Origin of the sequence: Myxococcus sp. NMCA1 (genome assembly GCF_026810205.1) — a bacterium.
In the GTDB taxonomy this organism is placed as follows: Bacteria; Myxococcota; Myxococcia; order Myxococcales; family Myxococcaceae; genus Myxococcus; species Myxococcus xanthus_A.
In genome coordinates, this window is the sequence record NZ_CP113950.1 from 2,788,328 (window position 1) to 2,844,830 (window position 56,503).

Below are 56,503 nucleotides of genomic sequence, written 5' to 3' on the forward strand. Positions count from 1 at the left end.
GCCGTCGCACGTGACGCCGTGGTTGTCCGTGGACGAGCAGCTTGTTCCAGAACAGGAGACCGCGGGGCCGTAGGCACATTGCGCCGTGCAGACGGCCATCTGGGAGACGGCGTCCTCGGGCGGCGGGAGTTCCTCCGCGTCGAGGGCCTCCGTGCTTCCACATCCCAGAACAGCAAGACTGACGGCGGCCAGCAGCGCGGCGAGAGCGTGCTTCATGGGGACACCTCCAGGCAGGACTGAGAGAGCGCGCGGGCGATTGTACCCGGCGCTCTCTCGTCCCGATGGGAGGGCCCGTGCTGGTGTTGCTACGCCAACAGCGACGCGAGTCCGATGAGGCCGGCGATGAGGAAGAACAGCGACTCACCGGCGATGAGGCCACCGCCCATGAGGGACATGGTGCTCATGTCCTCCGGAAGGGCCTCGCCTTCACCCGGGCTGCCACTCACCGCCGGCTCTCCACGCTTGGAGAACGTGTTCCAGACGGACGTCACGATGCCGCCCGCGCCGAACCACAGCGACACCGGGAACGCCACGAAGCCGCCGAACGACGACGCGTAGGGACTGGGAAGCAGGATGGCGTCCACCGTCCAGCCGACGGCGAAGCCCTGGCGCGAACCCTTCACGTACTGCTGGTAGCGCGCGTTGCCTCGCACCACCTTGCGCAGCAGCTCGTAGACGAAGCCGATGGCCAGTCCGAGGAGCAGGGCATTCACGACGGCCTGCGACAGCGAGCCGAGGTCACGGATGGCGCCCACCAGCTTGTACGTCATCGCGGAGCCCCACTGGCCTACCTCGGCGTTGGGGTTGTCGAGCTGGTTGATGGTGAGCGCCGGGTAGGCGGTCATGAACACGCGCGCCAGGCCCACGCACAGCAGCGCGCCCATGATGACGCCCAGCACCTGGTAGCGGAACTGGGTGACGCGGTTGGTGCCCAGGCGCCAGCCGGTGGAGCGGTCCTGCTGCATATCGCAGCCCACCGAAGTGGAGATGAGCAGGATGGTGGCGGCCATCATGCCCACCAGCGGGACGCGCAGGCCCATCATGGACATCATCAGCACGGAGATGACGAAGGCGCTGGAGATGGGGTTCTGGTCGGTGATGCCGAACGAGATGCCGTTGATGAGCACGAACAGCAGGGCGAGCAGCATGCCGAAGAGAAGCCAGCCGACGGGCTGATTCAGCACCTGCGTGCCCACCAGCAGCGTCGCGCCGCCCCAGACACCCACCCAGGCCAGCAGCCGGGGGATGTTGACCTTCTTCCAGGACTCCTCCTCTTCGTCCTTCGCCGAGGCCCGTTCGCGGATGCGCTTCGCCGCCTGGACCGCCAGCAGCGACAGGTCCACCGCGGCCGCGCCGCAAATCATCCCGAGGCCGATGACGAAGCCGATCTTGCGGAACGGGTCCTGAGGGCCCAGCCACCCCATCTCACGCAGGGTGGGCACCAGCACCAAGCCGATGACGGCCATCACGATGGCGGGCACGGTGATGCGGCTGCCGACAATCATGCCCGCGCCCAGCGTGGCCGCGCTGGTGCCGATGGAGGCGACGAAGGCCACCTTCTCCGTCATCCACGCCGCCAGGGCGCCCAGCAGGGTGCCGCCGCCCAGCTTGGAGATGGACGCCTTGAGCAGGCGCTTGTCCGTGAGGGCGCGCAGGATGTTGGCCACCGCCAGCCCGGACGGATAGTCGAGCTGGAGCTTGTCCACGAGCAGGGGCGTGTAGAGCATGCCCACGCCCACGGCGAACATGCCCACGCAGCCGACGAAGAGCATCAGTTGCCAGGCCGGAGGCATCTCCATGCCCAGCCACACCATGGACTGGATGAGCACGGACATGGCGCACAGCGAGGCCACTGACGCGGCCATCGTCTGCATGTAGTTGGCGCCGTGCTTGCCCTCCGCGCCGTACCCGTAGGTGACGGCGCTGCCGAGGATGCCGGCCAGCACCTGGCCGCCGACGAAGAAGCCCACGCTGAAGTTCATGTACGAGGCGGCGATGCCGCCCAGGGGTCCCAGGACGAACAGGGCCACCGCGCTCAGCAGCAGGTGGTACTTCCACGTCCCCACGGGGGGCAGCCAGTGGAAGCGACGTTGGGAGGGCTCCGCGAGGGCGCCACCCGAGGACGGGGGAGGGGGCTCCGGGGGGAGCGAGGGGGCTGACAATGACATTCGGAGGCAGAGGGTACCGGCCTTCCACGCTCCTGTCACAACCTGGGCCGTCGGGTGAGGGGGACGGTCCGCCCGCTCGCCAGGACGTTGGAGAAACGCCGCACCGCGCGTGACGCGTGGCAACATCCGCCGCCATGCGATTCACCCTGCACCGGGGCGTCAGCCTGGCCGTGCTCGCCTCGGCCCGGACGGAGGCCGACCACCACGAGGACCTGGGCTGTAGCATCCAGGGCCCCACCGCGCGTCCTGTCCGCCGGGCCTTCCTCCCGCTGAAGCGGCACGTCGCCACGCTGGGGCGCGAGGGCTCGCTGCACGATGCGGAGGCGCTGGTCCGCTGGCTGGAGGACACCCCCCGCTACGCCGCGCTGTGCGTGGGCAAGCAGCGGCGCATGGGCCGACGCGTGTTGCGTCCCGACGTGCTGTTCCCGGAGGCCACGCGACACCGGCCGCGCGTGCTGCACCTTCGCCAGGAGGAGCTGGGCCTGGATGTGCCCGTGCGTGCGTCCGAGTGGCCCGCCGTGGCGGACTTCTTCGCGGCGCTCGCGCGCGGCGCCACGCGCGCGGAGCTTCGGGCCTTCGCGGCGCTGCCCGTGCTGGCGGAGTTGGTGGCGGACCTGGGGCAGGCGGGCTGGCTCGTGCGCCATGAGGCGCCCGTGGAGGTGCCCGCGCCCGGCGCGCTCTTCGTGGGGCACAACACGGTGCTGGTCGCGGGCCGTGAGGGACGCGTGCTGGTGGACCCGTACTTCCGGCCCGAGGGCGCGGTGGACGCGCCGGGCTATCCGCCGATGCAGCCCCGTGACGTGGGGCGGGTGGACGCGGTGGTCATCACCCATTCACATGGGGACCACTTCCACCTGGGCTCGTTGCTGCAGTTGCCTCGCGACACGCGCATCTTCGTGCCGGCGGTGGCGCGTGAGAGCCTGTTCTCCACGGACTGTGCCCTGCGGCTGGCGCAGCTGGGCTTCACGCGGGTGGAGCCCCTGCGCTGGGGCGAGTCCCGGCTGGTCGGCGACGTCACCGTGAGCGCGCTGCCGTTCTACGGCGAGCAGCCCACGGATGGTGAAGGCCCGTACCCGGACCTCTTCAACGAGGGCAACGCGTGGCTGGTGCGGGCGCCCGGTTTCTCCGCGGCGTTCTTCGCGGACTCGGGGCACGACGTGCGCGGGGACATGGCGGCGGTGTGCCGGCGCGTGCGCCGCGAGGCCCCGGTGGATGTGCTCTTCTGCGGCGTCCGAGGCTTCCGGTTGGCGCCCATCTTCTTCGGCTTCACCACGCTGGAGGCGTTCCTGGTCAACGTCCCTCGCGCGATGCTGAGGGCGCCGCAGCGGCTCATGGCCGGGCCGGAGGAGGCGCTGCGTTATGGCGCCTTGCTGGGCGCGCGCTACGTGGTGCCCTGTGCGGATGGTGGGGCGCCCTGGTACTGGCGTGAGGGCATGGGACCTCGCTACGCGGGCTATCCCGGTGAGCCCGTGAGCGGCGCCAGCCACCTGGATGAGAATCCGGACGCGGACCCCTACCCGGAGCGGCTCGCCGAGGTCCGGCGGACGATGAAGGACGCTCCCAATCCCCTGGTGCTGCGGCCGGGAGAGTCGCTGCGCTGGAAGGGGGCGCGGACGCCGGAGGTGGTGCGCCACCCCGGCTTCGTGTGGCCTTTCGGCAACGCGGCGTGACGTATCCGCCGCGCTCGGGACTCAGCGCGCGGCGAGCCGGGCCCTGCCGCGCACGAGCTGCACCACGTACACCCCGGCGACCACCACGAGGCACACGGTGGCCAGCGTGAGGTACCTGCCGATGAGCTGGTGCTCGCCCCAGTTGTGGGGCATCCCCACGAGCTTGCTGGCGTCGCTCAGGCCCACGCCTTCCGTCTTGCCGAAGGGAATGGCGTTGAAGTCCTTCTTCGACTTCCACCACGTGAGGAAGCCATCCACGAGCGACAGCGCGCCGAGCCCCAGGAAGCCCCAGCGCAGGGCCTGCTTGTGGAGGTAGCTGCCCGCCGGGGCATAGATGGTCAACATCATCACCGTGCCCAGCACCATCATCCCGCCATCGCCGTTGAAGGTGATGAGCATGTCCACCGTTTGCGGCGACAGCAGCAGCGTGCCCACGGCTTGGAGCGCCAGCAGGCTCGCGCCGCAGGCCACCCACAGCCACTGACGGCGCTTCCACCCCCACCACGCCCACGCGCCCAGCACCGCGGAGAGCATCAGCGCGAGGACGTAGGAGCGGCCGAAGATGGCCGTCTTCCACAGCGTGGGGAACGCGGACCGGCCGCAGAACCAGGCCGTCATGGCGTGGCCCAGCTCATGGAACGGCATGGTGATGAGCCGGGCCGCGAAGGCGCTGAAGTTGCCGTTCAGCGCCACGTAGGACACCAGGAGTGCCACGGGGATGGCCCAGGTGCGCAGGCGGTGCTCGAACGCGGCCTCCTCGGCATCGCCGGCCCAGGCGGGCGTCTCCAGTGGCAGCACGTCCGGGCGCAGGTCGGGCGTCGCCAGCCATGCGGGGTCGACGAGCGGCGGCGGTTCCTCGGGCACCCCGGGCGCCACCGTGGCGGCTTCCTCGCGCTGCCGCGCCGCTCGGGCCTCCGCCTTGGCGTAGATGATGCCGCAGCGGGGGCACTCCGGCCCGGCGGCGCGGGGGGACCGGCAGCGGGGGCATGCCTGGGGGGACGAGGCTTCCACGTTAGGCCCACTCTAGGGGGCCGCCGCGTCCGGCGAAAATCGGGGGTGGTACGGAGTGGGGTGGGCTTGACGGCCACGCCAGACTCACCCAAGAGCGCACCATGCCACCGCTGGACACGAAGACACGGGGAAGGACGTCGCGCGGACGCCTGCGCGCGCTGGACGCGTACCTGTGCCGCTTCGAGCGTCTGTTGCTCGAACGCCGTGACGGGCCCTGGGCCCACGCCGTCTTCGTCGACGTGGGCTTCGGCGAGCACCCGTGGACGACGCTGGAGAGCGCCCAGGCCTTTCGCGCGCTCAACCCGGAGCTCGCCGTGGTGGGCGTGGAACTGGACGCGGAGCGCGCGCGGGCGGCACAGGTGGACGCGGATGCCCGCACGTCCTTCCGCGAGGGCGGCTTCGCGCTGCCCCTTCGTCCCGACGAGCCCGCCCGGCTGGTGCGCGCCATGAACCTGCTCCGTCAGGGCCCCCTCGAGCGCGTCCCCGAGGTGCACCGCACCCTGGCCCGCTACCTGCTGCCGTCGGGCCTGCTGGTGGAGGGCAGCGCGGACGCGACGGGCGCGGTGATGTCCGCGCACCTGCTGCGCCGCGGCGTCGGGGATGGCGCGGAGCTGCCGCTGCGCGAAGCGCTTCTGTTCCACACCGACTTCAGCCTCGGCTTCGCGCCCATGCTCTTCCGGGACTGGCTGCCCCGGGACTTGCGCCGCCGGGTACGTCCGGGTGAGCCCATCCATGACTTCTTCTCCGCATGGAGCGCCGCTTGGCAGCAGGCGCGGACCATGGGCCATACGCACCCACCCGATGCGTTTCGTGAAGCCGCGCTGGGGCTCTCCGCACGAATGGAGGGAGTGGAGACCGACCCGTGGCTCTTGTCCCAGGGCTACGTTGTTTGGAGGTCCAAGGGGGGTGTCTGTTTTTGACGACAGTGGGCTGCGTCTTTCTCAGAGAAGGAGAGGGCGCAGCCGAGGGAAGCCAAGTGGGGTGGCGTGCGGTTATCCTTCGCGCGACCAGGACTTGAAACGGCACCTCCTCTCCTTCGCGTGAGGCGTGCCGGGAACGCAGCGGGAGAACGACACCGTCATGTTGGAGCAGGCACCCCAGGTTCGAATGGAGGGCCGGCCGTCCGTGCTGCTCTTCTCCGCGGGCTTCTACGGCACGCTCGCGGCCGCGCGTTGCTTCGGACGCAATGGCATTGACGTCACGGTGGCGGACCCCGGCAAGCTGGGGCCCGCGAGCTGGTCTCGCTTCGTGGGCCGCCGCGTGCAGTGTCCTCCGGAGTCCCAGGCCGAGGCCTTCGTCGAGTGGCTGATGGACCTGGGCCGCCGCGAGCCGATGCGGCACGTGCTCTATCCGACGAGCGATGAGCTGGCGTGGCTGGTGTCTGTCCACCGCGAGGCGCTGTCGGAGTATTTCCACCTCTACGACCCGGGCGTCGACGCCGTCTACGGCCTGCTCAACAAGCGCAAGCTCTTCGAGGCGGGCCAGGCGGTGGGCCTGAAGCTGCCGCGCACCTGGTTCCCCGAATCGGAAGCGGACCTGGACGTGGTGTCCCGCGAGGCGCGCTTCCCGGTCCTCATCAAGCCCACCACGCAGATTCTCTACTCCACCCACCGCAAGGGGCAGCCGGTGCAGGCGCCCGAGCAGCTCGCGGAGGAGTACCGCGCCTTCTCTCGGGACGGGTACGCGCCCATGCTGGTGCGCTTCGACCCCGCGGTGTCGCGCCCCATGGTGCAGGAGTTCCACCCGGAGGCCGCGGAGGGCATCTACAGCCTCTCCGGCTTCGTGGACGAGACGGGCGAGCTGTTCGAGGTGCGCGGCGCCATGAAGGTGCTCCAGCGTCCGCGGCGGCTGGGCGTGGGCGTGTGCTTTGAATCTGCTCCGGTGCGCGAGGAGCTGGCCGCGGGGCTCCAGCGTCTGTGCAAGCGCCTGGGCTACCACGGCGTCTTCGAGGTGGAGTTCATCCAGACGAAGGACGACTTCCTCCTCATCGACTTCAACCCCCGCTTCTACGGGCAGATGGGCTTCGACATCGCCCGGGGCCTGCCGCTGCCGCTGCTGGCCTACCACGCCGCGCTGGGGGACCGGGACGCCCTGCGCCGCGAGCTGCGGGCCGCGCGTGACTGGCGCGGCAACGGCGAGGTGTTCTGCAACCGCATCGCGCTGGAGATGCTGCTCAACCTCCAGCGGCTGTCCGGCGCGTTGCCGGAGGACGAGGCCCGCCAGTGGCGGAGCTGGCTGGCGTCACACCGGGACGTGGCGGTGGACCCGCTCATCGACTCGGATGACCTGATGCCCACCGCGGTGGAGGTGGCGCAGATTCTCTACGGCTCCGCGCGCCACCCCCGGGCCTTCATCCGGATGATGGTGCTCAACCGGTGAGCGCGGCGCGGCTGTCCAGCGCGTCGAACGTCACCAGGTCATCGAACGTCTCCGCGCGCCGCAGCAGCCGCTCCTTCCCGTCCTCCAGCGCGATGATGGCCGGCTGGGGATAGGAGAAGGACGTGGCGAAGGGCACGAAGTAGGCGCCCGCGTCCATGATGGCCAGCGTGTCTCCCACGCGCAGGTCGGGCAGCCGCTTCGCGTGGTAGAGCGTGTCGCCCGGCGTGCAGATGGGGCCCACCACCGTGTAGACCTTGTCGGCCGGCGCGTCCGGCCGGTTCACGTGGAAGAGCTGGTGGTACTCGTTGCGCACGCACTCGGCATGGTTGATGCCAGCGTCGAGCACCGCCCACGTCCTGTCTTCCCCCGCCTTGAGCGCGTGCACGCGGCCCAGCAGCAGCTGCGTGTCGCCCGTCATGGCGCGGCCCGGCTCCAGGAAGATGCGGGGACGCTGGCGGCCGCGCCGCGCGTAGTGCGTCTCCACCATCTCCACCGCCAGCGCCACGTAGCGGTCGATGGACAACGACGCCGCCGGGTCGGGCGCGGGCACGTCGCGGAAGAAGGTGAGGTTGAGGCGCCAGTCGCGCTCGGCGATGTGCTCGACGGTGGGCGTGTTGAGGCTGCCGCCCAAATCGAGCACCTCCAAATCCAACCCCAGCTCCTGGTGCAGCGTGTCCGTGAAGTCGAGCACCGACTCCACGAAGGCCGTGAAGTCGCCCTCCGTGCGGAGTGTCTCCCCGCGGTGCGCGTGCAGGCCCACCACGTCCAGGTGCTTCGACGCGCGCGCCTGCTGGTAGGCCCGCAGCGCGGCGCCTCCCGCGATGGGCGTGCCGAACTGCGCGGACCAGCCGCTGTTCGTCGTCACTCGCACGGCGACGCGCGGGCGGCGGTCCAGCTCCGCGGCCAGCCGGGCGAAGACGGCAATCTCCTCCGCGTGGTTGGCGGCCAGCAGCTGGATGCCCCGGGAGATGGCCTCGCGCACGGAGGCCTCCGACTTCACCGGGCCGTTGTAGACGATGCGCTCCGGGGGCACGCCCAGCTTCAGCGCCAGCCACATCTCGTAGGCGGAGATGACCTCCGCGCCCACGCCCAGGCCGTGCAGGAAGGACAGCACGCCGGGCACCGGGTTCGTCTTGTACGAGTAATAGACTTCACAGCCGCCCGTGCGCCCCGGCGGCACCGCCAGGAAGCGCTCCGCGTTGCGGCGCAGCGCCGCCATGTGCACCACGTGCAGCGGCGAGCCCCAGCGCTCCACCAGCTGCGCCAGCGGGACGCCCTCCAGGCTCAGGCCCTGGCCGGGCACGTCCCGCAGGCCCCAGTGCGAGGCGGGAATGTGGTTGCGTGCGGGGGCCATGGCCCGCTGGAGCACCGGGCGCAGCGTCTGCTTCACCTGGCGCCTGGCCGTCCCGAGAAGCCGGCTCTTGAGGCTCATGACACGCGGCCCTGGTTGCGCAGGCGCAGCGGCAGACGGCGGGCGACCTCGAAGGGCAGCACCCGCAGGGCGGCCTGCATGAGGCGGTACTCCAGCATGCCGTTCGTCTTGCGGTACTTGCCGTGAATCATCTCGTTGGACTGCACCACCAGCGTGCCGTCCTTGCCCAGGTTGTGCATCAGCGACGGCCGGCCGGTGCGGTAGTGCAGGATGGGCCGGTTGACGTACACGTGGCCGAACGCGCGGATGCCGCGCAGGTAGAAGTCCACGTCCTCGTAGACGGGGATGCTGGCGTCGAAGCCGCCCAGCGGGGCGAAGTGCTCGCGGCGCACCATGCACGCGGAGTTCACATACAGCGTGCCGCGGAAGAGGATGTGGGCCACCGTCCACGCGCTGTTGGGGGTGCTGGCGCCCACCTGGGCCGCCCACTCGAAGTAGGTGCTCTTGTCCTTGAGCCAGTCCGCGTCGTCGCCGAAGGGCACCACCCAGCCCACCGCCACGCCCGCGTCCGGCCGCGCGTCCAGTGCGCTCACCATGGCGTGCAGCGCGCCCTCGGCGAGCATGTCGTCGTCATCCAGGAAGTGCAGGTATCGGCCGCGGGCCAGCGTGGCGCCGTGGTTGCGCACCACGGCTGGGCGGCCCTTCGACGGCGGGTCGTTCACCAGGTAGCGGACCCGTTCGTCCTTCAGTCCTTCCACCGCCTCGCGTGCCGTGCCCTCGGGTGTGTCGTCCAGGACGAGAACCTCGACGTTCACCCCTTCCTGGCGGAGGACCGAGCGGATGGCCTCCACCACTTCCTTCTCCCGCTTGTGGGTGGGCATCACCACCGAGACGTCAATGACGGACATAGCGGACTTATACGCGTTGGCGGCCACGCCTGAGAAGCCGCCCGCCCGCGCGCCGCCCCGTCACATCAGTAGCTCGCGAACTCCAGGTCGAAATCCACTCCAAGCGCCTCTTCCGGGTCGCACTCGACCTGTGCCCGGACCGCCGCAAGTAGGACAGGAATGTCCGAATTCTGGCGATTCCCACTCGGACGGGAGGGGGGTGTGGTGCTCACGACCACCCAGTCATGGCTGCCAGTGGCCGCACGGACCTGCCTGTCCGCTCGACCGAAATCCCAGTGCGACAGGCGGTTCAGCGAGGGCTGCGTGCGGTGGCGGGCCATGGTCATCCTCCTGCCTCGACTCCGCGAGGCTGGCCGTTGGTTGTGCAGACGTCATGCCAGCCCGCCAGCTGGGCAGACGGGTGTGCCGCGGACGACGCGTTTCCCTCTGAGAAGCGGGTGTCTGCCCGGAAGCGGAGGCTTCGAGACACCGGGTCAGACTTGACGCCGGACAGCGGGCGCGACAGGAACAGGCCACACATGGCGTTCCTCCTGGCACACGAAGTCGAGCCGCCCCGGGCCTGCAGCTACCTGCCGGAGCGGCAGGCCTCGCTCGAAAACCTCGTGCTGGAGGACGTCACGCCGGAGGAGTACGAGCACCTGCTGGTGAGAGGCTGGCGCCGCTTCGGGTTGGTGTACTTCCGGCCCGCCTGCGTGGACTGCCATGCCTGCGTGTCATTGCGCATCCCCGTGGAGGGCTTCCAGCCCAACCGCAGCCAGCGCCGGGCGCGTGCCGCGTGCGCGCATCTGCGCGTGGAGGTGGGGCCGCCGCGTGTGGATGACGCGCGCCTGGCGCTGTATCGCCAGTGGCATTCGGAGCGCGAGGCCGCGCGCGAGTGGGCGCCGTCACCCATCACCGTGCGCGAATACTCGCTCCAGTTCTCCTACCCGCACCCGTCCGCGCGCGAGGTGGCGTGGTACGACGACGGCGCGGAGGGCGGATCCAGGCTGGTGGGCGTGGGCATCTGCGACGAGACGCCGCGCGCCTGGAGCGCCGTGTATTTCTTCTACGACCCCGCCTATGCGCACTTGTCGCTGGGCACGGCCAACGTGCTGCACCAGGTGGCGCTGGCGAAGGCGCGGGGCATCCCCCACGTCTACCTGGGCTACCGCGTGCTGGCCTGCGCGTCCCTGCGCTACAAGGGCGCCTTCCGTCCGCACGAGTTGCTGGAGGAGCGGCCCGCGCTGGATGCGGCGCCTCACTGGGTGGCGCCGCCCGAGGAGGCTTGAGGCAGGGCCTGGAGCGCAGCGCCGAAGTGCTGGAGCAGCCGGCGCGCGTATTCCTCTGGCGCCACGCGCGCGTACTGGCCATGGCCCGCGCCCTCGACGACCCAGAGTGACTTGGGCTCGCACGCGGCCTGGAAGAGGCTGGCCTGGAGCTTCGCGGGCGCGTCCGGGTCCACGTCGCCGTTGATCAGCAGCAGCGGCCGGCCGCCCAGCCGGCACATCCCGTCAATGGGGCGCACGGCGTCCACCGTCACGCCCGCGCGGCGCAGGGTCCACAGCACCGGCTCCGCGCTCAGCGCACCCCAGCGGCCATAGCCGGCGTAGATGTCCGCCTCCAGCGCGGGATAGGCCCCCGCGGCGGCCACCGCCTTCACCCGCGCGTCCTCGCTGGCGACCAGGAGCGACGTGGTGCCACCCATGGAGAAGCCGAAGAGGCCCAACCGTCCCGGGTCCACGTCCGGGCGCCGTGAGATGAAATCCAGCGCGGCCGTCACGTCGCGCCGCTCCCGGTCTCCCCACGTCACCGTGTCGCCGCCGCTCTCGCCGTGCGCGCGCAAATCAAAGAGCAACACGCCGTAGCCCGCGCCCGCGAGCGTCCGGGCCTCGAAGAGCAGCTGCGCGCGGTTGTCCGCGAAACCGTGCACCAGCACCACCGCGGCGCGGTTGCGTGAAGGAACGTACCAGCCCTTGAGCGGCACCCCGTCGGACGTGGTGAAGGCCACGTCCTCCAGCGGCGACAACACCGGCTCCGCCGGGGGACGTGTCACCGGAATGGGCCGCGGATGCAGCAGGCCCTGGCCGATGCGATGACCGTTGACCCCGAGGTATCCCGCCGCGGCGAGCAACACGCAGAGGGGCGCCAACGCCATGAGACAGCGGAATTGAGTACGTGTTTTCACGGATATCTTGGATTGGCTTGGAATAAAGCGAACCCTAGCTGAGCCGTGGGGGTGGCGGAGCGAATGCAAGTTGGTTACACCGCGGGTGGGTCAGGTTGGAGCCGGGGGGAGTCCTGTCACTCCGAAGGTCCTGGACCGCGGTGTCTCGAAGCACGCGAGAGTGCGGGTGATGCTCGTAACGACACAGGGCGAGGCGCCTCCAGTAGCCGCTCGGAAGCGGGTGCTGTTCACGCTGGTGTTCCTGGGCTCGGGCGGCATCGAACGGTCCGTGTGCAACGTGCTGACGGGGCTGGACCCCAGCCGGTTCGACACGAAGATGTTCTTCCATCACCGGCCCCATCCGAAGAGCCAGAGCGACCGGATTCCGCAGCGCACCGAGGTGGTGTGGGGCACCGACGCCTTCGAGTACCGGCGGGGCATGCTGCCGCGCTTCTTCTGGCGGCTGGTGCGCGAGTCGCGCGACGTGGACGTCATCGTCGCGGGGCAGGAGGGCCGGGCGGCGCTGCTGGCGTGCCTGGCGGGGCGGCTGCTGCGCAAGCCCGTGGTGGGCATGATTCACTTCGACTGGGGCGCCTTCCACCTGGAGCAGCCCCGGCGGCAGCTCTGGGGCCTGCGGTGGCTCTACCCGCGCATGAGCCGCATCGTCGCTTGCGGCCACGATTCAGCGAAGGCCTTCCAGGACCTGGTGCCGGTGCGGCCCGAGCAGCTCCACGTCATCCCCAACTTCGTGGACGGCGACCGGGTGCGCGCCGCCGGTGCGCAGCCGCTGCCGGCCTGGGCGGAGCCCATCTTCCGCAAGCCCGTGGTCATCGCCGTGGGCCGGCTGGAGCACCAGAAGGCCTTCGACGTGCTCATCCGGAGCCACGCGCTGATGCGCCAGGCCGGGGTGGACCAGCACCTGCTCATCCTGGGGGAAGGCTCGCTGGAGGCGGAGCTGAAGGCGCTGGTGAAGTCCCTGGGCGTGGAGGACTCCGTCTTCCTGCCGGGCTTCGCGCCCAACCCACATGCGCTGATGCGGCGGGCGGCGGCCTTCGCCCTGTCCTCGCGCTTCGAGGGGCTGCCCATGGTGCTGCTGGAGGCGCTGGCCCTGGGCTGCCCCGTGGTCAGTACCGACTGCCCCTCCGGTCCCGCGGAGGTGCTGGAGCACGGTAAGCACGGCGTCCTGGTTCCCATGGAGCAGCCCCAGGCGCTGGCGGACGCCCTGGCGCGAATCGTCCAGGACGACGTGCACCGGGCCGACCTGTCCGCCCGGGCCCGGCGCCGCTCCGAGGAGCTGTCCGCCGACCGCGCCCTCAAGGCCTGGGAGTCCCTGCTCTCGTCGCTCTGACAGAGGGGGAGGGGCCCGGTCCCCCGCCTTCCGGACGGAGGGATGAAATGTGCCCCCGCCGGGGGTTCCCCTGCACGGCTTCGGGGCGTCCACCTTCGTCCCGGAGGCCCGGCCGGGCGGCACATGAGGTAGGAATCCCTTGCCGGCCCCCGGCTGCTTCACGAGGATTCGCCCCCATCATGACGACGACGAACGAAACGCAGGGCCTGAACTTCCTCCAGGAAATCATCGAGGAAGACCAGCGGACGGGAAAGCACGCGGGCCGCGTGCACACCCGCTTCCCGCCCGAGCCCAACGGCTACCTCCACATCGGCCACGCCAAGTCCATCTGCCTCAACTTCGGGCTGGCGCAGCAATACGGAGGCACGTGCAACCTGCGCTTCGACGACACCAACCCCGTCACCGAGGACACCGACTACGTCGAGGCCATCCAGCGTGACGTGAAGTGGCTGGGGTTCGAGTGGGAGGACCGGAAGTTCTTCGCGTCCGACTACTTCCCGAAGCTCTACGACTTCGCCGTGCAGCTCATCAAGCAGGGCAAGGCGTACGTGTGCAGCCTGTCCCCGGAGGAGATTCGCGAGTACCGCGGCGACTTCACCACGCCGGGGCGCAACAGCCCGTACCGCGAGCGCTCCGTGGAGGAGAACCTGGACCTGTTCCACCGCATGCGCGCGGGCGAGTTCTCCGACGGCCAGCACACCCTGCGGGCGAAGATCGACATGGCGTCGCCCAACCCCGTGCTGCGCGACCCGCCCATCTACCGCATCCGTCACGCGCACCATCACCGCACCGGCGATGCGTGGCCCATCTACCCGCTCTACGACTTCGCGCACTGCCTGTCGGACGCCATCGAGGGCATCACCCACTCCATCTGCACGCTGGAGTTCGAGAACCGGCGCGTGCTGTACGACTGGATTGTCGGCAACCTCATCAGCGGGGACCGGCCGTACCAGTACGAGTTCAACCGGCTGAACCTCAACTACACGGTGATGAGCAAGCGCAAGCTGCTCAAGCTGGTGACGGAGGGTTTCGTGACCGGGTGGGATGACCCCCGGATGATGACGATTACCGGCCTGCGCCGCCGTGGCTTCACGCCGGCGTCCATCCGGGACTTCGCCACGCGCGTGGGCGTGGGCAAGGCGCAGCAGCTCATCGACATGAGCCTGCTGGAGCTGTGCATCCGCGAGGACCTCAACGAGACGGCCCCGCGCGCCATGGCGGTGATGCGCCCGCTGAAGGTGGTGCTGGAGAACTACCCGGAGGGGCAGACGGAGCTGCTGGAGGTGCAGAACCATCCGCAGAAGCCGGAGATGGGGACGCGCCAGGTGCCCTTCATGCGCGAGCTGTACATCGAGGCGGACGACTTCATGGAGGACCCGCCGAAGGGGTTCTTCCGGCTGGCGCCCGGCAAGGAGGTGCGGCTGCGCTCGGCGTACTTCATCAAGTGCGAGCAGGTCATCAAGGACGCCGCGGGCAACGTGGTGGAGCTGCGCTGCTCGTATGACCCGGCCACGCGCGGCGGCAACGCGCCGGACGGCCGCAAGGTGAAGGGCACGCTGCACTGGGTGCCCGGCAACGCGCCCGTCGCGGAGGTCCGCCTCTATGACCGGCTCTTCTCCGTGGAGGCGCCGGACACGGACGAGTCCAAGGACTTCACCACGTTCCTCAACCCGGCCAGCCTCCAGACGCTGCGCGACGCCCGCGTCGAGCCGATGCTGGCGGATGCCGCCGTGGAGTCGCGCTACCAGTTCGAGCGCACCGGGTACTTCTACGTGGACCCGAAGGACTCCAAGCCGGGCAAGCCCGTCTTCAACCGCACGGTGACGCTGAAGGACTCGTGGACGAAGGAGCAGGCCAAGGGGAAGTAGTCCCTGGCGTGCTTCCGGGTGCCGCCCACGCTGGCGGCACCCGGTACGGTGCTTTCTTCGGAAGGCTCGCGGCCTACCGCGTCGCGGCGGGCTGCTCGAGCTCCTTGAGCATCTTCACCGCGTTCTCGTTCTTGGGGTCCAGCTCCAGGGACTTGCGGTAGTTGGCGATGGCCTGTTCCTTGTCGCCGTGGGCGGCGTAGGCCTCGCCGAGGCTGTCGTAGCAGTTGGCCTCCTTGGGGAACATCTCCACGTTGAGCTTGAACACCTCGATGGCATCCGCCACGCGCCCGCCGCGCAAGAGGTGGTAGCCCACCGTGTTCAGCTGCGATTCGCTGAAGTCGTACTGGGCTTCTTTCGTCTTCTTCAGCGTGCGGTAGTTGGCGATGGCCTCGGCGGTGGAGTTCTTGCCGAGAGACTCCATCATCACGGTGCCGATGGGCATCCGGGCCTGCCGGGGGGCGATGCCATGGAGGATGCTCAGCACGCCGCCCGCAATCTCCTGGAGGTCGCCGTGGGTCGCGTTGTCGAGGAGGATGACGACCTCCTTGCGCTCGGGCACGCGGACCAGCAGGGATGAGAAGCCGTTGATGCCGCCGCTGTGGAAGATACCTGGGAGCTTCGTCTTGCCGTCATGCAGCTGCACGGGGGCAATGGCCCAGCCGAAGCCGTAGTGCTGAAGGCCCGGGGTGAGCATCTTCTGCTTGAGCTCCGCGGGCATCAGCGTGTCGCCGTAGAAGGCCCGGTCCCAGCGGTACAGGTCCTCCACCGTCGAGTACAGCGAGCCGGCGGCATAGGGCTGGCCCATGTCGAGGTAGGGCGCGTTGACGTACCCACCCGGCGTGGCCGTGTAGCCGCTGGCGCGCTTGGGCAGCACCGTGGCGGTGACGTCATCGCCGGAGTCCTTCATGCCCAGCGGCCCGAAGATGCGCGCCTGCACGGCCTGCGCATACGTCTGGCCGGTGAGCTTCTCGATGAGGGCGCCCAGCAGGTAGTAGCCGCAGTTGTTGTACGCGTACTTCGTGCCGGGCTCGAACTCCAGGTCGCCACTGCAGGACTTCTTCACGAACTCCGCGACGCCATAGGGGTTGACCGAGTCGGCCCGGAAATGGGGGGCCGACGTGTAGCTGGGAATGCCGGAGGTGTGGTTCAGCAGGTGGGTGATGGTGACGCGCCCACCGGTGTCGTTCCGGTAGTTCGGCAGGTGCTTCGTGATGGGGTCATCGAGCTGGAGCTTTCCCTCGGCGACGAGCTGCAGGATGACGGTCGCCGTGAAGGACTTGGTGATGGAGCCGATGCGGAACTTCGTGTCCGGCGCGTTGGGCACCTTCCACTCGAGGTTCGCGGAGCCGTAGCCCTTCTTGAGGAGGATGCCTCCCTCATGGGCCACGAGCACCGTTCCATTGAACATGCCCTTCTGGTGGAACCCACGGATGTACCGGTCCACCTCCTGCTTCCGGTTCGCCGCCTCCGCCAGCGGCGCCACCAGCACCCATGCCACCAGTACGCCCGTGAGGCGCGCGCTCAGCCATCTCATTCAGACCTCCCCTTCATTTCGCGCAGTACGTGCGGGGGGGCGGGTGATTGCATCTGTTTTCGCGGGCCGCCCCGGTTTTCCTTGGTTCGGAAGTCGGGTTGTCTGCCAGACGCTTGTTCATGAGAAGTGAAGGGGTGTCTTGCAAAGGAAGTCATTCATGCATGACAAGGGTTGGCGTCAATGGCTGTCGAAAAAAAGGAGCCCATGACATGGCAAAGCCTTCCCCCGATGGCGTGCATCGCTTCCTGGCCCCGGCGAACCAGATTGATTTCCCCGAGGACCCGACAGCACAGAAGAAGCTCAACGAGGCATGGAACTTCAACCTCACGGGCTTCACCGATCAGGGCATCACGGGCAACCCGTGGAACATGTCCAACTTCCTCCGCCCCTGGATTTCTTGAGACACCTCTCTGGGGGATAGCCTCCCCCTCGTGAGGTGGATGTGAAGAAGCAGCAGAAGCAGGACAGTGTCGGTGTGGTCGACGGAATCGGGCAGCGTGGCCACGGCGAGATGCCTTTGGGGAGGCACAGCCGCGACAAGGCGACCTCCGGGGACCGGTCAGCGGTCGTTCAGCTCTCGTGGGCGTGCTTGCCGTAGGTCCCTGCGGTGAGCGTCTTCAGCGAGGCGCGGACGATGCCAGTGAGCACGTCGAGGTCGACCTTCGTGAGGTCCTTGATGTACAGGCATCCGGTGCCGGCCGTGTGCGGACCGAGCTTGGCGAGCGCACTGGCGTGGGCTCTGAGGCCGTCAGCGAGGTAGACGACGGTTGCCGCCTTGCGGGGAGAGAAGCCAGCGGCGGGTGCGGTGCCACGGTGGCCGCTCGCGTACTGGTACGCGTACTCTCCGAACCCGACGATTGAGGGACCGAACATCTTCGGCTCGAGCCCGGTCACTTCGCGCATCAAGTCGAGAAGCACCTGGGCGTCGCGACGGCGCCCTGCAGGCGTCACGTTAGCGAGGAACGCCAACGGATCGGCATCGGTCCACGTGGTTGTCATTGCGCCCATTGTGCTCACTGGTTGAAGGAAACGTCCACGGCCGCCGTCACGTCCTTCGACGAGCGCGCCGTGGCGCCCTCGGTGAGCAGTGTCTGGCGGACTTTCGAAGCGAGCGGTGCCTCGCTGCGGCGAATCATTCAGTAGCGTCGCGAGGGGGCGCCTCGCGCGTCATCTCCACCATGGTGGGGCGCCACCCCAGCTTCGCGAACAGGCGCTGCGCGGTCGCGTTCTGCGCGGCGGTGTGGAGGACGACGCGCGGCACGCCCAGGGCCGTCAGGCGCTTCATCATCTCCTCCGCGAGCAGGACGCCCACGCCCGCGCCACGCGCCTTCTCGTCCACCCAGATGTCATGGAAGCCGCCGCTGCGGTCCAGCAGGGCATTCCAGTCCATGCCTTCCACGCGGCCGTAGGCATAGCCCACGACCTCTCCGTCCAGCTCCGCCACCAGGACGACCGCGTCGGGCTTCCTGGCCTCGTCGCCCAGCCACTTGCGGAAGCCCGACTCCACGTCGTCTGGGAGCATGAATCGCGCGGCGTCGAAGGCGTGGTGTTTCTGGGCGAGCGCCGCGCCCATGCGCCCCAGGGCGGGCTCATCCGAGGGCTTGGCGGGACGGAGGGTGACGGGCATGGCGGCTCCAAGGGAAGGAATGGCCCCTTCCTATAGCGGGCTTCTTCACCGAGCGCTGGCCTCATCGGAACGCGCGGCTTGGCGGCGTGGCCACGAGACAACATTGTTGACGAGGAATGGCGTCCAGGAGTCGTTGGTGGACGGGAGGCACGCCAACGGGGAGGGCGCCTCGTTGCCTCCTTGCGCTGGACTCGCCCCTCCCATGGACCACCTGGAAGACAGCACCTGGATGTCGGCTCCGCTCGCCCGGGACGATGGCACGCGTCCCGGCGGGCATGCCTTCGCGGACGGTGAGGGCGGCATCCCGCTCGGCATCCTGGAGGCGGTCTTCCTCAACATGGGTGATGGCGTGTCGGTGGTCGACCGGCACGGCCGGTTCGTCCTCCTCAACCCCATGGCCCAGCAGATCTTCGGCGCGTTGCCTCCGCCGGAGATGCCGGTGTCCCAGTGGTCGAAGTACTTCGGGCTCTACCTTCCCGATACCGTGACGCCCTATCCCGTCGAGACGCTGCCGCTCACCCGCGCCCTGCTGCGTGGCGAGGCGGTGGACCAGGCGGAGGTCTACGTCCGCAACGCCCGCCACCCCAAGGGCCTCTGGCTGCTGGTGGGCGCGCGCGTGCTCACCGACCCGACGGGAGACGTCTACGGCGCGGCGACCGTGTTCCGGGACATCACCGCCATCAAACAGGCGGAGGCAGCGCTTCGCGCGGAGGAAGAGAAGTTCCGGAGCCTCTATAGGAACACGCCCGCGATGATGCACTCCATCGACGCGGAGGGCCGGCTGGTCAGCGTCAGCGAGTACTGGCTGCGCACCCTGGGCTATTCGCGCGAGGAGGTCCTGGGCCGTCGCTCCGTGGACTTCTTCACGCCGGAGTCTCGCCGGTTTGCGACCGAGCACGTCCTGCCAGCGTTCTTCAAGACGGGCGTCTGCAAGGACGTGCCGTACCAGATTCTGAAGAAGAACGGCGAGGTGCTCGACGTCCTCCTCTCCGCCATCTCGGAGCGGGACGCGTCGGGCCGGATGGTTCGGTCGCTGGCGGTGCTGACCGACGTGACGGAGCGCAAGCGCGCCGAGGACGCGCTCGTCGAGAGCGAGAAGCGGCTGCGCGCCATCCTGGACAACGCCAACGCCGTGTTCTTCATCATCGACCGGCAGGAGCGCTACATCTTCGTGAACCGCGAGTGGGAGCGGCTCTTCCATCACACGCTGCAGGAGGTCGCTGGCAAGTCCACGTCGGACATCTTCCCCGGGCCGCTGGCGGCGCGCTTCCGTGAGACGAGTCAGGCCGTCTTCACCACCGGGGAGCTCGTCCTGCGGGAGGAGCGCATCCCCCTGGAAGACGGCGTCCACACCCATCTCATGCAGAAGTTCCCGCTCATCGATTCGTCGGGCACGCTCTATGCGCTGTGCGGTATCTCCACCGACGTCACCGAGCTCAAGCAGATGGAGCTGGGGCAGCGCTTCCTGTCGGAGGCCAGCCAGGCGCTGGTGACGTCGCTCGACTCGGAGACCACGCTCCAGCGCGTGGCGGAGCTGTCCGTCCCCACCCTGGGGGAGCTGTGCGTCGTCTCCCTGTTGGACAAGGACGCGGCGCTGCGCCCCGTGGCCGTAGCCGCCAGTTCGCCCGAGGGGGGCCGCACCGTTCGCGAGTTCCTCCAGGCCCATCCCCCCGTCTCCGGTCCGCGGGATGGTCCCTATGGGGTGCTGGAGACGGGACATTCGGAGTCGTCCCCGGATGCCATGGGCCTGCTGGACCCGGATGGGCTCCGAGACGAACGGTGGAGCGCGGTGAGGGCACTGAGCGCTCGGGCATCACTGAATGTTCCGCTGCGGGCGCGGGGCCTCATCCTGGGCGTGCTGTCCGTTGTCGCGGCGCATCCGGGGCGTCCGTATGGCCCGCGCGAGCGCTCACTGGCCGAGGAGCTGGGGCAGCGCGCAGCCTTCGCCATCGAGAACGCCGAGCTCTATCGCAAGGCCCAGGAGTCCATCCGCGCTCGCGACGAGTTCCTGTCGATTGCCTCGCATGAGCTGAAGACGCCCGTCACCTCCATGAAGCTGCGTGTGCAGCAACTGACGCGGACCCTGTCTCGGCAGGAGTCCGGCCAGCTTCCCGTGGAGAAGGTGGCCGCCATGCTGGATGTCTTCGGGGACCAGCTCCGGCGGCTGTCGCACCTGGTGGAGCACCTGCTGGACGTGTCGCGCGTCAACGAGCGCCAGGTGGCCCTGCGGCGCGAGGACATGGACCTGGCGGCGGTGGCCCGGGACGTCACGGGCCACCTGAGGGGACAGATGGGCCGGGCGGGCTGCGTGTTCGAGCTGGTGGCGCCCACGCCCGTCCTGGGGCGATGGGACCGGCTCCGGATGGAGCAGGTGATGATCAACCTGTTGACCAACGCGATGAAGTACGGCGCCGGCGAGCCCGTCCGCATGGAGGTGTCACGCGTCGGGGAGGGTGCCCGCATCCGCATCCAGGACCATGGCGTGGGCATTCCCCTGGAGGCGCAGCCGCGCATCTTCGATCGCTTCGAGCGCGCCGCGTCCCGCAACTACGGAGGCCTGGGGCTGGGGCTCTTCATCACCCGGCGGCTCGTGGAAGCGCACGGCGGGACGATTCGCGTCGAAAGCCAGCCGGGGAAGGGCGCCACCTTCGTTGTCGACCTTCCCCCGGAGGCTCGCTGACCCGTGACTGGAGGAGGACGGAGGGGCAGACTGCGGCCACTGCATGCATACGCTCGACGCCGAACTCGACATCGCCCGCCGCGTAGCCCGCCAGGCGGGAGCCATCCTCCTGGAGGTCTACGCCACGCCCTTCTCCGTCCATGACAAGGCGGGCGGCATGGGGCCCGTCACCGAGGCCGACGAGCGCGCCAACGCCTTCATCGTGGAAGCGCTGCGCGACGCATTTCCTTCCGACGGTGTCGTGGCCGAGGAGTCCGACAACACCTCCGGCGCGAGCCGCTTCGAGCGCTGCTGGTTCGTGGACCCCATGGACGGCACGCAGGAGTTCGTCAACCGCAACGGCGAGTTCGCCATCCACATCGGGCTCGCCATCGCGGGGAAGGCCACGCTGGGCGTCGTGTACCGGCCCGTTGGAGACACGCTGTACTGGGGCGTGGTGGGGCAGGGCGGCTTCGTGGAGGACGCGCAGGGGCGCCGCGCCCTGCGGGTATCGGACACGGCGGAGCCGTCCGCGCTGCGGCTGGTGGTGTCCCGCTCACACCGCTCGCGCCTGACGGACGCGGTGGCCCGGCGGCTGGGCATCACCCACGAGCAGGCGTGTGGCTCAGTGGGCCTCAAGTGCGGCCTGCTGGCGGAGGCCGCCTGCGACCTCTACCTGCACGTCAGCGACAAGAGCTATCGCTGGGACAACTGCGCGCCCGAAGCGGTGCTGCGCGCGGCGGGTGGCATCCTCACGGACCTGGGCGGGACGCCGTACGCCTATGACGGTTCGGAGCTCCAGAACCGCCGCGGCCTGCTGGCCTGCAACGCCGCCGCCTTCGAGCACGTGGCGCCCGTGGTGGCCGGGTTCGCCCGCGAGGCCGGCATTCTTCGCTGAGGCCTCGCGGACGCTGCTCGCGTCAGGACGCCGTCGTCTCGCAGCGCTGGATGATGGTGCGCAGTTGGGACTGCACGCCGGAGAGCATGCTGCGCAGGCGCGCATGGCGGAGCGAGCCCGCGAGCGCGTTGGACAGGGCCTGGAGCACGGAGACCTCCGTCGGCGGCCACTGGCGCTCCGTCCGGCAGTCGTCGAAGCCCACGAAGCCCCACCACTCGCCGCCCACGATGATGGGGCAGACCAGCAGCGACCGGATGTCCTGGCCCTCCAGCAGCTCCCGAGCGGGCGACGGGAAGTTACGGGGTGGTCCCTGGACGGCCTTGCCCGACGACAGCGGACCAACCCAGGAGGGCATGACCTCCGCGTAGGGGACGTTCTGGAGCTCGGGGTTGTCCAACTGCGCGGAGGCCGCGGCCGCGGTCCACTCGTAGCGCTGGTTGCACAGCAGCTCGCCCCTGGGGCTGGTGGCGTTCTCGAAGATGTAGACGCGGTCGACGTCGAGCGCGACGCCCACCTGGCCCAGGGCCTCCGAGACTGTCGCGGTCTCGAAGCCGCGCTCCAGGAGTAGCTGCGATACGTTCATGATTGCTGCGAATGCCTTCGAGGCCATGGGGTCTGCTCCAGGTGGGGGCGCCTGTTGCGATGCAGGTCCGGGGGAACCTGGCGGGCAGCGTTGCATGCGGGCGCACCCATGGGTCAAGGCACGGTGCGCGAGGCACCGCGAACTCGTACCGGGAGTCGTCAGCCCTGCTCCACGGCGCGTCGCAGCTCGGCGAAAAGGCGGCCCAGCGCGTCGAGTTGGTAGTGCGCGTTGAGCCCGCTGGGGTTGGGCAGCACCCACAAACGCGTGTCGCCCAGGCGCTCTGGTTGCGTGCCCAGCGCGGCCTTGGGACGGCCAAAGGCGATGCGGTAGGCGCTCACGCCCAGCACCGCGAGGAAGCGGGGCTGGTAGCGCGCCACCTTGGCTTCCAGCGCCTTCGCGCCCTGGGCCAGCTCGGCGGGGTTCAGCAGGTCCGCGGTGGCGGTGGCGCGGTCCACCACGTTGGTGATGCCGTAGCCCAGCGCGAGCAAGGCCTCCTGCTCCGTGGGTTGGAATGTGTGCGGAGTGATGCCCGCGGCATGCAGCGTGGGCCAGAAGCGGTTGCCGGGCCGCGCGAAGTGATAGCCCACCACCGCGGAGTAGAGGCTGGGGTTGATGCCGCAGAAGAGCACGCGCAGCCGGGGAGCGATGACGTCCGGCATGGTGCGACCGGTGGCTGCGTCCAGCTCATCTCGTGAGGGGCGACGGAGCGGTGTCATGGGGGCGCATCTTCGCGAGCCTACCTGGGAAGGCAACCCCCCAGGGCCCCATGCACGGGGTGGGGTGTTGCCCGTGGGACGGAGCGGCGTGGGCGCTCGGATGGCTGGCGAAGGCGCGCGGGGTGGGGCAGGCTCGGCCCTTTCGCGCCCATGCAACCCAGGAGGCCCTTCGCGATGCCGCACATCGTCACCCTGACGCTCAACCCGACCATCGACGTGGCCACGTCCGTGCCGGAAGTCACGCCGGAGCACAAGCTGCGCTGTGGCCCCGTGCGCAGGGACCCGGGTGGGGGCGGCATCAACGTGGCGCGCGTGGTGCGTGAGCTGGGCGGTGAGTCCATCGCCGTCTACACGCGGGGCGGGGCCACCGGGAGCCTGCTGGAGGAACTCCTGGAGGAGAAGGGCCTGCTGCGCCGCTCCGTGCCGTTGCAGGACGCCACCCGGGAGAGCTTCACGGTGGCGGAAGGCACGGGCGCGCGTGAGTACCGCTTCATCCTGCCGGGGCCCACGCTGTCCGAGCGCGAGTGGCAGCGCTGCCTCGGCGCACTGGAGGACGTGGCCGTGGGCGCGGCCTTCATCGTCGCCAGCGGCAGCCTGGCGCCCGGCGTGCCGGAGGACTTCTATGCCCGTGTGGCCCGGCTGGGGAAGCGCCTGGCCGTGCGCGTGGTGGTGGACACCAACGGTCCTCCGCTGCGGGCCGCGCTGGAAGAGGGCGTGTTCCTGGCCAAGCCCAATCGCCGCGAGCTGCGCGACTTGAGCGGCGTGTCGACGGAAGACTTCGCCACCCAGGCCGCCGCGGCGCGCGAGCTGGTGGCCCAGGGCCGCGCGGAAGTGCTGGCGGTGTCCATGGGCGCGGACGGCGCGCTGGTGACGACGCGCACCGCCCAGTTCCGGGCGACGCCGCCCCCGGTGCGGACGCACAGCTCTGTGGGCGCGGGGGACAGCTTTGTCGCGGGGATGACGCTTGCGCTCGCGCGGGGCCAGTCCATTGAGGACGCGCTGCGCTGGGGCATCGCCTCCGGGACGGCCGCGCTGCTCACCCAGGGGACGGACCTATGTTACCGGGCGGACGTGGAGCGGCTCTTCGCCCAGGTGAAGGCGGAGCCGGTGCCGCGTCCGTAGGCACTCCGGCCGGCGCGGGAAGGAGGGCTTGTCCGTTCCATTCCCAGGAGTGGCGGCGGCGAGGCTGAAGCTGGGCGGCGAGTCCGGGCAGGAGGTCACCGTCCAGGCCGGGGATGTGCTGGTGCTCCCGGCGGGAACGGGCCACCGCCGGCTGGAGGCCAGCGGTAACTCCTCGTGGTGGGCGGCTATCCAGCGGGGACGGGAGACTACGACATGCAGCGCCCGGAGTAGGCGACGCATGACGCCTCCGTCCAGCGGATTGCCCAGGTGCCTCTGCCTGGCGCGGACCCGGTGACGGGCAAGCAGGGCGCGTTGCCCTCGGCCTGGAAGCCGTAGCGCCTCAGCGACGCTCCACGGCGACCGTGCCGCCCTTCATCACCCAGCGCACCTTGCGCAGAGTGGTGATGTCCTTCGTCGGGTCACCCTCCACCGCCACCAGGTCCGCGAGCAGCCCGGCCTTCACCTGGCCCAGCTGGTCCTCACGGTGGAGCATCGCCGCGTTGCCGGAGGTGGCGGCCTGGAGCGCCTGTGCGGGCGTCATGCCGTAGGCCACCATCAGCTCCAGCTCGCGCGCATTCTCTCCGTGAGGGAAGACGCCGGAGTCTCCACCCGCACACATGGGGACGCCGGCGCTGAGGGCGGCGCGGAAGGTGGCGCGCTTCTGTTGGAGGTAGGCGGGCTCCGGGTCCACGCCGCGCTTGTAGCCGCGCTGTTCGAACATCGCGTCGCTGGCGGCCAGCGTGGGGCAGAGGTAGACGCCCCGCTGTGCCATGAGGCGGAACACCTCGGCAGTGCCTTCGTCCCCGTGCTCGATGCTCTCCGCACCCGCAAGCACCGCGCGGCGGATGCCTTCGGGGGTGCTCGCATGGACGGACACCGGACGGCCGCTGCTTCGCGCGGTGTCGACGATGCGCTTCATCTCCTCCAGGGAGAAGGTGGGCCGGGCTTCGTTGTTGGGGCCCCAGCGGTAGTCACCGTACACCTTCACCCAGTCCGCGCCCTGGCCGATTTGCGCGCGCACCACCCGGGTGAGCGTCTCCTCGCCGTCCGCCTCTTCCGCGCCCTGGGGGACGTGCCACTCCGAGGCGAAGCCCTTGGGGCCATAGCTGCCGGTGGCGACGATGGCGCGCGTGGCCACCAGCAGGCGCGGGCCAGGGATGATGCCCTGGTTGATGGCCTGCTTGAGCCCGACGTCCGCGTCGGCCGCGCCCTCGGTGCCCAGGTCCCTGGCGGTGGTGAATCCCGCCGCCAGCGTGGCGCGGGCGTGGTTGGTGGCGCGGGCCACCCGCAGCGCCAGCGACTCCTTCAGCACCTGGTCGTTCCAGGACGCCTCGTTGTACGGATGGAGGAGCAGGTGGGAGTGGCCCTCGATGAGGCCGGGCAGCAGCGTGGCGCCGCTCAGGTCAACGGACGTGGTGCCCTGGGGGACCTTCATCTTGGCTTCGGGCCCCGCGGCGGCGATGCGGTCACCCGTCACCAGGACGACCCAGCCCGTGTGCGGCTTGGGGGTGACACCGTCGAAGACGCGGTCGGGCCGCAGCAGATAGGACGCCGGTGGGACGGTGTGCGTCGGTTCGGCAGCGGTCGCCACGGCGGTGGCGAACAGCGAGACGAAGAGGAAGGCGCGCATAGGCAGGGGAGCGGACAAGCTCGGGCGGCGGGAAGGCCTGGGTGTTAATTCGACGGGCATGGCTTTCCAAGACCGCTCGAACGCACTGCAGGCGCTAGAGGCCGAGTTCCAGGCGGAGAAGGCCTCCTCGCTCCGGAAATTGGAAGTGAAGCTGGAGGAGACGCTGCGGGAGCTGTCCGAGGTCGAACGTCAACTGCGGTCCCACCGGACCGCCGACCGGCGCGCGCAGATTGCCCGCCACCAGGCCCTGCGCAAGGAAGCCGAGCACCAGCGCTGGTGCTTCATGGTGCAGCGGGAGGCGTGTGGCTTCGTCAACCACGACGACCTCGACCGGTACTACCCACTCCCCCCGTCCTGGAGGGAGTGAGCGGGGCTCAGTTCGTGGTGCGCCAGGCGGCCACCGCGAACAGGAGCCAGCCGGCGAGGAAGCCCAGGCCCCCCAGCGGGGTGATGGCTCCCAGCACGCGCACGCCGGAGAGTGCGAGTGCGTAGAGGCTGCCAGAGAACAGGACGATGCCCACCAGCATCGCCCAGCCGGCGCCGTTGAGCAGGGACGAGGGGCGGAAGTGCCCCAGCAGGCCCACGGCCAGCAGTCCCAGCGCGTGGTACATGTGGTACCGCGCCCCCGTCTCGAAGATGACCTGGAGGTCCTGGGGCAGCCGGCTTCGCAGCGCGTGCGCGCCGAAGGCCCCCGCGCTGACGGAGAGGAAAGCGTTCACGGCACCCAGGACGAGCCACCACCGCATCATCGTTCGCCTTTCATCATGAGTCGGACTGGTGCACGCTACACCGCCGCAGCCGGAGCGTCCTGGCCGACATCAACACCTGGGGCGCTCACAACAGAATGACCTCACCCAACTTCATTCCTTCAACGAAGCCGCTTCCCTTCGAGCTGCACCCGTCCTCCATCCAGGGCCAGGGTGCCTTCGCCATCCGCCGCATCCGCAAGGGCACGCGCATCATCGAGTACCTCGGTGAGCGCATCACGCAGGCGGAGGCGGACGTCCGCTACGACGACGAATCGATGGCGCGGCACCACACGTTCCTGTTCAACCTCGACAAGAGGACGGTGCTGGACGCGGGGACGATTCACAACGAGGCGCGCTACATCAACCACTCGTGCGCGCCCAACTGTGAAGCCCTCATCGACAAGGGCCACATCTACATCTACGCGCTCACCACCATCGAGCCCGGTGATGAGTTGGTGTACGACTACGGCTACGAGCGCACCGAGGACATGGGGCCTGAAGCCGAGGCTCTCTACGTCTGCCGCTGCGGCGCGCCCAATTGCCGGGGCACCATCCTGGCCCCGGAGAAGAAGGCGCCGGCCCGGAAGACGTCGGCCAAGAAGGTGAAGACCTCGTCGACGTCGAAAAAGAAGTCTGTGTCGAAGTCCCGGGGCAACAAGGACGCGGGGGCCAAGAAGGCGGCGGGGAAGAAGTCATCCGCCGGTACCCGCAAGTCCACCCAGCGGGCGAAGTCGCCCAGCCGTAAGCGCGCGAGCTGAACTGCGCGCAGGTTCCAGCGCCCTCCTCAGGAGGGCGCCGCTGTGCCGGGTGTGCGTGCCGTGATGGTGCTGGGTACGTAGGGGGCTGCTCATTGACGGTGCTTTCGTGTTCCCCTACGTTTCCTGCCGAAACATTTTTCGAGCTTCATTTGTGGAGCCAATTACATGCGGGCCGTCGTACTCGCTTTCGTTGTGGCGTTGATATCATCCGGATGTGGGAGCGGCGCTCTGAGTGCCATCCGAGGGAAGGCTGCCCAGGACATGGCCTGTCCGGAGAAAGACCTGGCAGTCAATCCTGTCTATGATTACGCCGGGGCTCCGAACGAGTCGGGCGCGTACTATGCGGAAGGCTGTCAGAAGCTTCGGCGCTACGAGGTTGGCTGCAACGCCTTTGGGTATTGCCCTGAACCTCGTGGGGTCGACATACAGGAGCTCGTTCTTCGTCAGGCGGCCTTCGACCTGAAATGTGAGCAGGACGCGATATCAACCCAGCGGCTGAATCGTGACACGTTTGGCGCGAGAGGCTGTGACCAGCAGGCCAGCTACCTCCTGCTGTGCAGTCGCAGCAGCTGTCGCGTGGTTCAGAATACCCAGAGTCAGTAATACAGCCCTGAGAAGTCCTGGGGCGGAGGGAGCGGTGGCCGCTCAACCATTCGTTCAAGAACTGGTGGACGAGCCGGCGAGGGCCGCCAATAGACTCCCCCCGTGAACGACGTCCTCCATTTCCTGCTCACCGCGCCCGCCGAGCCCCAGGTCCTCGACTCTGTCGACACCTGGTGGCGCCAGCATCTGGAGCTGTCCTCCCGCTTCTCCTCGCCCGCGGACCTGGCGCTGGCCGGGGGCTTCCTCGCCGACCGGTTGGGGTTCGCCTTCGCTTCTGGCTACCACGCCGCGCACCGGCGCCTGTTTCCGGAGCTCCCGGCGGAGCGGATCATCGCGCTCTGTGCCACGGAGCCGGGTGGCGCGCATCCCAATGCCATCGAGACGCGGCTGACGGATGCCGGCGCGGGCCCGCGCCTGTCAGGCACCAAGACGTTCGTCACCCTGGGCACGCGCGCGGAGCTGCTGCTGGTGGTGGCGTCGGAGGGGCAGGACGCCCAGGGCCGCAACCGCCTGCGCATGGTGGCGGTGGACGCGAAGCGGCCCGGTGTGCGGCTGAGCGCGCTCCCGGAGCTGCCCTTCATCCCCGAGGTTCCCCACGCGGAGCTGTCCCTGGAGGACGTGGCGGTCGCCTCGGAGGACGTGCTTCCGGGAGACGGCTACGCGCGCTACCTCAAGCCCTTCCGCACCGTGGAGGACTGCCACGTCCAACTCGCCATGCTGGGCTGGCTGCTCCAGGTAGGGCGCCGCAGCGGCTGGCCGGACGACGTGCGCGAGGAGCTGTCCACCCTGGCGGTGATGATGAGGGGGCTGTCCCAGTTGGACCCGACGGCGGCGTCCACGCACGTGGCCCTGGGCGGAGGGCTGGCGCTCACCAAGCGCGCAGTGCTGGAGCGGTGCGAACCCCTCTGGGCCGCCACGGATGCCATCACGCGAGAGCGCTGGGCTCGGGACCGCGTGCTGCTGGGCGTCGCTGGCAAGGTGCGCGCGAAGCGGCTGGAGGCGGCCCGGCAGCGCATCCAAGAGGAGACGGGTCGGAGCGGCTGAAGGTTGGGACGCGCCCGCTGCCGGGCATTGCTCACACGGCTCTGGCGGAGCGCTTCGATGCGGCCCGGCCGCGCGAGCCAGGCCGTGGGACAGGGCGCCTGAAAGGCGAAGGGCCGGGCCTCCGCGCAGGAGGACCCGGCCCCGGTGCTCACCGCGACGCGGTGGCGGTGCTCAGTACCGGCCGCCGCCCACGGCGGAGACGATGGCGGAGAGGACGCGGTTCTCCACTCCCCACACCGCCTTGTTCAGGCCCTTGATGCCCGCGCCGCGCAGGTAGTCGGTGAAGTCGTGCAGCGCGGTGGAGCGCTGCATGCCCTCGCCCTTGGCCGCGTAGAGCAGCGGCGTGTTGGGGGCGCCCGTCAGGCCCAGGTCCGGCACGGCCTCGGACAGCTTCTGCGGGTCGATGCCCGTCGCGGCGGACATCATCGCCACGGTGAACTTGTGCACCGGCAGGTCGCGCACGTTCGGGACCTTCTTGTAGACCTTCGCCTTCGTCTTCTCGTCGCTGGCGAGCTGGTCCAGCGACACGTTCGCCATGGCGATGAGCTGCTCGTTCGTCACGTGCTTGCTATCGAGGATGGCCCGGCTGAACAGGCTGGCCGCGGTGTCACCCTTGATGGTGATGTTGTTCGCGTCCGGGTTCGACTGGAGCCGCGAGACGATGGACTGCACCGCCTTGCCCACCTCGGTGTCCGGACCGCCGCGCCACGCACCGGGAATCGGCTGGGCCGCCGCGGCCGGACGGGCCCGGGCCGCGCCCTCGAAGGAGTTCACCTGCGTGTGACCCACGGCGGTGGCACGGGCCACGTTGGCCGCCTGCTGAGCTGCCGGCTGGGCCCGCGCAGGCGCGGTGGTGGGGTTCGAGATGACGCGGGGGCGGCTGTCGATGCGGGACATGGCCTGGGGGGCTCCGGGAAAAATCAGCTTGTCGGTGATTATCGCAAGTCAGCTGTAAAGGTTGCGTGGGGCGCTATGTTCCAATCCGATGAAGGCCTTTCCCAAAGAGTTCGCTGACTGGCTGACCCCCCGGGGTCGCCGCATCCTCGACGGCAAGGAGCGTGACGTGGTGGGCGCGCTGCTCGACCCGGCCCGTCCCTTCGTGTCGCTCCAGGGTGTCATTGACCCACGCCGTGCCGCCGCATGCCGCGATGCGTTGGACGCGGCGATGCGCGAGACGATGGTGCCTATGGAGGACCCGATTCCAGCGGACTCCATCTCCGGGCAGACGATGAACTACATGGAGCTGCTGCCCAAGACGGTGCGGGTGAGCACGGCGCTGCTGGAGAGCCGCCGTTCCCGCTCGTGGCGCGCGGCGGAGTCCGTGGGGCTCACGGACATGCTGCGCTCGGACACCTTCGCCGGGTTCGCCGCCGCGGTGACGGGCCGGGCGCTGCGGCGCAAGTGGGGCATCCAAGCGCTGTGCTACGGGCCGGGGGACTACTCCGGGCCGCACAACGACCACCATCCGGAGGAGCCCGAGGCCCGGGACGGCTACGTGGACATGCACGTCAGCCTCACGCTGCCCGGGGTGGACCACCAGTACCTCGTCTATGCCCAGGACGGACACTTCACGCAGATGACCCCCGTCAGCACCGTGGGCGGCATCACCGTGTACCGGTTGCCCTTCTGGCACTACACGACGCCGCTGTTGGCCCGGAAGGGGAAGGAGGCGGCCTCTCGCCGGTGGGTGTTGTTGGGCACCTTCCTGGACGCGGCCCCGGGGGCCCGGCCCGCGACCACCATTCTCCCCGCGCAGGCTCCGGCGAAACGCCCGCCCGCCCGGTAGGCCGGTGACTTTCGGGAGTGGCGGCGGGGCCGGACGGCGTTAGCTTGGGGCGCCCTATGAGCCCCACCGACACCGACGCCCTGGCCGGAGACCTCCTCGAGTACATCGACGCCTCGCCCACGCCGTACCATGCGGTGCGCGAGTCGGCCCGCCGTCTGACGCAGGCGGGCTACCGCCAGTTGGACGAGCGCGAGCCCTGGACGCTGGAGCCGGGCGCGCGCGTCTTCATCACCCGGGGGGACACGAGCATCGCGGCCTTCCACCTTGGCACCCAGCCCGTGGACCGGGCGGGCTTCCGGTTGGTGGGCTCGCACACGGACTCGCCGAACCTGCGCGTGAAGCCGAACGCGGCGGTGACGAAGAACGGCTACCAGCAGCTCGGCGTGGAAATCTACGGCGGGGTGTTGCTGCACACCTGGACGGACCGAGACTTGTCGCTCGCCGGCCGCGTCATGGTGATGGTGGAGGGGCGCCCCCAGCGGCACCTGGTGGACTTCCGCCGGCCGCTGCTGCGCGTGCCCAACCTGGCCATCCACCTCAACCGCGGGGTGAACTCGGACGGGCTCAAGCTGAACGCGCAGGAGCACATGGTGCCGGTGCTGGGCCTGGAGCGCGCGGGCGTCGCGGAGCTGCACGGGCTGCTGCTGGAGGAGTTGGCCAAGGGCGGCGTGAAGGCGCAGGCGGGGGACATCCTCGGCTACGACTTGTGCCTCTATGACTTGCAGCCGTCCATCCGCTCGGGCGCGCACGGCGAGTTCCTCCACGCGCCGCGCCTGGACAACCTGGCCAGCTGTCACGCCAGCCTGTCCGCGCTGCTCTCCAGCAGCGAGCCGCGTGAGGCCACCAGCGGCGTCATCCTGTTCGACCACGAAGAGGTGGGCAGCCGCAGCGCGCAGGGCGCCGCTTCACCCTTCCTGCGCACGCTGCTGGAGCGCCTGACGCTGGCGCACTCGGACGGCAAGCCGGACGCGTTCCACCGCGCCATCGCGCACTCGTTCCTGGTGAGCGCGGACATGGCGCACGCCATCCATCCCAACTACCCGTCCCTGCACGAGCCCAAGCACCAGCCGCACATGGGCGCGGGCCCGGTCATCAAGTCGAACGTGAACCAGTCCTACGCCACGGATGGCGAGTCGTGGGCCTTCTTCACGGCGCTGTGCCGCGAGGCCGGCGTGACGCCGCAGCACTTCGTCACCCGCACCGACCTGGGCTGCGGCAGCACCATTGGGCCCATCTCCGCGGGGCAGCTCGGCATCCGGACGGTGGATGTGGGCAACCCCATGCTGTCCATGCACTCCATCCGGGAGATGGCCTGCGCCACCGACGTGGCGCAGATGGTGGCCGTGCTCAGCCGCCTCTTCGCGTAGTCCCGCGGGTGCTCAGGAGACCGCGAGCGTCAGCCGGCGCTCGCGGGCTTCCGTCAGCGTGTGTGCGTCCATCAGCACCGCCGTCTTCTCCGGCGGGGACAGCGGCTCCACGTTGTCACCCAGCAGCTTGCGCCGCGCGGAGGCCAGTGCCATGGGCACGGCGGCCGGCGAGGGCTGGGACTCCAGCAGCGCCAGGTGCAGCGCGTGCGCCTTGGCATCGGAGATGACGTGGTCCACCGCGTCCTTCACCGGCTCCAGCGCGTGCTCCTCAGCCACCTCTTGCGCCCGCTCCAATACGCGCGGCGGCTCCGTCTCCTCGGGGATGACGAGCAGCCCGCGCCGCTCCAGCCAGATGCCCAGTGACGCACGGGACGTGAAGACAGAGAGGGGGATGGACAGCAGTAGGCCGGCCACGACGGGCGACAGCCACAGCAGCAGCCCGGGCGACAGGAAGAACGCCACCGCCGCCAGCACCACGCCTACGGTGGTGTGAGCGGCGTGCCGCCGGGCCGCCTCGGACCAGGGCAGGTCGGCGTCGTCGCGTTGCTGGCTGGACCACGTCACCTTGTAGCCAAGCAGCGTGCCGAAGACGAAGTGCGACTGGAATAGCATCATCACCGGCGCCATCAGCGTGGCCAGCACGCTCTCAAGCAGCACACTCAGCACCAGCCGAATCCGGCCGCCCATGAGCGCCGAGTCCTGGGAGCTGGCCAGCGCCAGCAGCAGCCCGAAGCACTTGGGCGCGAACAGCATGGCCATGGACACGGAGAACAGCCGCACGGCGCCCGTGGTGTCGAACGCCAGCGCCTCCGGGCCCAGGTCCTCCAGCAGGTGCGGGTTGGAGAACGACAGCCACCCGTCGTAGAGGCCGGCAATCAGCCCGGACATCAGGAACAGCAGCCACAGCGGGGACGCCGCGTAGGACATCACGCCCATCAGGAAGTGGCCCCGGCTGATGGGGTGCAGGCCGCCCGCGGCCACCAGGCTCAGGTGCTGGAGGTTGCCCTGGCACCAGCGCCGATCTCTCTGCGCGTAGTCCAGCAGGCTCGGGGGCGGCTGCTCGAAGCTGCCGCCCAGCTCCGTCACCAGCCACACGGTGTAGCCGGCGCGGCGCATCAGCGCGGCCTCCACGAAGTCGTGGCTGAGGATGTGGCCACCGAAGGGTTGCTGGCCGGGGAGCACGGGCAGGCCGCAGTGCTGGATGAACGCCTCCGTGCGGATGATGGCGTTGTGGCCCCAGTAGTTGGACTCGCCCAGCTGCCACGCCGCCGCGCCCGCGGCCACCACCGGGCCGTAGACGCGCCCGGCGAACTGCTGCAGCCGGGCGAAGAGGGTGCTGCGGCCCACGTTCAGCGGCGGCGCCTGGAGGATGCCCGCGCGCGGGTTGAGCTCCATCAGCCGCGCCATCGTCACCAGCGTGCGGCCGTCCATCAGGCTGTCGGCGTCCAGCACAATCGTGAAGTCGTAGTGGCGGCCCCAGCGCTCGCAGAAGTCCTGGAGGTTGCCGGCCTTCTTGCCGGTGTTGTCCGTGCGTCGCCGGTAGAAGATGCGCCCCTGGCCACCCACGCGGCGGCACAGGTCGGCCCAGGCGAGCTCCTCGGCGATCCACGCCTCCGGGCGGGTGGAGTCGCTGAGAATGTAGAAGTCGAAGGCGTCCAGCTGCCCGGTGGCCTCCACGGACTCGTAGGTGGCCTGCACGTTGGCGAAGACGGAGGCCGGGTCCTCGTTGTGGACCGGCATCACCACCGACGTGCGCGAGGTGAGCCGCGTGGCGGATTCCTCCGCCGTGGGCCAGCGCAGGCCGGGCAGCCGCTTGCTCACGGCGAGCTGGAGGAACCCCGCCACCGCCGTCCAGAAGGACAGCGCAATCCACCCGAAGCACAGGGCGAAGAGCACCAGCAGCACGCCTTCGGGGACGGTGGTGCCGCGCGCGCTCAGCAGGCGGTGCATCTCCCACGTGCCCACGAGGGTGGACACGGCGGCCAGGCCCAGGACGAAGAGGCGCCGGATGCCGGCGCTCTCCGGTGAGAACGAATGAGCGTGCATGGCGGAACCTCGCGAGGAATCTCCCGGAGCGGGGGCTGCGTCAGCGGGAGACGGACATGTCCGGCTGCCCGGCGCGCAGCCAGCGGCGCAGGCGCTCGCCCAACGGCCACAGCACAAGCTGCTGCTCCGGCATCTGCGTGGCGACCTGCGCCGGCGTCGGCACCGGCACCGCGGCGCGCAGGGCGCGGTAGAGCTCGCGCGGCACCGCGTCCCGGGTGAGCACGGAGGCGCCGAAGCGCGCGCCGTCGCTGAGGACGAAGGCGGCGCGGCCACGGGTCAGCAGGCGGCCTTCACCCACCACGTCCATGTCCAGCACGCGCGTCAGCCACGTCTCCATGCGGGCCCGGGCCAGGGCCACGGCGGCCTGCGGCTTCACGTTGGACGCGGTGACACCCTCCAGCGCCCAGGCGGCCAGCGCGGCCAGGTCCTCGGCGGCTTCGAAGCCGAAGCCCTGGAAGAAGGCGTCGAGCGCCACGCACGTCTCCGGACGGACCCAGTCGGTCGGCACGGAGGGGCAGGTGTTCGGCGTCGTCACGGAATCCATAGATAGCTCCAGGTCTCGGTGAGGGTCTCCGAACCGCGCCGCAGGAACGCGCGCAGCTCGATGGGTTCACTGGTGCCCTCGGGCTCCAGCTCGAAGGTGGTGCGCCAGCCACCGGAAGGTTCATGGCGCTGGATGGTGGAGCGCAGCACCTGGCCCTTGGCCGCGGTGATGACGGCTTCCACCGGCCCGTCCTCGGCGCGGGCGGTACGAGAGAAGTCGAGGATGAACCGGCGCGTGGCCGGCGTGACGCCTTCGCCCACGGGCATGCCCGGGGTGATGGCGGAGGTGATGCGCGTCGAGGTGACGACGCCGCCGGTGTTCTCCCAGGGCGACCTGGCGCCCCAGTGCAGGCGGTAGGCCACGCGCAGCGGCGTGCCCGGCGTGAGCGGCGCGTCTGGCACCCAGAAGGCGACGATGTTGTCGTGCGTCTCGTCCGGCGTCGGAATCTCCACCAGCCGCACCGCGCCGGCGCCCCACTCGCCCACGGGCTCCACCCACGCGCTGGGGCGGCGCTCGTAGTGGGCCTCCAGGTCCTCGTAGTTGTGGAAGGCCGTATCGCGCTGCAGCAGGCCGAAGGCGCGCGGGTCCTCCGCGCGGAAGCTGGAGGTGCGCACCTGCCGCGGGTTCTGCAGCGGGCGCCACAGCTGCTCGCCGTCCTTGGACCAGACCAGGAGGCCGTCCGAGTCGTGGACCTCCGGCCGGAAGTCGTCGAACTTCGCGCGGTCGTTCTCACCGAACAGGTACATGCTGGTGAGCGGCGCCACGCCCAGGTTGTCGATGGTGCGGCGCGAGAAGAGGGTGGCCTGCACCTCCATCACCGTGTTCGAGCCCGGGGTGATGGTGAATCGGTACGCGCCGGTGATGCTCGGGCCGTCCATCAGCGCGTGCACCACCACCTGGTTCGAGCCGGAGGCCGGGCGCTCCAGCCAGAACTCACGAAACTCCGGGAACTCCTCGGGGTTCGGCTGCGCGGTGTCGATGGCGATGCCACGCGCGGAGAGGCCGTAGAGGTTGCCCTGGCCCAGCGAGCGGAAGTAGCTGGCGCCCTGGAACACCGCGAGCTCGTCGAAGATGTCCGGGCGGTTGAGCGGGTGGTGGAAGCGCAGGCCCGCGAAGCCGTCCACGCCGCTGCGAGGCAGGGACGCCTTGTTGACGACCTTGCCGTAGCTGAAGAGGTCCTGGGAGAAGCGCAGCGGCTGCGAGCGGCCCGCCTCCACGACGTTCATCACCACCGGCGACTGGAACAGGAAGCCCGGGTGGAAGAACTGCACCTGGAAGGGCAGGCCCGCGTCGCGCCAGTGCGCGCGCTCCGGGCGGAAGCGGATGTCGCGGTACTGGTCGTAGTTGAGCTGCGTGTACGCCTTCGGCAGCGACTTCGGCGGCGCCTGGTAGGGCTTTGCCGCCAGCGCCCGCGCGCGCTCCACCACCGTCTCCGTGGAGAAGGCCGTCGTGCCCTTCGTGGCCGCGGTCTGGGCCTTGGCCGGCGGAGCCGCCACGGCGGCGCCGCTCGACGCCACCGCCACGGCACACAGCCACGGCGCACCCAGCTTCAACGCTTTCTGCCGCAACGACGTCACGTCCGAGCGCCTCCGAATGAGAGGTTTCGCCGAACGGCTCCGGTGTCCCGGACCTCGCCCGACCGCACGCTCCGCGTGGACTCGCGGTGCGGCGCGTCAGTGCCTCAGCAACCCGCGTACCAGCCCCGCAGGCTCGAATCCGCCGTCAAGAAAACGCTGTGATTCCGGCAGGTTGGGAGCGGCGTGTCACTGGAAAGTCACGAAAAGCACACTCTGCGCATGCCTCCTGTGGACGGTTCCCTGCCCAGCGGTCGGGGGCGGTGGGGAGGATAGGGGCAGGGGGTGGGGGGGCCTGTCCAAATCTTCCACAGGCTGACAATTCGCTATGCGTGCGCGAGTCGTTCCTGGATCAGGGAGAGGAGTTCCCTGCCAGCGAACGGCTTTTCCAGATGTGGGCTTGGCACCGACTCCAGGAAGGCGCGGGCCTGAGGCGTCACCGCGCCGCCGGTGAGGAAGATGACCCGCTGGGCCTGCTCGGGGTGGCGGGCCTGGAGGGCGGAGTAGAAGTCCATCCCGCTCATGCCCGGCATCATCAGGTCGCAGAAGACGACGTCGAAGCGCTCGCCGGCCTCGATGCGATCCAAGGCCTCCTGGGCCCGGGTGGAGAGGGTGACGTCGTGGTGCGGACGCAGCGTACGCCCCAGGGCCGTGCAGACGAGCGGCTCGTCGTCCACCACCAGCAGGCGGCCCCGCTTCTCCGCGGGGGCGGGCGGCGGAGCGGGCGGTGGGTGCTCCGTCCCGATCCGCTGGGAGGGGGTCAGGAGCACCTGGAAGGTGGAGCCCTTGCCCGGCTCGCTCGTCACGTGGATTTCCCCACCCAGGGCCGTCACCAGGCTGTGGCAGATGGACAGGCCCAGTCCGGTGCCCACCCCGGGCTCCTTGGTGGTGAAGAAGGGGTCGAACAGGCGCGGCAGGTGTTCCTTGGCGATACCGGCGCCCGTGTCCGACACCTCCACGCAGACGTGGCCCTTGCCCGAAAGGCGGGTGACGACGCGGATTTCATGGCGCTCCGGCGTCCCGGAGGGAATGGCCTGGGCGGCGTTCACCAGCAGGTTGAGGAACACCTGTCCCAGCCGTGACTCGTTGCCGACCACGGTGGGGACCGCGTCGAGCTGCTTCACCAGGCGGGCGCGGTGGCGAATCTCCGTGGTGGCCAGGTTCAGCGTGGACTCCAGCACCTGCCGGACGTCCACTTCCGCGCTCTCCGCTGAGTCCACCCGGCTGAACGTCTTCAAGTCCCGGACGATGCTGCGCACCCGGTCGGCGCCCTGCTGCGCCTCGGCGAGCGCGGCCTGGGCGCTGGCCACCGCCTCCGCCAGCCGGGGCTCCACGTTCCGGGTGCCGGTGGGCAGCACGCCGGCGAGCTCCTCGCGCGCGAAGGCCAGGTTGGCGGTGAGGTAGGCCAGGGGGTTGTTGATTTCGTGCGCCACGCCCGCGGCCAGCGTGCCGACGGAGGCCATGCGCTGCGCGAGCATCAGCCGCGCCTGCATCTGGTAGCGCTCCGTCAAGTCATGGGAGACGGAGACGATGGAGTCCTCGCCGTCGAAGGGCAGGGGGAAGGTGGTGGACTCCACGTGCAGCACGCTGCCGTCGCGTTTGACCAGCCGCCGCTCCTGGAGCGCCGCGCGGCCGGTGCGGATGGCTTCGTGCATGCGCGCGTCGGCGCTGGCGAAGTCCTCCTTCGGGATGATGTCGGAGATGTGCTTGCCCAGCAGCTCATTCACACTCTCGTAGCCCAGGGCCGTGGCGACCTTGAGGTTGGCGTAGCGCACGCGCGCGCTGGTGTCGAAGACGGCCACCAGGTCCGGCAGGCTGCCGATGAGGGTGCGGAAGCTCACCTCCGAGCGGCGCAGGCTCTCCTCGGCGCGCTTGAGCGGGGTGATGTCCGGGAAGAAGGCGATGATGTGGGGCGTGCCGCCGTAGAGCACCAGGCCCATGAAGAGCAGCGTGTGCCGCATCTCGCCCTCGCGGGTGCGGTACTGCGCGTCCACGCCGCGCACCGTGCCGTGGCGCCGCAGCCTGTCCATGATTTGCGAGCGGTCCACGGGCGTCTCCCACAACGACAGCTCCACCGTGGTGCGCCCGATGACCTCCTCGCGCGTGTAGCCGAAGAGCTCGAAGTAGGCTTCGTTGGCCGCCACCACGCGCCCTTCGGTGATGGTGGTGATGGACGTGGGCACGGGGCTGACGGCCAGCAGCGTCTCCTTCAGGTCATCTCCGAAGGGCAGGCCCTTGCGGCCCTCGCGCCGGACGAAGCGGCGGCGGGCCATCTCCAGCCGCAGCGCCAGTTCCTCCTCATCCACGGGCCACGCGAGCAGGTCCTCGGCGCCGGCTTCCAGGGCGGGCCGCAGTGTGCCCAGCGCGCCCCGGTGGCCCAGGAGCAGCAGCACGGATTCCTCCCCACCGGGCAGGCTGCGCAGCGCGCGCACCAGCGGGACGCGGGAGGTGTCTGTCCGGGCATCCACCATCACCAGCGCGCACGTGCCGCTGCGCCACGCGGCGGGCACCTCCGCCTCACGCGTCACGGTGACCACCGTGTGTCCCTGCTCACGCAGCCAGGACTCGACTGGCGCCAGGTCCGCCCCTCCCCCCTGGGTGACAATCAGGACCCGCATGGGACACCTCTTGATGACGAACGCTCATCGTTACACGACGTCTGCTGTTGTAAAAGCGGGGTGCCGTGCCGGTGTGGCGTGGAGGTGACGAAGCGCCCGGGCTGCTACACTGGCTTCAGGACCGGGGTGGACCGGTGGAGACAGGGGGAACTCATGGAACGGCGGGGCTTGGACGACAAGACGGCCACCGAGCCGCGGAAGCCACCACCGTTGCCGGTGCAGGTGCCTCGGCGGAACTTCGAAGGGCTCTTCGTCCATGCGTTGAAGCCCACGGGGCCCTTCGCCCAGTCCTTGCGAGACATTGGCTACGACATGGAGGCGTCGCAGGAGTACTACCCGCTGGCGGTGTGGCGGGCGGCGCTGGGGGTGGCCCGTCGTCATGCCTGCGTGGGGCAGCCGCCTGAGGCGGCCAACCGCGTCCTGGGGCACCGCTATGTGGAGGGGTTCGCCCAGACGCTGGTGGGCCGCATCTTCGCCACCGCCGCGCCCCTGCTGGGGACGGAGCGGTGTCTGACGCGACTGCCCACGTATCTGCGGGCGGGGCGCGAGGACATGAAGATGCTGCTGGAGCCGGTGCAGGCGGGGGAATGGCGCATCCGCGTCGTGGACCCGGACCCGCTGCCGGACTTCGTCGCCGGCGTGGTGGAGGGCGTCCTGCTGCGCACCAAGGTGTTGCCCCAGGTGGAGGTGCTGGAGCGGCAGACCGCGGGGTACACCCTGCGGGTACGCTGGACGGGCGCCTGAGCGGGCCTCCGGGCTCCGGGTGTCCGCCTCATCGCCAGCCAGGGAGGCGAGTTCCCACAGGTGCTCCCTCAGTTGTGATTGGCGGCGAAGTGTCCAGTCGTTAAACCTGCCACCCGTATGCACAAGACTCACCTCGTTGGCGCGCGCACGCACAACCTGAAGGACCTGTCGGTCGACCTCTCGGAAGGAGAGTTCGTCTGTGTCACTGGCGTCTCCGGCGCCGGTAAGTCGAGCCTGGCGCTCGACACCCTGTATGCCGAGGGGCAGCGGCGCTTCGTGGAGAGCTTCAGCCCGTACGCCCGGCAGTTCCTCGAGCGGCTGGAGCGGCCGCCCATGGACGCCCTGGAGCCCGTGGCCGCGGGCGTGGCCGTGGACCGGCGCGCGCCCGTGAAGAGCTCGCGCTCCACGGTGGCCACGCTGGCGGACGTGGAGCCGTACCTGTCCGCGCTCTTCACCCGTGAAGCCGTGCCCGTCTGTGGCACCTGCGGCGTGGAGGCGGTGCGGACGGACGCGCGCGTGGCGGCGGCCGCGGCCATCCGCGAGCACACGGACGCGCAGGCCATCCTCACCTTCCCGCTGCGCATCCCCGACACGGCGGCCTTCCTGGACGCGCGAGCCCGGCTGCTGAAGGACGGCTACCACCGGCTGATGGTGCAGGGCGAGGTGAAGGAGCTGGAGTCGCTCCGTCCCGCCGAGGCGACCGACCCGGCTGGAATCGCGCGCGTGGTGGTGGACCGGGTGAAGCTGACGAACGCGCAACTGTCGCGCGTGACGCAGGCCCTGGAGGACGCGTGGAACCGCGCGGACGGCGAGGCGCACCTCTTCGTCCCGGGCCAGAGTGTGCCCCAGCGGCTGCGGCGCGGGTTGGTGTGCCCCAAGTGCGCGCGGGAGTTCGAGGCCGCGCGGCCCGGCCTCTTCAGCTACCAGTCACCAGTGGGCGCGTGCGCCGCGTGCCGTGGGTTCGGCCGCACCATTGGCATCGACTGGGGCAAGGTGATTCCCAACCCCGAGCTGAGCCTGTCCCAGGGGGCCATCCGTCCCTGGTCCGGCCAGTCCACCACGTGGGAGCGCGGCATGCTCCAGCGCTGGTGCAAGGCGCGGGGGATTCCGTGGGACAAGCCCTGGGGCCTGCTGACGCCCGAGCAGCGCGAGTCGGTGCTGGAGGGCGAGGGCGACTACGACGAGGGCCGCGCCTATCCGGGCGTGCGCGCGTGGTTCCGGTGGATGGAGGGCCGCACGTACAAGATGCACGTGCGCGTGCTGCTGGCGCGCTATCGCGCCTACACGTTGTGCGAGAGCTGTGGCGGCGGACGCCTCAACGCCCAGGCGCGTGCGTACCGCGTGGGCGGGCTGGATTTGCCGTCGTGGCACCACCTGGAGCTGACGGATGCGCTGGCGCGGCTGGACGCGCTGCGCACCACCACGGGGCAGGGTGAGCTGGCGCGGCGCGAGCTGGCTGGGCGCCTGCGCTACCTCCAGCGGGTGGGCCTGGGCTACCTCACACTGGACCGCCCCGCGCGCACGCTGTCGGGCGGCGAGGCGCAGCGCGTGTCCCTGACGGCCGCGCTGGGCACGTCCCTCACCGGCGCGCTCTTCGTGTTGGATGAGCCCACCGTGGGCCTGCACCCGGGCGACGTGCCGCCGCTGACGGAGGCCATCGCGGAGCTGGCGGAGCGGGGCAACATCGCGCTGGTCATCGAGCATGACCCGCTGGTCATCCGCTCGGCGCACCGCGTGCTGGAGCTGGGGCCCGGGGCGGGGAAGCAGGGCGGGCGGCTGGTATTCGATGGCACGCCGGAGGCGCTGGCGAAGAAGCAGGACCTGCCCACGGGGCGGCTGCTGGCCGGTGTCGACGAGGTGACGCGCACGCCGCGCTCGCGCACCGGCGCGTTGGTGATTCGGGGCGCTCGCGAACACAACCTGAAAGACCTCACGGTGGAGGTGCCCCTGGGCGTGTTGTGCGCGGTGACGGGGCCCAGCGGTTCGGGCAAGAGCACGCTGATGGACGAGGTGCTGTACCGGCACCTGGCGCGGCGGCTGGGCGTGAAGGACGTGGAGGCGCCCGGCGCGGTGGACGCGGTGGAAGGCATGGAGGCGGTGACGGCCATCACCCTGGTGGACCAGTCCCCGCTGGGGCGCACCTCGCGCGGCAACGCGGCCACGTACACCAAGGCGTGGGACCGGCTGCGCGAGCGCTTCGCCTCCGAGCCCGACGCGGAGGTGCGCGGCCTCACGGCGGCGCACTTCTCCTTCAACGTCGACAAGGGCCGCTGTGAGGCCTGCTCGGGCGAGGGCTACGAGACGGTGGAGATGCAGTTCCTCGCTGACGTGGCGCTGCTGTGCGCGGTGTGCCGTGGCCGGCGCTTCAAGGAAGAGGTGTTGGCTGTCCGCCACCAGGGCTTCAGCGTGGCCCAGGTGCTGGAGATGACGGTGGACGAGGTGCTCCAGCACTTCGGCGGCGACGCGGCGCTGAAGCGCACGCTGGGGCCGGTGGCGCGGCTGGGGCTGGGCTACCTCCCGTTGGGTCAGCCGTTGTCCACGCTGTCCGGCGGCGAGGCGCAGCGTTTGAAGCTGGCGCGGGCGCTGGCAAGTGAGGCGCAGGGGACGCTGTTCCTCATCGACGAGCCCAGCGCCGGCCTGCACGCGGAGGACGTGCGCCACGTCATCACCGCGCTGAATGCGCTCGTGGACTTCGGCGCGAGCGTGCTGGTGGTGGACCACGACGTGGCGGTGATGAAGGCCTCGGATTGGGTCATCGACCTGGGACCCGTGGGCGGCCGTGACGGTGGCCAGCTGGTGGCGGAAGGGACGCCGGAGGACGTGGCTCGCGGCAAGGGCGCCACCGCCCAGGCGCTGCGGGGCGAGCGCGAGCCGCTGGGCCGCGCGGTGAAGCTGCGCAAGCCGGGCAAGGGCGAGGTGCCCGCCATCGAGGTCGAGCACGCGCGCGAGCACAACCTCCACGACGTGTCGTGCCGCATCCCGCTGGGGAAGATGACCGTCGTCACCGGACCGAGCGGCTCGGGCAAGAGCTCGCTCGTCTTCGACGTGGTGTTCGCGGAGGGCCAGCGCCGCTTCCTGGAGACGCTGAGCCCGTACGCGCGGCAGTTCCTGCCCTCCATGCCGCGTCCGGATGTGGAGCGCATCAGCTCGCTGCCGCCGTCGGTGGCGCTGGAGCAGCGCACCTCGCGAGCGGGAGCCACCAGCACCGTGGCCACCGTCACCGAGGTGGCCCACTACCTGCGCCTGCTGTTCGCCAAGCTGGGCGAGCCGCACTGCCCGAATGACGACTCGCCCATCACCTCCATGTCGCCGGACGTGCTCTTCGCGCAGCTCACGGCGATGAAGGGCGAAGGCACGTTGCTGGCGCCCGCGGTGCGTTCCCGCAAGGGCACCTACCTGGACATCTTCGCGGCGGCTGCGCGCGCGGGAATCTCGCGGGCCATCGTCGACGGGAAGCTCGCGTCCACGGATGACCCGCCGCGCCTGGCGAAGACGCGTGAGCACGACATCGACCTCGTCATGTACGAGGGCAGGCTGTCGAAGCTGGACCGCGACGTCTTCGAGAAGGCGCTGGGCTGGGGCCAGGGCGCGGTGAAGGTGGACGCTGGCAAGGGCGAGACGCTGCTGTCCACCGAGCGCACCTGCCCCAAGTGCGGCACCGCCGTGCCGGAGCTGGACCCGCGCTGGTTCTCCTTCAACACGAAGCAGGGCCGCTGCGAGTCATGCGAGGGCACCGGCGTGCAGGGCGGCGCCGAGGCGATGGCCGAGGGCGAAGTCGCGCCGTGCCGCACGTGCGGTGGCAGCCGGCTGGCCCCCGTCCCCCGGGGCGTGCGGCTGGAGGGCGCGCGCTACCACGAGGTGGTGCAGCAGTCCGTGGCGTCCACGCTGACGCGGGTGCGCGGCTGGAAGTTCAAGGGGGACCGGGCGCTCCTGGGTGAGCCGTCCCGTCAGGAGCTGCTGCGCCGCATGGAGTTCCTGGAGCGCGTGGGCCTGGGCTACCTGTCCCTGGACCGCAACGCCGCCACGCTGTCGGGTGGGGAGATGCAGCGGCTTCGCCTGTCCGCGCAGCTGGGCGCGGGTCTCACCGGCGCCATGTACGTGCTGGATGAGCCCACGATTGGCCTGCACCCGCGCGACACACACCGGCTGCTGGACAACCTTCGCGCCCTGGTGGCAACGGGCTCCACGGTGCTGGTGGTGGAGCATGACTCGGACACCATCCGCGCGGCGGACCACCTGCTGGACCTGGGGCCCACGGGCGGCCGGGGCGGCGGGCACATCCTGGCGGAGGGGCCGCCGGACGTGGTGCTGGAGAGTGATTCGCCGACCGCGCGAGCCTTGAAGGAGTCGCAGGTGCGGCCTCCCTCGGGCCGGGGCGAGGCGAAGCAGTGGATTGAGCTCAAGGGCGCGCGGGCCAACAACCTGAAGCGCGTGGACTTGCGGCTGCCGGTGGGGCGGCTCAACGTGGTGTCCGGCGTGTCGGGCTCCGGGAAGAGCACGCTGATTCGCCAGGTGCTGTACCCGGCGCTGCGCGAGAAGCTGGACCGCGTCACGGCGAAGCCCGGCCCCTTCACCTCGCTGCACGGGGCGGAGGCGGTGAAGCGCGTGCTGTCGGTGGACCAGTCCCCCATCGGCCGCACGCCGCGTTCGGTGCCGGCGACGTTCCTGGGCATCTGGGACGAGCTGCGCCGCGTGTTCGCGGCCACGCCCGAGGCGAAAATCAAGGGCTTCACGCCCACGCGCTTCTCCTTCAACTCGGCCAGTGGCGGCCGGTGCACCGCGTGCGACGGGCAGGGCGCCATCTCCCATGAGATGTCCTTCCTCCCGGACGTGGTGACGCCGTGCGAGGCCTGCAACGGCGCGCGCTTCGACGCGGCCACGCTGGAGGTGCGCTACCACGGGCTCACCATTGGCGACGTGCTGCGCCTGTCCGCCGACGAGGCCAAGGAGGTCTTCAAGGCGCTGCCCCGCGTGGCCGCGCCGCTGGAGTGCCTGGCCGACCTGGGCGTGGGCTACCTCCAACTCGGCCAGGGCTCCAACACCCTGTCCGGCGGTGAGGCCCAGCGCTTGAAGCTGGCGGCCGAGCTGACGGCCTCCGCCCGGCACGAGCCCACGCTGTACGTGCTGGACGAGCCCACCACCGGCCTGCACCTGGGCGACGTGGAGAAGCTCATCACCTTCATGGGCCGGCTGGTGGACCGCGGCGACACGTTGGTGGTCATCGAGCACCACCCGTCCGTGATTGGCGCCGCGGACCACGTGGTGGAGCTGGGGCCCGACGGTGGCGAGGCGGGAGGCCACCTCGTCGCGGAGGGCACGCCTCGCGAGGTGGCGAAGCAGAAGACGCCCACCGGCCGGGTGCTCAAGTCGCTCTTTTCGGGGGAGGACACACGCTCGCGTGCCGCGGCGCGGCGGGCGTGAAACGGGCGGGGGACTGGGGCATCCTGGGGAGCGGCATGAAAACCCTCCCCCTGTTGACCCTGGCCTCGGCGCTGGCTTTCACCCCGGCGCTCGCCGCTGCGCCGAAGCCTCCTCCCCCCGCGAAGTCCGAACCCACGAGCGAGAAGAAGCCCATGTCCTTCCATCAACTCTCCGCCAACCGGCTCGACGGCAAGCCGGAGAAGCTGTCCGGCTACCAGGGCAAGGTCGTCCTGGTGGTGAACACCGCGTCGGAATGTGGCTACACGCCGCAGTACGCGGGCCTGGAGAAACTCCACCAGGAATACAAGGACAAGGGCCTGGTGGTGGTGGGCTTCCCGTCCAATGACTTCGGCGGCCAGGAGCCGGGCTCGTCGGAGGAGATCAAGAAGTTCTGTGAGCTCCGCTACAAGGTCACCTTCCCCATGTTCGAGAAGGTGAAGACGAAGGGGGACGGCCAGTCGCCCGTCTACGCGTTCCTGGCGCAGCACCACCCCGCGCCCAAGTGGAACTTCCACAAGTACGTGGTGGGCAAGGACGGCCAGGTGAAGGCCGGCTTCCCCAGCGCGGTGACGCCGGACAGCGCCGAGCTGAAGGCAGCCATCGACAGCGCGCTCGCGCAGCCATAGTCCCTGAAAGGGCGCGTGGGGGCTGGCCCTCTGGTCCCCGCCCTGGTGGCATGCGGCCGTGGCTGGCGCCCTGGCATGGGCGCCGGTGGGGGCTCACCCTGAATGCCGACTCGGCTTGAAGGGAGGCCCCATGGACACCCGGGACACGGCGTGGCCGCCGCTGCCGCTGGAGGCGTGGAAGGACACCTACGCCACGTTGCACCGGTACACGCAGGTCATCGGCAAGGTGAAGCTGGCACTGACGCCGCCGCAGAACCACTGGTGGAACGTCGCGTTCCGCGTGACGGCGCGGGGCATGACGACGGGGCTCATTCCCTTCGGAAATGGCGCCTTCGAGGTGGACTTCGACTTCCGCTCGCACGAGCTGCACGTGCACGCCAACCGTGGGCCGTCCCGGGTGATGGCGCTGGAGCCCCGGCCCGTCGCGGAGTTCTACCGGGACGTCATGGCGACGCTGCGCTCCATGGGCATCGAGGTGCGCATCTGGGAGCAGCCCGTCGAGATTCCCGACGACACCACGCCCTTCGGTGAGGACTGGCACCACGCCAGCTATGACGGTGAAGCCGTGGAGCGCTGGTGGCGGGCGCTGCTGCAGGCCACGCTCGTCTTCGAGGACTTCCGCGCGCGCTTCACCGGCAAGTGCAGCCCGGTGCACTTCTTCTGGGGAAGCTTCGACCTGGCGGTGACGCGCTTCTCCGGCCGGCCCGCGCCTGCGCGCCCCGGGGCGGACCCCATCACCCAGGAGGCCTACTGCGAGGAGGTCAGCAGCGCGGGCTTCTGGCCCGGCATGCAGGCCACCGGCGGCGCGGCCTTCTACAGCTACGCGGTCCCGGAGCCGGAGGGCTTCGCGCGCGCCAGCGTGCGCCCGGCCCAGGCCCGGTACGACGCCAACATCAAGGAGTACCTGTTGGCGTACGACGACGTGCGGCGCGCGGAGGACCCGAAGGCGTACCTGCTCGACTTCCTCCAGAGCACCTACGAGGCCTGCGCGGACCTGGGCGGCTGGGAGCGGGAGCGCCTGGAGCGGCCGCTCATCGTCCCGGAGTCCCTGCGCGCGGCCCGCGTCGTGGAGGAGGGACGGTCGCCGAGCAGCCCGCGCCTTGAAGCCCGGCCTCGCGGAGGCGCGTCGCCGCGAGGCCGGTGTGCGAAAAGGACCTTCCTCACTTCGCCTTGGGCGGGAAGCGCTCCAGCACGTCCTTCACGGACTCATCCAGCCGCTTCTGCTGCTTCTCCGCGCTGGCGTTCTCGTCCAGCTCCGCCTGGGCCGTGCCGCGCCAGACGAGCTGCTTGGACTGCGGGTCGACGATGTCGAGGATGAGCGAGCCTTCCTCGTACTCACGCAGCTCCGTCTCCGGCATGGTGACGGCGCCGCCCGCGAAGAAGGGGTCCGTGAAGGGACCGCCCCAGGGATAGCCGTAGTAGGCGTCCACCGTCTCCGCCTTCAGCGCGTTGTGGATGGCGCCGTGCCAGCCGATGAGGAAGTCCGGGTTGGCGGTGGACTCCACCTTCCGGTAGCCGCGCGCCAGCAGGTAGCGGTCCACTGTCTGCTCGACGCGCGCGCCGACGATGGGGTTGTAGACGCGGTCGTCCTTGCCCGTGGGCTGTGGGAGCCAGGCATAGGTGCGGTACCCCTCCAGCTTCTGCGTGGCGGAAGGGTCATAGTTGGTGTTCACGTCGATGCTGGAGCACGCGGCGAAAGCCAGCGCCAGCAGCGGTGGGGCGATTCGGGTCAGCAGCCGCAAGGAAGCCTCCTCGGTGGCGGCGCGGTGCGCGCCGTTGCCTCCCTGACGGTAGGCACGGCATGACGAGGCCCCCTCGGGCTGGATGCCCGGTCCTCCCCGGCCGTAGTGCGAGTCCACTGCCCTGCGGGAGGGGTGCCAACCCGTTCAACGCGCACGGCGATATGAGGGGCACACCCGGTGCGTTCTCAGGGGTGCCCTCCGTGAGCCAGGCCCCGGGCTCGGGGGCCATGCTCCATCCGTCTTCCCCAGGGGAATGCCGAGAACATCGTCATGCGCTCACGCCTTTCGACGTGGGTGACGGCCGGGCTCCTGTTGGGAGCCTGCGGTTGCGCCGTCATGCCCGAGACCCGCCAGCAGCTGGTGGAGACCACCAGCGGCAATGCCATCTACAAGCTGCCGCCGGACGCCCTGGTGGCGACGGCACGACGCCTGCTCGTGGAGCAGAAGTACGAGCTGCTCCCCAGCTCGGACCCGCTCTACGTCCACACTACCTGGCGCATCCGGGGCAATACGGACCTGGGCGCCAACTGGTCCCGCCTCTTCGTGCAGGTCCATCCGCTGTCGGATGGCCGCTCCGTGGTGCGGGCCTACCGGATGGACTACACCACCAACGGGCGCGCGCCCTCGCATCCGAGCATGGGCGCCGGTAATCGGGACGCGAAGCTGGGGGAAGGAGCGGCGGCGGCCTCCGTCGCGGGGGAGCCCCTGTCGCCGACGAGGCCCGTCGTGCGCCGCGCCACGGATATCGAATGGGAGGTGCTGTCGCGTGTGGAGCCCCGGCTCGCCGCCCACCTCGAGGCCCGCGCGGAGTCGTACCTGGCCACCGGTAGGAAGGACCCGAGCGAGCCCACCGAGGAGTGAACTCGCCGACAGGCCCCACGCCCCCGCGTCAGTGCATGCCGCCGTCGTATCCTCTGCGCCCCAACGAGTCCTTCCCGGGCTCCCGCTTCATCTTCTGGCGGCCCTCGCTGCGCGCCAGGGCGAGCGCGAGCCGGGCGCGCTTCTCCTGCGGCAGTGTCTTCGCCAGCGCCAGGTACAGCTCCTTGTCGAGCGCCGCGATGCGCTCGCGTGCCTCGAAGGCTCCCAGCGCCGCCGCGTCCACCTGTGCCAGGGCCTCACTGTCGCCTCGCGACGCCCGGTGGAGGATGCGCGCCGCTTCACGCACCTGCTTGCGCAGCGGGCGGCGGCGCTCGTCGAAGCGCTGAAGCGTCTCCTCCAGCTTCAGCGCCTGCGCGTTGTCCAGGTCCAGGATGTCCGACAGCTCCAGCACCTGCCGCAGCCGATGCCGCTGCTCCGCGCGCTCCAGCCGTTCCTCGGCGCGGGCCTCGCGCCCGGTGGGCGTGGCCACCGCCACCCAGGGCAGCAGGGCCAGCATCATCACCGCCATCCGCGTTCGCACCCTCGTCGTCACAGCGTCTCTCCCACATCGAAGTCGAACTCTTCGTCCCAGCCCTCGGAGTCCTCGAGCCGCACCGCGTCCAGCGGCTCCAGCCCCGCCCAGGCCTCGATGGCGGCCATCGTCTCCGCGTCCAGTTCCTCGACGTCGGTGGCGGGCGCCGCCGTCGCCGTCACCGGGGCCTCCGGTCCCAGACCTGGCAGCCGCCACGCGCCGGGCACCAGCAGCACCAACGTCACCGCCGCGGCGGTGGCCACCAGCGCGCCCAGCGTCTTCAAGCCCAGACCCTGGCGCCGGGCGCCGCGCCGCCACTCCGACAGCGTGCGCCGGGGCAGCTCCTGGAGCTCCGTCTTCTCCTGGGGCGACAGCGCGGGCAGCGCCACCAGCGAGAGCAGCTCCACGGATGCCGCGAGCGCCTGCCGGCACCCCTCGCAGCCCTCCATGTGCTGGATGAGCCCAAGCGCCTCGTCATCCTCCAACGCCCCCGCGGCGTGCAGGTCCAGCCGCTCTTCCTGGTCAGGGCACGCAGCCATCAGTGCTTCTCCTCGGGCGCGCCCACCCGCGCCTTGAGGCGCTTCATCGCATGGTGGAACTGCACCTTCGCATTGTTCTCCGTGATGCCGAGCGTCTCGGCGATGTCCTTGAACGCCAGCCCGCCGTCCACGCGCAGCGTCAGCACCTCGCGCTGGCGGCGGGGCAGGGCGAGCACCTCGGCGCGAACCTGCCGTTCGCGCTCGGCCCGCTCCAGCCGGTCCTGCGCGGACTCCGACGGGTCCTCCACCACGTCGTCCGGCCCGGAGGCCACCAGCACCGGGCGCCACCGCTGACCCTGACGGGCGTGGTTCTTCGCCAGGTTGAGCGCGATGCGCACCAACCAGGCCCGGAAGGGCGCCGGTCCCGACGGCGTGAAGCGCGCGAAGACGCGGCGCGAGGCCTCCAACGCGCGCAGGAAGGCGCTCTGCACCAGGTCCGCCGCGTCCTCCGGGCGCGTCACGTAGCGGCGCACCAGCGAGAAGACGAGCGAGCGATGCCGCATCACCAGCACCTCGAAGGCCGCCGGCTCACCCTCCAGGAATGCGCGGCAGAGCGCCTCGTCCGGCGCACGCTCCAGGCCCGCCCGGGCCATGCGCGCGGGCAGGGACACGACCCGGCCGCCTGTCTCCCTGATGCTCACGTGGCTCCAACCCCGGACGGAGATAAAGGTTAATTTTGGCCGATTTCCGACAGTGATTTCTGGTTGTCCCTGAGTTTCAAGGTGTTGAGTCAGGAAACGTGCCTTCCCGAGTTGATGGCGGGCAGGCCGCGCGGGGACAATGGGCGGGCGGTTGCTACCTGGGACGGGGGCATGTTGACCCAAGGAACTGGCTCACGCATCAAGGGCGGCGTGCTCATCTCGCGGCTCAACATGCTGCGCCAGCACGGTGGGCAAGTCGTGGTGGACGCGGTGCTGCGGCGGCTGCCCGCGGAGGACCAGGCGCTGCTGCGGAAGATGCTGCTTCCCGTCGGCTGGTATCCCCTGGAGCTGAACCTGCGGTTGGACGCGGCCATCGCGGGGGTGATGTCGCCCGAGGACAAGGACCGGGCCTTCCTGGAGATGGGGCGCGCTTCCGCCCATGAGGCGCTGCATGGCCCGCAGCAGGTCTTCGTCAAGGCAGGCGAGCCGCACTTCCTGCTGAGCCAGGCGCCGAAAATCTACCGCTTCTATTACGCGGTGGGCTCACGCACCTATGAGCAGACAGGCCCGTGTGCCGCGGTGCTGCGGACCTTCGGCGCGGAGAACGTCACCGAGCCGGACTGTCTCACCATCATCGGCTGGCACGAGCGCGCCATCGAGCTGTGTGGCGGCCGCGCCGTGCACGTCACCCACCCCATGTGCCGCGCCCGGGGCGCACCGCACTGCGAGTACCACTGCACGTGGGAGTGAGCGCCCGTCAGGGGGCCGGGGGCGGGTTCGCGCGCAGGTAGCGGAGCACGTCGTCCAGGTGCCGGTAGACGCGGACCTCGTGACGGATGACCTCTTCGATGCGGCCATCCGCGCCGATGATGAAGGTGACGCGGCGGTCGACGTTGAGCACTGGCCACAGCACGCCATAGTCGCGGCTGATGCCACGGTCCGCATCGCCCAGCAGTGCGAAGTGGATGCCTTCGGCCTCCGCGAACTCACACTGCGTGCGCTGCGTGTCCACCGACACGCCCACCAGCTCGGCGCCCAGTTCCTTGATCAGCTCGTGGTTGTCTCGGAACGCCCGGTTCTCGATGGTGCAGCCCACCGTGAAGGCCTTGGGAAAGAAGAAGAGCACCACGCGCCGGCCGCGCAGGGAGGACAACCGCAGGGGGGCCCCGTGACAGTCGGTGGCGGTGAAATCCGGCGCGGTGTCTCCGACGGAAAGCATGCGCCCGGGTCCCTACCATGTTTGCCATGGGCCCGCCGGACATGCGTTCAGGCTAAGGTCCGCGCCCGTGCGGGCTCCCAGGGACGAGCTGTCTTCACGGCGGTTTCAACAACGATTGGCCCAGGCCATGGGTGTGACGCGGGTGGCGCGTGTCACCGGGTTGGACCGGACCGGCGTGGAGGTGGCGTGCGCGGTGCGGCCGGGAGGTCACGTCCTCCAGGTGTGCAACGGCAAGGGCCTCACCTACGACGACGCGGCCTGGGGCGCGCTGCTGGAGACGGCGGAGTTGTGGGCGGCGGAGACGGTGGTTCCGGACGCCTTCGTGTGGGGCTCGCGAGCGGAGCTGGAAGGTCACCTGGGCGCGCTGTGGGGCGCGGACGAATTGGGCTCGGCGGGGGCGCTGGTGGCGCCGCGCTTGTGGAGCCCGCACGTGCGCTGTGCCTGGCTCGAGGCGCGGGAGCTGTACTCCGGTGAGCCGGTGTGGGTGCCCGCTCAGGGGCTGCACGTGCCTCCCGCCGGGAGCCCCGCGTTGGGCCCGGTGGCGGTGGCGTGGACGAGCAACGGCTCCGGCGCGCATCCGGATGCGGGGCGGGCCCTGCTGCACGCGCTGCTGGAGGCCACGGAGCGGGACCAGCTCGCGCGGATGATGCCGGAGGGGTGGACGGAAGAGGTCGTCCAGCGCCGGCTGCTGCGAACGCCCGAACTGCTCGAGCTCGCTCCCGCCGTGGAGGCCCTGGCTGGACAGCTGCGCGAGCGGGGTTTTGGTGTGTACCTCTTCGACGCCACGCCCGCCGCGCGCACGCCGGGCGCGGTGGGGCTGCCGGTGGGCGCGGCGGTGCTGGTGGACCTGGAAGAGGGCCCGGTGCCGCTCACCGCGGGTTATGCGTGCGCGTTGACGCGCGAGGCGGCGTTGCTGAAGGCCTTGCTGGAGGCGGCGCAGTCGCGGCTGACGGACATCCATGGCGCTCGCGAGGACGTGGCCGCCGCGGACCGGGAAGCGGCGCGGGGCTTCGCGGAGGCTTGTGCCCAGGTCCGACCCCGGCGTCGTGCCGCGGACATGCCCGACCTGGGGGTGAAGGCGAAGGGCGCCGCGGCGGGGCAGGTGCGCCAGGTGCTGGCGCTGCTCCAGCGAGCGGGCTTCACGCGAGCGGCGGCGGTGGCGTTGTCGTCACCGGTGGAGGGCCTTCACGTGCAGCGGGTGGTGGTGCCGGGCATGCGCATCTCGGAGCTCCTATGAAGCGGCGCGCGGACAATCTCGTGGTGTTCCTGGGGCCTTCTCTTCCAGAGGCCGAAGCGAAGCGGCTGGCGCCCTGCACGGTGCTGCCGCCCGCGCGACAGGGTGACGTGTGGCGCGCGCTGCGGCTGCGGCCTCGGGCCATCGCCCTGGTGGATGGGGTCTTCGAGGCGCAGCCCTCGGTGTGGCACCACGAACTGCTGGCGGCGATGGAGGCGGGCGTGGCCGTCTTCGGAGGCGGCAGCATGGGGGCCCTGCGCGCGGCGGAGCTGGCGCCGCACGGCGTGGTGGGCGTGGGGCGCATCTTCGAGTGGTACCGCGATGGCGTGGTGGTGGATGACTCGGAGGTGGCGCTGCTGCACGCGGACGGTGAGCACGGCTGGCGCCCGCTCACGGTGCCCATGGTCAACGTCCGGCATGCGGCGGCATGCGCGGCCCAGGCCCGGGTGCTGACGCGCGATGCGGCCCGGGCGCTCGTCGACGCGGGCCAGTCCGTCTTCTACCAGGAGCGGACGTGGGGGCGGGTGCTGGAGTCCGTGGCACCTCGCTGGTCCGCGTCCACCCGGGCCGCGTGGGACGCGTGGTTTCCGCGCGGCGCGGAGGACCTGAAGCGACAGGACGCGCTCGCGTGCCTCCGGACGGCGGCGGAGTGGGTGGCCTCGGGTGCGCCCGCGCCGCACGGCGCTCCTCGCGAGCCGTCGTCCCTGGTCCGGCGACGGCGACTGGTGGATGACGTCACGGCGACGCAGGCGGGCGCCGTGTCCTCGGGACAGGTGTTGGACGTCCTTCGTGAGTCCCCGGACGCGCCGGCGCTGGCCGAGGCGGGGCTGCGGCGGGCGCTGCTCGCGGGCTGGGCGCGCACCCTGGGACTGGGCGTCTCCGATGCCGAGGTGGCGGTGGAAGAGGCCCGTTGGTGGCAGGCCCAGCGCGTGCCCGCCTCGCGCCGTGAGGCCCACCTCGCGCGCCTGGGATTGGACGCGGTGGGGCTGCGGCGGCTGTGTGAGGAGCTCGCGCTGGAGCGGCTCGTCCTGACGCATTCCGCGCGCCTGTTGCCGGACGGCCCGTCCTGGGACGAAGCGCTGGCCGCCGAGGCCCGGCTGAGCGGGGCCTGGGCGGACGCCGCCGAGGCGGTGGACCCGACGGAGGGCGTTGGGTCCTCCTGAGCAGCGGACTTACCTCGCGGGTAAGTGAAAACGTGACATCCCCGGGGAAAAGGATAGGGTCAACCCTGGAGGTTGCCCTTGTCCAGCCCCGCTCCCTGGGTGGTTACCGAGTCTTCCGCGCGATTGGCACCGCCACGGGCCGTGCGTCCCGCGCGTGACGTTACGGGTGGGGCGGGAGGAGGGCAGCGGCTGTGGCCGTGAGGTCGCCTCCCTTCCATCCGGATCAACTCGTCCCGGGCAGCGAGGTCGGCCCCTGGCGCGTGGTGGCCTCGCTGGGCTCGGGGGGCTTCGGCCGGGTCTTCCAGGTGGAGCGGGCGGACCGCCGCTACTCGCTGAAGATGGCGCTTCGCCCGGCGGGACTCCACGCGGCGGAGGAAGAGGACATCAACGGCCGGTTGGCGCACGAGGTCGCGGCGCTGCTGGCCTGCGCTCCCCATCCGAACCTCCCGGCACTGCACGCCGTGGACCGCTGGCCCGAGCCTCCCGACGGTTACCTGTACTTCGTCACCGACTACATTGATGGCGAGACGTTCCACGAGTGGCGCTGGCGGGTGAAGCCCACGGCGGCGCACCTGCTGACCGTCTTCACGGAAGTGGTGCGCGTGATGGCGGACCTGCACCGCCGGGGCGTGCACCACCGGGACATGAAGGGCGACAACGTCCTCATCCGCCGTGAGGACGAACGCCCCTTCCTCATCGACCTGGGCACGGTGCGGCTGCCCGCGGCCACGACGTTGACGGTGGGCGTGGCGCCCGCCTCGCCCCATCTGTTGCCGCCCGAGTGCGTCGCCTTCCTGCGCGAAGGCACCTGGCAGCAGGGCGCCAACTTCGACGCGGGCGTGCCAGGGGACCTCTACGCGCTGGGCGCGCTGCTGTACGAGGCGCTCACGGATGGCTACGCGTTCGACCCGAAGCTTCCGTATGACCGCCTGCTGCCGGCCATCGAAACGGTGACGCCGCGCGCGCCCCACGTCGTCAACCCGAAGGTGCCGCGCGCCCTGGGCGACATCGCCCTGCGGCTGCTCGCAAAGCGCCCCGAGGACCGCTACGCCAACACGGAGGCCTTGCTCCAGGCCCTCTGGGACGTGGCCAAGGAGAAGCGGCAGCCCGCCTGGAAGGTGTCGCTGGACCGTCCTCCCGAGGGCGCGGACGCGGAGGCCCCTCGGGTGCGCATGGTGCCCGACGCCTCCACGTCCTCGCGGCCCGTCCGCTCTCGGGAGTCGTCCGGTGTCGCGCCGGTGCTGCCCCTCAATCCGGAGCCCCGGGAGGCCCCCGTGGCGAGCGCGAGTGCTCCCGCCGCGGCGTCCGAGCCACCGGCGGCGCCCTCGGTCAATGCACCCGCGGCGCAGGCGCCCGCGGCGGAGCCGCCCGCGCCGTCAGCACCGCGCCCGGGCCGTCGAGTCGCCATGGGGTGGGGCGTGGCCGCCCTGCTGGGCGTGGGGTTGGTGGTGTTCGGGGTGAGCCGCTTCGCGCTGCCCACCGCGGGAGACCCGGCTCCTGCCCCGTCCCTTCCCATTGAGAAAGGAAGTCCCGCAGTGACGAGTCGTTCTTCGAATCCCTCCGAGATGCCCCTCCCAGAGGCGGTGCCGTCCTCTCCGGACGTGGGCGCGGCCCACGACACGGGCGCGCAGGACGAGGTGTCCTCCCTATTGGCTTCCTCCGACGCGGAGGGGGAAGCGGCCCACGCGCCACGGCCCAGGAAGCGCCAGTCGGCCGGGGGCGCCCTGGGCAAGGCCGCCGCCGTGGCCTGCCTCACCGCCGCCTGCGCCAGCGGACCTCAGGTGCGGGACGAGCCGCCCCAGCGCAAGTGCCCGGCGGAGGTGCTGGAGGGCATGGCGAAGCGGGGCTTCAAGACCGCCAGGATGATGGGCAACTGGGAGACGCTCTACATCGACCCCAACGAAGGCGTCATCCCCGTGCCGCCAGACGGCACCCCCATCACCCTCCACGCCATCGAGGAAATCGTCAGTCACTACGAGGGGCGGTTCCCCAAGGGGACCCGCATGTACGGCACGTTGTTCCGGGGCAAGACGGACGTCTACGGTTGGATCACCGAGGTGGAGACGCCCGACGGTCAGCGGCTGCCGGTCTGCGCCAACATCGTTGACAGTCCCTTCCCGAAGCGAGTCGGGATGCGCTACGACTGGCAGAGCACTCCCGACAAGCTGTTGATGAGTTCGGGCATCAACCTGATGACGTCACAGGTTCTCGGTCAAATGGGGACGCCCGAGTAGGCCTCCCGCCTGTCATGGTGTGGACGCGCCCTTGCTGGAGGTGGCTCGCTCTTGAATGGTTCGTCCTCATTCATCGTGCTCGTGTGGGGAGTGTTGTGGGCAGCCACGGCACAGGCCGCGGCACTGGATACGCCTGGCACTGGCACCGCGGTCCGGCGCATTGATGTCCAGGCGGGGATGCTGGTGACGCCCCCGGAGGTCCGCATCAGCCCTGGACTGTCCACCACCTTGTTCTTCGATGCGCGCATCCGCCCCGAGCAACTGGTCCTGGAGGGCCGTGAGCGGTTCCAGCGCTTCGGGGTGACCGAGGACCACCTGGTGGTGGTCCCCTCGTCCACGTTCCGTGAGGGCGAGCGGCTGCGGTTGGAGGTCCGCTTCCATGATGGCGCGGTGCCTGAACGCGCCGTCGTGGTGCTCGTCGTGGATGCCGCGCGCTCGGAGCGTCAAATCGAGCTCTACCGCCACGCGCGCTCCGCGGCGTCCTACCGGCAGGAGGTGGAGGAGCTCCGCGCGGGGATGCTCCGGTTGGAGCGCCAGGTGCAACAGCTCCAGCGCTCCCGAACGGGGGACGAGTACACCCGGGAGACGCTGGTCTCGGAGCTCCGGGACACGGGCATCGTCCACTTCCAGTCCTGGGTCCCCCGGAAGGTGGCGGGGGACGTCGCCCCAGCGCGCGTGGCCTTCGTCCGTCTGTCCCCTCGGTGGGCCGCGCTGCGGCTCACGCCGGTGAAGTCGGGGGAGTGGAATGGCTGGAGCGCGGTGGGGGCGACGCTCACGGACGTTCAGGGCAAGCGGCTGAAGACACTCCCACCCTGGCAAGAGGGC

At 70.2% G+C, this 56,503-nt stretch carries 49 protein-coding genes and 1 pseudogene (2 of these 50 cut by a window edge); 25 read left to right on the forward strand and 25 right to left on the reverse strand.

Features of this window, described 5'->3' with window-relative positions; all coding sequences use genetic code 11:
* Both OZ403_RS12065 and OZ403_RS12070 read right to left on the reverse strand, forming a co-directional pair.
* Positions 1-216, reverse strand: the 5' portion of a protein-coding gene (locus OZ403_RS12065) for a hypothetical protein (protein WP_268784274.1). Its footprint begins 186 nt before the window's first position; 216 of the gene's 402 nt are visible here — the first part of the coding sequence; its start codon is at positions 214-216; its stop codon lies off the left edge, out of view.
* Between the two features lie 89 nt (positions 217-305).
* On the reverse strand, positions 306-2,066 hold the full coding sequence (locus OZ403_RS12070) for an OPT/YSL family transporter (protein ID WP_174258727.1): 1,761 nt from the start codon (positions 2,064-2,066) through the stop codon (positions 306-308).
* Between the two features lie 236 nt (positions 2,067-2,302).
* Between OZ403_RS12070 and OZ403_RS12075 the strand changes: the two genes are divergently transcribed.
* Positions 2,303-3,838: an MBL fold metallo-hydrolase gene (locus OZ403_RS12075; RefSeq protein ID WP_268784275.1), complete on the forward strand. Its 1,536-nt coding sequence runs from the start codon at positions 2,303-2,305 to the stop codon at positions 3,836-3,838.
* A gap of 21 nt (positions 3,839-3,859) precedes the next feature.
* On the opposite strand, the gene OZ403_RS12080 is transcribed toward OZ403_RS12075, so the two are convergent.
* Positions 3,860-4,849, reverse strand: a complete 990-nt coding sequence (locus OZ403_RS12080) for a hypothetical protein (protein WP_268784276.1) — start codon at positions 4,847-4,849, stop codon at positions 3,860-3,862.
* A gap of 101 nt (positions 4,850-4,950) precedes the next feature.
* Here OZ403_RS12080 and OZ403_RS12085 point away from each other — a divergent pair, with 101 nt between their 5' ends.
* Positions 4,951-5,769: a methylase gene (locus OZ403_RS12085; RefSeq protein ID WP_268784277.1), complete on the forward strand. Its 819-nt coding sequence runs from the start codon at positions 4,951-4,953 to the stop codon at positions 5,767-5,769.
* Between the two features lie 160 nt (positions 5,770-5,929).
* Positions 5,930-7,228, forward strand: a complete 1,299-nt coding sequence (locus OZ403_RS12090) for a carboxylate--amine ligase (RefSeq protein WP_328285540.1) — start codon at positions 5,930-5,932, stop codon at positions 7,226-7,228.
* On the opposite strand, the gene OZ403_RS12095 is transcribed toward OZ403_RS12090, so the two are convergent.
* From OZ403_RS12095 to OZ403_RS12105, 3 genes are all read right to left on the reverse strand, one after another.
* Positions 7,218-8,660, reverse strand: a complete 1,443-nt coding sequence (locus OZ403_RS12095) for a pyridoxal-dependent decarboxylase (RefSeq protein ID WP_140789654.1) — start codon at positions 8,658-8,660, stop codon at positions 7,218-7,220. The two genes, OZ403_RS12090 and OZ403_RS12095, sit on opposite strands and share 11 nt — an antisense overlap.
* Positions 8,657-9,508 carry a glycosyltransferase family 2 protein gene (locus OZ403_RS12100; protein WP_174258729.1) on the reverse strand — a complete coding sequence of 284 codons (852 nt, stop codon included), beginning with the start codon at positions 9,506-9,508 and terminating at the stop codon, positions 8,657-8,659. The genes OZ403_RS12095 and OZ403_RS12100 overlap by 4 nt, the downstream gene beginning before the upstream one ends.
* Positions 9,509-9,573: 65 nt before the next feature.
* On the reverse strand, positions 9,574-9,828 hold the full coding sequence (locus tag OZ403_RS12105; protein WP_140789658.1) for a hypothetical protein: 255 nt from the start codon (positions 9,826-9,828) through the stop codon (positions 9,574-9,576).
* A gap of 198 nt (positions 9,829-10,026) precedes the next feature.
* Here OZ403_RS12105 and OZ403_RS12110 point away from each other — a divergent pair, with 198 nt between their 5' ends.
* Positions 10,027-10,776 (forward strand): arginyltransferase, encoded by a 750-nt coding sequence (locus OZ403_RS12110; protein WP_140789660.1) that lies wholly within the window; start codon positions 10,027-10,029, stop codon positions 10,774-10,776.
* Here the strand turns inward: OZ403_RS12110 and OZ403_RS12115 are convergent.
* Positions 10,746-11,642: an alpha/beta hydrolase gene (locus tag OZ403_RS12115; protein ID WP_140789662.1), complete on the reverse strand. Its 897-nt coding sequence runs from the start codon at positions 11,640-11,642 to the stop codon at positions 10,746-10,748. The genes OZ403_RS12110 and OZ403_RS12115 overlap by 31 nt on opposite strands.
* Before the next feature lie 199 nt (positions 11,643-11,841).
* Between OZ403_RS12115 and OZ403_RS12120 the strand changes: the two genes are divergently transcribed.
* Both OZ403_RS12120 and OZ403_RS12125 read left to right on the forward strand, forming a co-directional pair.
* Positions 11,842-12,999 (forward strand): glycosyltransferase, encoded by a 1,158-nt coding sequence (locus OZ403_RS12120; protein ID WP_140789664.1) that lies wholly within the window; start codon positions 11,842-11,844, stop codon positions 12,997-12,999.
* Between the two features lie 179 nt (positions 13,000-13,178).
* Complete coding sequence (locus OZ403_RS12125; RefSeq protein WP_140789666.1) at positions 13,179-14,867, forward strand: glutamine--tRNA ligase/YqeY domain fusion protein; 1,689 nt, start codon at positions 13,179-13,181, stop codon at positions 14,865-14,867.
* 73 nt (positions 14,868-14,940) lie between these two features.
* Here OZ403_RS12125 and OZ403_RS12130 read toward each other — a convergent pair whose 3' ends face one another.
* A complete protein-coding gene (locus OZ403_RS12130; protein ID WP_268784279.1) occupies positions 14,941-16,401 on the reverse strand; it encodes a beta-lactamase family protein in 1,461 nt (486 codons plus the stop codon).
* Between the two features lie 209 nt (positions 16,402-16,610).
* Here OZ403_RS12130 and OZ403_RS12135 point away from each other — a divergent pair, with 209 nt between their 5' ends.
* On the forward strand, positions 16,611-16,802 hold the full coding sequence (locus OZ403_RS12135; protein WP_140874248.1) for a hypothetical protein: 192 nt from the start codon (positions 16,611-16,613) through the stop codon (positions 16,800-16,802).
* 169 nt (positions 16,803-16,971) lie between these two features.
* Here OZ403_RS12135 and OZ403_RS12140 read toward each other — a convergent pair whose 3' ends face one another.
* From OZ403_RS12140 to OZ403_RS12150, 3 genes are read right to left on the reverse strand one after another with little or no spacing between them, the layout of a single operon-like run.
* Complete coding sequence (locus OZ403_RS12140) at positions 16,972-17,400, reverse strand: DUF1801 domain-containing protein (protein WP_237078242.1); 429 nt, start codon at positions 17,398-17,400, stop codon at positions 16,972-16,974.
* A 14-nt stretch (positions 17,401-17,414) separates the two neighbouring features.
* A complete protein-coding gene (locus tag OZ403_RS12145; protein WP_257792141.1) occupies positions 17,415-17,537 on the reverse strand; it encodes a hypothetical protein in 123 nt (40 codons plus the stop codon).
* Complete coding sequence (locus OZ403_RS12150; protein WP_268784280.1) at positions 17,534-18,028, reverse strand: GNAT family N-acetyltransferase; 495 nt, start codon at positions 18,026-18,028, stop codon at positions 17,534-17,536. Before OZ403_RS12150 ends, OZ403_RS12145 begins: the two co-directional genes overlap by 4 nt.
* Positions 18,029-18,047: 19 nt before the next feature.
* Between OZ403_RS12150 and OZ403_RS12155 the strand changes: the two genes are divergently transcribed.
* Both OZ403_RS12155 and OZ403_RS12160 read left to right on the forward strand, forming a co-directional pair.
* Complete coding sequence (locus OZ403_RS12155) at positions 18,048-20,708, forward strand: sensor histidine kinase (RefSeq protein WP_442929769.1); 2,661 nt, start codon at positions 18,048-18,050, stop codon at positions 20,706-20,708.
* A 43-nt stretch (positions 20,709-20,751) separates the two neighbouring features.
* On the forward strand, positions 20,752-21,585 hold the full coding sequence (locus OZ403_RS12160) for a 3'(2'),5'-bisphosphate nucleotidase CysQ family protein (protein WP_140789678.1): 834 nt from the start codon (positions 20,752-20,754) through the stop codon (positions 21,583-21,585).
* 22 nt (positions 21,586-21,607) lie between these two features.
* On the opposite strand, the gene OZ403_RS12165 is transcribed toward OZ403_RS12160, so the two are convergent.
* Positions 21,608-22,195, reverse strand: coding sequence for a GAF domain-containing protein (locus tag OZ403_RS12165; RefSeq protein WP_140789693.1), 588 nt, complete (start codon positions 22,193-22,195; stop codon positions 21,608-21,610).
* Between the two features lie 131 nt (positions 22,196-22,326).
* On the reverse strand, positions 22,327-22,827 hold the full coding sequence (gene mug / locus OZ403_RS12170) for a G/U mismatch-specific DNA glycosylase (RefSeq protein WP_140796422.1): 501 nt from the start codon (positions 22,825-22,827) through the stop codon (positions 22,327-22,329).
* 231 nt (positions 22,828-23,058) lie between these two features.
* Here mug and OZ403_RS12175 point away from each other — a divergent pair, with 231 nt between their 5' ends.
* Positions 23,059-24,006, forward strand: a complete 948-nt coding sequence (locus OZ403_RS12175) for a 1-phosphofructokinase family hexose kinase (protein ID WP_140789695.1) — start codon at positions 23,059-23,061, stop codon at positions 24,004-24,006.
* Positions 24,007-24,346: 340 nt separating this feature from the next.
* Here OZ403_RS12175 and OZ403_RS12180 read toward each other — a convergent pair whose 3' ends face one another.
* Positions 24,347-25,636, reverse strand: a complete 1,290-nt coding sequence (locus OZ403_RS12180; RefSeq protein ID WP_140789697.1) for a metal-dependent hydrolase family protein — start codon at positions 25,634-25,636, stop codon at positions 24,347-24,349.
* Between the two features lie 58 nt (positions 25,637-25,694).
* Here OZ403_RS12180 and OZ403_RS12185 point away from each other — a divergent pair, with 58 nt between their 5' ends.
* Positions 25,695-26,003, forward strand: coding sequence for a hypothetical protein (locus tag OZ403_RS12185; protein WP_174258730.1), 309 nt, complete (start codon positions 25,695-25,697; stop codon positions 26,001-26,003).
* Between the two features lie 7 nt (positions 26,004-26,010).
* On the opposite strand, the gene OZ403_RS12190 is transcribed toward OZ403_RS12185, so the two are convergent.
* Positions 26,011-26,385, reverse strand: a complete 375-nt coding sequence (locus OZ403_RS12190; RefSeq protein ID WP_140797911.1) for a DUF423 domain-containing protein — start codon at positions 26,383-26,385, stop codon at positions 26,011-26,013.
* A 95-nt stretch (positions 26,386-26,480) separates the two neighbouring features.
* Between OZ403_RS12190 and OZ403_RS12195 the strand changes: the two genes are divergently transcribed.
* Entirely contained in the window at positions 26,481-27,143 is a 663-nt protein-coding gene (locus OZ403_RS12195; protein ID WP_140789701.1) for an SET domain-containing protein, read from the forward strand.
* Positions 27,144-27,848: 705 nt separating this feature from the next.
* Positions 27,849-28,790 (forward strand): acyl-CoA dehydrogenase family protein, encoded by a 942-nt coding sequence (locus OZ403_RS12200; protein ID WP_268784282.1) that lies wholly within the window; start codon positions 27,849-27,851, stop codon positions 28,788-28,790.
* A gap of 171 nt (positions 28,791-28,961) precedes the next feature.
* Here OZ403_RS12200 and OZ403_RS12205 read toward each other — a convergent pair whose 3' ends face one another.
* Entirely contained in the window at positions 28,962-29,687 is a 726-nt protein-coding gene (locus OZ403_RS12205) for a hypothetical protein (RefSeq protein WP_140789707.1), read from the reverse strand.
* A gap of 88 nt (positions 29,688-29,775) precedes the next feature.
* Here OZ403_RS12205 and OZ403_RS12210 point away from each other — a divergent pair, with 88 nt between their 5' ends.
* Positions 29,776-30,576 carry a hypothetical protein gene (locus OZ403_RS12210; protein ID WP_140789709.1) on the forward strand — a complete coding sequence of 267 codons (801 nt, stop codon included), beginning with the start codon at positions 29,776-29,778 and terminating at the stop codon, positions 30,574-30,576.
* 56 nt (positions 30,577-30,632) lie between these two features.
* Complete coding sequence (locus tag OZ403_RS12215; protein ID WP_174258731.1) at positions 30,633-31,943, forward strand: M18 family aminopeptidase; 1,311 nt, start codon at positions 30,633-30,635, stop codon at positions 31,941-31,943.
* 12 nt (positions 31,944-31,955) lie between these two features.
* On the opposite strand, the gene mdoH is transcribed toward OZ403_RS12215, so the two are convergent.
* The 4 genes from mdoH to OZ403_RS12235 form a co-directional block, all read right to left on the reverse strand.
* On the reverse strand, positions 31,956-33,989 hold the full coding sequence (gene mdoH / locus OZ403_RS12220) for a glucans biosynthesis glucosyltransferase MdoH (RefSeq protein ID WP_140789713.1): 2,034 nt from the start codon (positions 33,987-33,989) through the stop codon (positions 31,956-31,958).
* A gap of 40 nt (positions 33,990-34,029) precedes the next feature.
* Positions 34,030-34,533 (reverse strand): hypothetical protein, encoded by a 504-nt coding sequence (locus tag OZ403_RS12225; protein ID WP_090489571.1) that lies wholly within the window; start codon positions 34,531-34,533, stop codon positions 34,030-34,032.
* On the reverse strand, positions 34,521-36,110 hold the full coding sequence (locus tag OZ403_RS12230) for a glucan biosynthesis protein (RefSeq protein ID WP_268784284.1): 1,590 nt from the start codon (positions 36,108-36,110) through the stop codon (positions 34,521-34,523). The genes OZ403_RS12225 and OZ403_RS12230 overlap by 13 nt, the downstream gene beginning before the upstream one ends.
* A 323-nt stretch (positions 36,111-36,433) precedes the next feature.
* Complete coding sequence (locus OZ403_RS12235; protein ID WP_140797917.1) at positions 36,434-38,725, reverse strand: PAS domain S-box protein; 2,292 nt, start codon at positions 38,723-38,725, stop codon at positions 36,434-36,436.
* 153 nt (positions 38,726-38,878) lie between these two features.
* Between OZ403_RS12235 and OZ403_RS12240 the strand changes: the two genes are divergently transcribed.
* From OZ403_RS12240 to OZ403_RS12255, 4 genes and pseudogenes are all read left to right on the forward strand, one after another.
* Positions 38,879-39,469 (forward strand): DUF2378 family protein, encoded by a 591-nt coding sequence (locus tag OZ403_RS12240; RefSeq protein WP_140789719.1) that lies wholly within the window; start codon positions 38,879-38,881, stop codon positions 39,467-39,469.
* 117 nt (positions 39,470-39,586) lie between these two features.
* The gene (gene uvrA / locus OZ403_RS12245; protein ID WP_268784285.1) at positions 39,587-44,890 is read left to right on the forward strand and encodes an excinuclease ABC subunit UvrA; all 5,304 of its coding nucleotides are present in this window, start codon (positions 39,587-39,589) and stop codon (positions 44,888-44,890) included.
* Positions 44,891-44,925: 35 nt separating this feature from the next.
* A complete protein-coding gene (locus OZ403_RS12250; RefSeq protein WP_140789723.1) occupies positions 44,926-45,516 on the forward strand; it encodes a glutathione peroxidase in 591 nt (196 codons plus the stop codon).
* A 130-nt stretch (positions 45,517-45,646) separates the two neighbouring features.
* A pseudogene (locus tag OZ403_RS12255) lies at positions 45,647-46,480 on the forward strand (DUF5996 family protein); the annotation flags it as partial.
* Positions 46,481-46,676: 196 nt separating this feature from the next.
* Here OZ403_RS12255 and OZ403_RS12260 read toward each other — a convergent pair.
* Complete coding sequence (locus tag OZ403_RS12260; protein WP_140789726.1) at positions 46,677-47,258, reverse strand: DUF4136 domain-containing protein; 582 nt, start codon at positions 47,256-47,258, stop codon at positions 46,677-46,679.
* Positions 47,259-47,594: 336 nt separating this feature from the next.
* Between OZ403_RS12260 and OZ403_RS12265 the strand changes: the two genes are divergently transcribed.
* Positions 47,595-48,119, forward strand: a complete 525-nt coding sequence (locus tag OZ403_RS12265; protein ID WP_140797920.1) for a hypothetical protein — start codon at positions 47,595-47,597, stop codon at positions 48,117-48,119.
* Positions 48,120-48,147: 28 nt separating this feature from the next.
* Here OZ403_RS12265 and OZ403_RS12270 read toward each other — a convergent pair whose 3' ends face one another.
* From OZ403_RS12270 to OZ403_RS12280, 3 genes are read right to left on the reverse strand one after another with little or no spacing between them, the layout of a single operon-like run.
* On the reverse strand, positions 48,148-48,669 hold the full coding sequence (locus OZ403_RS12270) for a hypothetical protein (RefSeq protein ID WP_268784286.1): 522 nt from the start codon (positions 48,667-48,669) through the stop codon (positions 48,148-48,150).
* On the reverse strand, positions 48,666-49,187 hold the full coding sequence (locus OZ403_RS12275) for a zf-HC2 domain-containing protein (RefSeq protein ID WP_268784287.1): 522 nt from the start codon (positions 49,185-49,187) through the stop codon (positions 48,666-48,668). Before OZ403_RS12275 ends, OZ403_RS12270 begins: the two co-directional genes overlap by 4 nt.
* On the reverse strand, positions 49,187-49,828 hold the full coding sequence (locus OZ403_RS12280) for an RNA polymerase sigma factor (protein ID WP_140789734.1): 642 nt from the start codon (positions 49,826-49,828) through the stop codon (positions 49,187-49,189). Before OZ403_RS12280 ends, OZ403_RS12275 begins: the two co-directional genes overlap by 1 nt.
* 171 nt (positions 49,829-49,999) lie before the next feature.
* Between OZ403_RS12280 and OZ403_RS12285 the strand changes: the two genes are divergently transcribed.
* A complete protein-coding gene (locus tag OZ403_RS12285) occupies positions 50,000-50,578 on the forward strand; it encodes a TIGR02265 family protein (protein WP_237080331.1) in 579 nt (192 codons plus the stop codon).
* A 7-nt stretch (positions 50,579-50,585) separates the two neighbouring features.
* Here the strand turns inward: OZ403_RS12285 and OZ403_RS12290 are convergent, their stop codons facing one another.
* Positions 50,586-51,047: a peroxiredoxin gene (locus tag OZ403_RS12290; protein WP_140789736.1), complete on the reverse strand. Its 462-nt coding sequence runs from the start codon at positions 51,045-51,047 to the stop codon at positions 50,586-50,588.
* Between the two features lie 127 nt (positions 51,048-51,174).
* Between OZ403_RS12290 and OZ403_RS12295 the strand changes: the two genes are divergently transcribed.
* From OZ403_RS12295 to OZ403_RS12310, 4 genes are all read left to right on the forward strand, one after another.
* Positions 51,175-52,284, forward strand: coding sequence for a YcaO-like family protein (locus OZ403_RS12295; RefSeq protein ID WP_268784288.1), 1,110 nt, complete (start codon positions 51,175-51,177; stop codon positions 52,282-52,284).
* Positions 52,281-53,444, forward strand: a complete 1,164-nt coding sequence (locus OZ403_RS12300; RefSeq protein ID WP_268784289.1) for a TfuA-like protein — start codon at positions 52,281-52,283, stop codon at positions 53,442-53,444. Before OZ403_RS12295 ends, OZ403_RS12300 begins: the two co-directional genes overlap by 4 nt.
* A gap of 191 nt (positions 53,445-53,635) precedes the next feature.
* The gene (locus OZ403_RS12305) at positions 53,636-55,678 is read left to right on the forward strand and encodes a serine/threonine protein kinase (RefSeq protein ID WP_268784290.1); all 2,043 of its coding nucleotides are present in this window, start codon (positions 53,636-53,638) and stop codon (positions 55,676-55,678) included.
* A gap of 51 nt (positions 55,679-55,729) precedes the next feature.
* Positions 55,730-56,503: the 5' portion of a DUF2381 family protein gene (locus OZ403_RS12310; protein ID WP_140789742.1), read on the forward strand. 141 nt of this gene lie beyond the right edge of the window; 774 of the gene's 915 nt are visible here — the first part of the coding sequence; it begins with the start codon at positions 55,730-55,732; its stop codon lies beyond the right edge, outside the window.

Coding starts and splice junctions, on each gene's coding strand:
- mug (WP_140796422.1), bottom strand. CDS start 22,827: ATGCCGGACGTCATCGCTCCCCGGCTGCGCGTGCTCTTCTGCGGCATC.
- OZ403_RS12225 (WP_090489571.1), bottom strand. CDS start 34,533: ATGGATTCCGTGACGACGCCGAACACCTGCCCCTCCGTGCCGACCGAC.
- OZ403_RS12085 (WP_268784277.1), top strand. CDS start 4,951: ATGCCACCGCTGGACACGAAGACACGGGGAAGGACGTCGCGCGGACGC.
- OZ403_RS12295 (WP_268784288.1), top strand. CDS start 51,175: ATGGGTGTGACGCGGGTGGCGCGTGTCACCGGGTTGGACCGGACCGGC.
- OZ403_RS12290 (WP_140789736.1), bottom strand. CDS start 51,047: ATGCTTTCCGTCGGAGACACCGCGCCGGATTTCACCGCCACCGACTGT.
- OZ403_RS12235 (WP_140797917.1), bottom strand. CDS start 38,725: ATGCGGGTCCTGATTGTCACCCAGGGGGGAGGGGCGGACCTGGCGCCA.
- OZ403_RS12110 (WP_140789660.1), top strand. CDS start 10,027: ATGGCGTTCCTCCTGGCACACGAAGTCGAGCCGCCCCGGGCCTGCAGC.
- OZ403_RS12140 (WP_237078242.1), bottom strand. CDS start 17,400: ATGACAACCACGTGGACCGATGCCGATCCGTTGGCGTTCCTCGCTAAC.
- OZ403_RS12195 (WP_140789701.1), top strand. CDS start 26,481: ATGACCTCACCCAACTTCATTCCTTCAACGAAGCCGCTTCCCTTCGAG.
- mdoH (WP_140789713.1), bottom strand. CDS start 33,989: ATGCACGCTCATTCGTTCTCACCGGAGAGCGCCGGCATCCGGCGCCTC.
- OZ403_RS12165 (WP_140789693.1), bottom strand. CDS start 22,195: ATGGCCTCGAAGGCATTCGCAGCAATCATGAACGTATCGCAGCTACTC.
- OZ403_RS12250 (WP_140789723.1), top strand. CDS start 44,926: ATGAAAACCCTCCCCCTGTTGACCCTGGCCTCGGCGCTGGCTTTCACC.
- OZ403_RS12190 (WP_140797911.1), bottom strand. CDS start 26,385: ATGATGCGGTGGTGGCTCGTCCTGGGTGCCGTGAACGCTTTCCTCTCC.
- OZ403_RS12115 (WP_140789662.1), bottom strand. CDS start 11,642: ATGGCGTTGGCGCCCCTCTGCGTGTTGCTCGCCGCGGCGGGATACCTC.
- OZ403_RS12210 (WP_140789709.1), top strand. CDS start 29,776: ATGAAGGCCTTTCCCAAAGAGTTCGCTGACTGGCTGACCCCCCGGGGT.
- OZ403_RS12300 (WP_268784289.1), top strand. CDS start 52,281: ATGAAGCGGCGCGCGGACAATCTCGTGGTGTTCCTGGGGCCTTCTCTT.
- OZ403_RS12185 (WP_174258730.1), top strand. CDS start 25,695: ATGGCTTTCCAAGACCGCTCGAACGCACTGCAGGCGCTAGAGGCCGAG.
- OZ403_RS12095 (WP_140789654.1), bottom strand. CDS start 8,660: ATGAGCCTCAAGAGCCGGCTTCTCGGGACGGCCAGGCGCCAGGTGAAG.
- OZ403_RS12145 (WP_257792141.1), bottom strand. CDS start 17,537: ATGATTCGCCGCAGCGAGGCACCGCTCGCTTCGAAAGTCCGCCAGACA.
- OZ403_RS12135 (WP_140874248.1), top strand. CDS start 16,611: ATGGCAAAGCCTTCCCCCGATGGCGTGCATCGCTTCCTGGCCCCGGCG.
- OZ403_RS12285 (WP_237080331.1), top strand. CDS start 50,000: ATGTTGACCCAAGGAACTGGCTCACGCATCAAGGGCGGCGTGCTCATC.
- OZ403_RS12215 (WP_174258731.1), top strand. CDS start 30,633: ATGAGCCCCACCGACACCGACGCCCTGGCCGGAGACCTCCTCGAGTAC.
- OZ403_RS12205 (WP_140789707.1), bottom strand. CDS start 29,687: ATGTCCCGCATCGACAGCCGCCCCCGCGTCATCTCGAACCCCACCACC.
- OZ403_RS12100 (WP_174258729.1), bottom strand. CDS start 9,508: ATGTCCGTCATTGACGTCTCGGTGGTGATGCCCACCCACAAGCGGGAG.
- OZ403_RS12155 (WP_442929769.1), top strand. CDS start 18,048: ATGGCCCCTTCCTATAGCGGGCTTCTTCACCGAGCGCTGGCCTCATCG.
- OZ403_RS12265 (WP_140797920.1), top strand. CDS start 47,595: ATGCCCGAGACCCGCCAGCAGCTGGTGGAGACCACCAGCGGCAATGCC.
- OZ403_RS12175 (WP_140789695.1), top strand. CDS start 23,059: ATGCCGCACATCGTCACCCTGACGCTCAACCCGACCATCGACGTGGCC.
- OZ403_RS12075 (WP_268784275.1), top strand. CDS start 2,303: ATGCGATTCACCCTGCACCGGGGCGTCAGCCTGGCCGTGCTCGCCTCG.
- OZ403_RS12275 (WP_268784287.1), bottom strand. CDS start 49,187: ATGGCTGCGTGCCCTGACCAGGAAGAGCGGCTGGACCTGCACGCCGCG.
- uvrA (WP_268784285.1), top strand. CDS start 39,587: ATGCACAAGACTCACCTCGTTGGCGCGCGCACGCACAACCTGAAGGAC.
- OZ403_RS12180 (WP_140789697.1), bottom strand. CDS start 25,636: ATGCGCGCCTTCCTCTTCGTCTCGCTGTTCGCCACCGCCGTGGCGACC.
- OZ403_RS12160 (WP_140789678.1), top strand. CDS start 20,752: ATGCATACGCTCGACGCCGAACTCGACATCGCCCGCCGCGTAGCCCGC.
- OZ403_RS12130 (WP_268784279.1), bottom strand. CDS start 16,401: ATGAGATGGCTGAGCGCGCGCCTCACGGGCGTACTGGTGGCATGGGTG.
- OZ403_RS12150 (WP_268784280.1), bottom strand. CDS start 18,028: ATGCCCGTCACCCTCCGTCCCGCCAAGCCCTCGGATGAGCCCGCCCTG.
- OZ403_RS12090 (WP_328285540.1), top strand. CDS start 5,930: ATGTTGGAGCAGGCACCCCAGGTTCGAATGGAGGGCCGGCCGTCCGTG.
- OZ403_RS12125 (WP_140789666.1), top strand. CDS start 13,179: ATGACGACGACGAACGAAACGCAGGGCCTGAACTTCCTCCAGGAAATC.
- OZ403_RS12120 (WP_140789664.1), top strand. CDS start 11,842: ATGCTCGTAACGACACAGGGCGAGGCGCCTCCAGTAGCCGCTCGGAAG.
- OZ403_RS12240 (WP_140789719.1), top strand. CDS start 38,879: ATGGAACGGCGGGGCTTGGACGACAAGACGGCCACCGAGCCGCGGAAG.
- OZ403_RS12105 (WP_140789658.1), bottom strand. CDS start 9,828: ATGGCCCGCCACCGCACGCAGCCCTCGCTGAACCGCCTGTCGCACTGG.